The following is a 53,036-nucleotide window of genomic DNA, read 5'->3' as shown; positions in this document are numbered from 1 at the left end:
GCGCCGCCGCCGCGTCCGTGGACGACGTCGCCGCCGGCGCCAGCCGCGCGAGCGTGAAGGCCGCCGGCGTGATCGTCGACGACGCCGCGGTGACGCCGCGCTACGTCCAGGGCTTCGCGCCCGAGCGCGAGCTGCCGATGATCAAGCGGATCGCGTTCGGCTCGCTGCGGAACAAGCTCCTGCTCATCCTGCCCGCCGCGCTGCTGCTGAGCGAGCTCGTCCCGTGGCTGCTGACGCCGATCCTCATGGTCGGCGGCGCGTACCTGTGCTTCGAGGGCGCCGAGAAGCTGTGGGAGCTCTTCCGTCCGCACTCCCCCGAAGCCGAGGCGGCCGGCAAGCTCCACGAGCCCGAGGACGAGGAGGCGCTCGTCGGGGGCGCGATCCGCACCGACTTCATCCTGTCGGCCGAGATCATGGTCATCTCGCTCAACGAGGTGGAGAACGAGCCGTTCGTCTCGCGCGCGCTGATCCTCATCGTCGTCGCGTTCGCGATCACCGCGCTCGTCTACGGGGCGGTCGGCCTGATCGTGAAGATGGACGACGTCGGGCTGCGGCTCGCGCAGGCGCGCGAGGGGGCCTCGGCTTCGCTCGGCCGCGGCCTCGTGCGGGCGATGCCGGTCGTGCTGTCGGTGCTGTCGAAGGTCGGCATCGCCGCCATGCTCTGGGTCGGTGGCCACATCCTGCTGGTCGGCATCGACGAGCTCGGCTGGCACGCGCCGTACGACGAGGTCCACCACCTCGAGGAGGACGTCAAGGACGGCCTCGGCGGTGTCGGCGGCATCGGTGCGTGGCTGACCAACACGGGCGCGTCGGCGATCCTCGGCCTCGTGGTGGGCGCGATCGTCGTGGCCGTGCTGCACCTGCGCGGCGGCGCGAAGCACGGCCATTGACGTCCGTGGCGGCGGGCATCCCCCGCCGCCACGCCCTCAGCCCCGCGGCGTCACGGCGATCGGCAGCGTGAACGTCGTGCCGCCGGCGATCGGCGCCACCGCGCGGTAGAGCACGACGCCCTGCGCGGCGGTGGCCGCCGGCAGCGTCACGGTGAAGCGGCGCCGGCGGTCGAGCTTGACGGCCGTGAAGGTCCTGGCCTTGCCGCAGCCGCTCTGACGCTGGATCGTGACCCGGCCGCCGACCACGCCGTCGGTCACGCGCGCGGTGAGCCGGACGTTGCCGCCGGACACGCGCCGGGAGACGACCGTGAGCCGCCGGTCGGTGGCGAACGCCGGGCTGCTGCGCCCGGCGACCTTGGCCACGAGGCGGATGCGCTGGCGGGTCGCCGGGAGCCGCACGCGGACGGCGAACGAGCCGTCCGCCCGGATCGTCGTCGCGCCGAGCTGCGTCCTGCCGCTCCAGATCGTGACCGGCTCCCCGGCGAGGCGCGACAGCGCGAGGCCGCCGACCGCGACGGTGCGGCCCGAGCCGGACATGGAGATGATCGAGACGGTGCCGGTGCACGCGATGACCCCGTCGGCGTCCGTCCCGCGCGGGGCCGGGCCGGGCGACGGCTGCGGCTGCGGGGTCGGCGCCGGCGGCCCGGGCGGGGTGGGCTGCGGCTCGGGTTCGGGCTGCGGCCCCGGCTCAGGCCCCGGCTCGGGCTCCACGGGCGGCGCGACCGCGGTGGCGGTCAGCGTCGCCGCCGGCGAGGTCTCGGCGTTGTCGTCGAACGTGAGCTGCGCGCTCCGCGTGCCGGCCGCGCCGGTCGCCGTGAAGCGCAGCCGCACTGTGCACGTCTGCCCCGGCAGGAACGTCCGGTGCGCGCAGCCGTCCTGCCGGATCGCGAAGGCGCTCGCGTCCGGCCCCGTGAGCGCGGGCGCCCCGATCTGCAGGCGCTCGGTCCCCGTGTTCTGGAACGTCACGTCGCGCTCGGCGGTCTGGCCCACGGTCACGTCACCGAACGCCCCACCCGTCGCCGCGCGGGTCGTCGCCGGCGTGTAGAGCTCGGCGGAGCGGAGGCCCACGCCCCCGGCGGCCAGCACGCGGCCGTCGTCGAGGCGCACGAACGACGGCAGCACGCGGGCGGCGGCCATCGCGTGCGTGCCCGAGGCCGTGCCGCTGGCGGGCTCGAAGACCGGCGTCGTCGGTGTGCCGGCGCTCGTCAGCAGCACCGCGCCGCCCATGAGCTTCACGGCGGCCGACGCGGGGCCGGCCAGCGCGGCCGCCTGCGGCGCCGACCACGTTCCGGCCGCCGGGTCGTACAGCTCGAAGGTGCTCACCGCTCCGCCCGCGCCCGAGCCGCCCGCGACGAGCACGCGGCCGTCGTCCAGCAGCGTCGCGCTCCCCTGCCCCCGCGCGACGGAGAGCGGCGCGGCGGGGCTCCACGTGTTCGTCCCCGGGTGGTAGACGTCGGCTGCGGCGTGCCAGAGGTTCCCCCCGACGTCGAAGCCACCGGCCACGAGCACGCGGCCGTCGGCGAGCCGCGCCGACTGCGCGAGCTCTCGCCCGACCGACATCGTGCCGGGCACGGCGGTCCACGTCCCCGTCGCCGGGTCGTAGACCTCGCCGGTGTCCTTCGTGTCGAACGTGTCGTCCGACCCGCCGGCCACCAGGACCTTCCCGTTGGCGAGCAGCACGGCGGAGTGCTCCTCGCGCTCGGTCGTCATCGGACCGGTGGCCGTCCACGTGTTCGCGACCGGGTCGTACAGCTCGGCATGGGCCGTCGTCGTGCCCGGCCCGGTGTAGCCGCCCGCGAGGAGCACGCGGCCGCCGGACAGGAGCGTCGCCGTCGCGCCGTACCGCGGGACGAGCGGCGGCGCCGCGAGGCTCCACGTGCCGGTCGCCGGATCGAACAGCTCGGCGACCGGGACCGCACCGCTCGCGCCGAGCCCGCCGACGACGAGCACGCGTCCGTCGAACAGCCTGACCGTGCCGGCCGCGCGGTGCGGCGTCGTCATGTCGCCGGTCGGGCTCCATCCCGAGCCCGCCCACGCGGTCGCCGCCGCGGCGCCGCTCGTGATCGCGGCCAGCGCCAGCAGCGCGACCAAGCCCCTGCGCGAGAACATGGGGCGAGATCATCCCACTACGCCCGCCGGGCCGCTCACCGCCTCGACGGACGGACGACGCGTCAGCCCTTGCGCGGCCGGCAGGTGCGGTAGGTGCGGGTGAACGCGATGTCCCGGCCCGCGGTGGTCTGCGCGCGCACGCGCACGATGTACGTGCCGTACGGGCGCTTGCGCAGGTCGACGACGAAGGAGCGGGCGCCCGCCTTCAGCGCCGCGAGTCGCTTGCCGTTGAGCGTCACGGTGCCGGAGCGCAGGCGGTCCCGCCGACCGAGGCCGAGGCGTACCACGATCCGGCGGCGGCTGCCGCAGGGGGTCGTCGTGCGGGGCGTCACCGGCGCGGGCGTCGGCTGGGGCTGGGGCTGCGGCTGCGGCTGCGGATGCGGCCCGGGCGGCGCCGGCGGCTGCGGCTCCCCGCGTGGCGCGGCCACGACCGCGGTCAGCGCCGCCGGCGGCGAGGTCTCCGCGTTGTCGTCGAACGTGAGCTGCGCACTCCTCGCGCCGGTCGCGCCCTGCGCCGTGAACCGCACCCGCGCGGTGCACGTCTGCCCCGGCATGAGCGTCCCGAACGAGCAGTTGTCGTCCAGGATCACGAAGGCGGCCGCGTCGGGCCCCGCGAACGAGGGCGCGCCGATGCGCCACCGCTCGGTGCCGGTGTTCGTGAACGTGACGTCGCGCTCGGCGGTCTCCCCCACGGCCACGTCGCCGAACGCGCCGCCCGTCGCCGAACGGGTCGTCAGCGGCGTGTAGAGCTCGGCGGAGCGCAGGCCGATGCCGCCCGTCAGCAGGACGCGACCGTCGTCGAGGCGCACCAGCGTGGGGGTCCCCCGGGTGACCGCCGTGACGTGCAGCGCCGACGCCGTCATGGTCACCGGATCGAACACCGAGGTCGCGCGCGTGCCGCTGCCCGTGAAGAGCACCGAGCCGCCCTCGAGGGCCGTCAACGTCGTCCGGGTGCCGAGTGATACGGAGAGGCCGGGTGGCGTGGACCACGTCCCCGTGCCCGGGTCGTACAGCACCGGGTTCCCGACAGCGCCGCTTGCGTTCACGCCGCCGCCGACGAGCACCCGCCCGTCCGGCAACCGCACCGCCGCGCCCACGCTGCGCTCCACGGGCAGGTCCGCGGTGGGCGTCCACGCGTTCAGCGCCGGGTCGTAGACGTCGGAGTTGCGGTAGAAGGCCAGCCCTCCGGCCAGCTTGTGACCGCCCGCGACGAGCACCCGCCCGTCGGCGAGCGTCGCCGACTGCGCGTCCGCCCGCCCGACCGACATCCCGCCCGGCACGGTCGACCAGCTTCCGGTGGCCGGGTCGTACACCTCGCCCGTGGCCTTGGGGTCGCCCGCGCCGTCCACTCCGCCCGCGACGAGCACCCGGCCGCCGGGCAGCAGGGCGGCGGAGTGGGCCCTGCGCGGGGTGGCCATCGGTCCGGTCGCGGTCCACGTGTTCGCGGCCGGGTCGTACAGCTCGGCGTGGTTCGTCACCCCGCCGGCCGTCCCGCCACCGACGAGCAGCACGCGGCCGTCGAGCAGCACGGTGGCCGTCGCCTCGCGACGCGGGACGAGCGGCGGCGCGGCCAGGCTCCAGGTCCCGGTCGCCGGGTGGTAGATCTCCGCCGCCGGCACGTATCCGACGCCGCTGCCGTCGCCGCTGATGACGAGCGCGCGCCCGTCCAGCAGCTTCACCATCGCCGCGGTGCCATGCTCCGCCGTCGTGTCGCCGGTCGGGCTCCAGCCGGAGCCCGCCCACGCGGTCGCCGCCGGGGCGCCGCTCGTGATCGCGGCCAGCGCCAGCAGCGCGACCAAGCCCCTGCGCGAGAACATGGGGCGAGATCATCCCACTACGCCCGCCCGGCCGCTCACCGCCTCGACGATCGGACGACGGATCAGCCCTGGCGCGGGCGGCAGGTGCGGTAGGTGCGGGTGAACGCGATGGTCCGGCCGCCGGTGGTCTTCGCGCGCACGCGGACGACGTACGTGCCGTACGGGCGCTTGCGGAGGTCGACGACGAGCGTGCGGCCGCCCGTGCGCAGGCGCGTGAGGCGCTTGCCGTTGAGCGTCGCGGTGCCGGAGCGCAGGCGCTCGGCGCGGCGCAGGCCGAGCGTGACGACGATCCGCCGGCGGCTGCCGCAGCGCGTGGTCGGCGTCGCGCGCGGGGTCGTCGGCGTTCCCGCGGGAACGGCCGGCTGCGGCGCCGGCGCGGGAGCCGGCGGGCCGGGCGGCGGCGGCTGCGGGGGTTCCGGCTGCGGGCCGGCGTCGACCCCCACCCCCGTCCCGGTCAGCGTGACCGCCGGGGAGGGCTCCGCGTTGTCGGCGAACGCCAGCTGCGCCGCTCGCGTACCCGCGGCGGACGGCGCGAACCGCACGCGGACCGTGCACGTCTGCCCGGACACGAGCGTCCGCCCGGCGCACGCGTCGTGCACGAGCGTGAAGTCCGCCGCGTGGTCGCCGTCCACCGCCACGCCGGCCGGCCGGAGGCGCTCGCCCCCCGTGTTCGTGACCGTGACGTCGCGCTCGGCGGCCTCCCCCACCTCGACCTCCCCGAACACCCCGCCGGTCGTCGCGCGCGTGGTGGGCGGCGTGTAGACCTCGGCCGAGCGCAGGTCCAGACCGCCGGCGATCAGCACCCGGCCGTCGTCGAGCCGCTCCAGCACCGGCATGCTCCGGCTCACGCTCATCGCGTGCGTCCCCGTCGTCGTCCCGCTCGCCGGAAGGAACCGCGGGGTGCTCAACGACCCGTCGCCTCTCAGCAGCACCGAACCGCTCTCGAGCACGACGGCCCCCGCGAAGCTGCCCGGCGGCGCGACGGCGCCCGGGACGGTCGCCCACGTCCCGGCGGCGGGGTCGTAGAGCACGATGCTCGTGACGCTGCCGAGCCCGGTCGCGCCGCCGCTCACGAGCGCCCGCCCGCTGGGCAGCAGCACGGCGGCGCCCTGGCCGCGCGCGACGGGCATGGCGCCGGTGGCCGTCCACGCGTTCGTGCCGGGGTCGTAGACGTCGGCGCTGGCGAGGGCGGTCGAGCCGGTGAAGCCGCCCGCGACCAGCACCCGGCCGTCGGCGAGCATGGTCGTCTGCGGGGCACCGCGCCCGCTCGACATCGCGTCCGGGACCGCCGTCCACGTCCCGGTCGCCGGGTCGAACAGCTCCCCGGTGGCCAGCGCGCTGCCCGTCCAGTCCGCGCCTCCCGCGACAAGGACCTTCCCGTTGCCGAGCAGCACCGCGGTGTGCCCGACGCGCGGGACGGCCATCGCCCCGGTCGCCGTCCAGGTGTCGGTGGACGGGTTGTAGATCTCGGCGTGGTTCGTCACGCCGCCGGCGGTCCTGCCGCCGGCGAGCAGCACATGCCCGCTGTGCAGACGCGTCGCGGTCGCGTAAACGCGGCGGAGGAGCGGCGGCGCGACGGGGCTCCACGTGCCGGTGGCCGGGTCGTACCGCTCGGCGCCCGGAACCGGGCTGCCATCGTCGGCCCCGCCGACGACGAGCACGCGCCCGTCCTGGAGCTTCACCGACGCGGCCGAGCGGCGCTCGTTCGCCATGTCGCCGGTCGGGCTCCAGCCCGAGCCCGCCCACGCCGTCGCCGCGGCGCCACACCACACGATCAACGCCAGCGCGCAGGCGGCGCCCTTCCCCCTACGCGTGAACACGGGGCGAGGCTATACCACTACGTCTCCCCGCGATTCATCGCCTCGACGTTCGGACGACCGCCTGCCGCGTGACGGCCCGCGACGTGTTGCCCGCCGCATCGGTGGCCGTCGCGCGGACGCGGTACGTGCCGGGCTTCAGCGCGCGGAGCGTCGCGGTGACGGGACCCGCCGCCGGCGCGCGGAGCGTCACCGTCCGCACGGTCGCCCACGTCGTGCGCGTCTTGCCGCGGACCTTGCGCGTGCGGCGCAGCTCGATGGTCGCCTTGACGGTCGCGGCCTCGCTCACGGTGACCTGCAGGCCGGTGCGGGTGAGCGCGAGCGCGCTCGGGGCCGGCGCCGCCGTGTCCTTCGGCGCGGGCTGCGGCGCGGGCCCGGGCACCGGCACCTCGACCGTCCGCGTGACCGTCGGGCCGGGCACCTCGATCGTCACCGTCGGTCCCGGGACCTCCTTGACGACCTCCTTGACGATCGTCTGCGGCTCCTCCGGCTCGGGGAGCGTCGCGAACGAGATCTCCGCCCCGTGCACGACGTCGCCCTCGTCGTTCTCGGCCACCGCCCGCACGTAGTACGTCGTGTCGGGCGTCAGACCCGTCGCGGTCTCGCTCACGAGCCCGGCGACGCTCGGCGCGCCGGTGCCCACGGTCGTCGTGTACACGCCCGGCGCGGTGCCGAGCTCGAAGCGGTGCGCCGTGTTCGTGCCGGACGGTGCGACGACCGCGTTCTGCGCCGCGGTCGTCTGCGTGATCGCGCTCGCGGGCGCGGTCGTGATGCCCGGCCGCGGGAGGACGTTCGCGGTGCCGGCGTCGGTGCCGTTCGTCACGTCGGGGTCGTCGGCCAGCCCCGCGGCCGAGGCGGTGATCGGCAGGGCACCGGTCCGCGTCGCCTGCACCCGCACCGTCACGGTCGCGCTCTGTCCCTGGCCGAGCGCGCCGACCGCGCAGACCACCGGCCCGGTGCCGCTGCACGCGCCCTCGCTCGTCGCGGCGCCGACGTACGTCGCGTCTGCCGGGACCGGCACGGTCACCGTCGACCACGTCGGGTCGCCCGCGACGTTCGTGGCCGTCGCCGTGATCACGGTCTCCCCCGCGATCGTGCTCGGGGCCGCGCCCACCGCGACGGCGAGGTCGGCCTGCGGCGTGAGGACGAGCTCGCGCGGCGACACGCCCGCCGCCACGGACGCCGGTGCCTTCGCGGTCAGCGCGCCGCCGGGCCCACGGTCGTACTGGCGGACGGCGTTCCCGCTCCGGTCCACCGCGTACACGCTGTCCCCGTCTGGCGCGACGGCGACGTCCGCGAGCCCGGTCCCGAGCGACGTGCCGACGACCAGCCCGCCGTCCGGCTGAAGGGTCACGGGCGTGACGCCGGAGGTGCCGCCGAGGTAGAGGTGCTGCCCGTCCGGCGCCACCGCCGCCCAGGACGCCGTGGGCGCTGCCACCGCCGGCCCGGGCGTCAGCCCGCCGCCGGCGCCGACGTCGTACCGCGTGATCTGGCTGCCCGCGAGGTAGAGCCGCGCGCCGTCGGGCGAGAAGACGAGGTCGCGCCCCTCGCCTGCCACGGACGCCGGCGTCTTGGGGGTCAGGCCGCCGCCGGCCCCGCGGTCGTACTGGCGCACGCCCTGGCCGTTCACGGCGACGTAGACCGACCCGCCGTCCGGGCTGACCGCGACGGCGTTGGCGAACGTCGGCCCGAGCGACACCACGCCCGCCGCCGACAGGTCCCCGTCGGGCCCGATCGCGTAGACGTCGACCGTGCCGGCCTCGGTGGCCACGTACAGGTGCCGCCCGTCCGGCGCGATCGCGCCCTCGGCCGGCAGCTCGGTCTGGGACGCGACGTGCGGCGGCGCCTTCGGCGTGAGCGCGCCGGTCGGGCCGACGTCGTACTGGGAGATCGCGTTCGTCGGGTACTCGCTCGCGGTCCGGTTGAGGACGTAGACGCTGTCGCCGTCGGGGCTCACCACCACGCCGTTCGGCCCGCCCGGCGTCGGGACCGCGCCGCCGATCGCGCCGAGCATGCCCGTCGACGCGACGTCGTACTGCGAGACGGTGCTCCCGCTCTCGTTGGTGACGTACGCGGTCGGCGCGGCGGCGGCGCCCGCCGGGGCGAGTGCCGCGCCGAGCAGCACGGTGGTCGTGAGTGCGCGAGCGCGCCGCTTTGCGGTCCTTCGCATGTGGGTCGGTCTCCCGGAGCTGACGGTGGTGCGCCGTCAGTGACGGCGCGTCACAGTATGCAACCACAGCGAGCGGACGCGCAGCGGACGAACGTCCGACGGCCGCTCAGGGGCGCAGGTGAACGGGGAGCGTCTTGAGCTGGTTGATGAACGGGGACTCGGCGTACTGCGGCTGCCCGGCGAGCTCCATGTCCGGGAAGCGCGCGAGCGTCTCCTCGAGCAGGATCTGCAGCTCGAGCCGCGCGAGCGCGGTGCCGAGGCAGAAGTGGCGGCCGCCGGCGCCGAACGCCTGGTGCTCCGGATTGCGCTCGACGTCGAACCGGTCCGGGTCCTCGTAGCGCGTCGCGTCGCGGTTGGAGGACGCGTACCAGAGCACGACCTTGTCGCCCTTGTGGATCGGGCAGCCGCCGAGCTCGGTGTCCTTCGTCGCCGTGCGCGCGAAATGCGCGAACGCGGGGAACATCCGCAGCGCCTCCTCGACGGCGCTCGGCACGAGGCCCGGGTCGGCGAGCAGCTTGGCCCGCTCCTCCGGGTGCTCGAGCAGCGCCCGCATCGCGCTGCAGTACGTCGCCTTCGTCGAGTCGTTGCCGGCCGCGACGAGCAGGAAGAAGCCCATCACGATCTCGTGCTCCTCCAGCCGCTCGCCGTCGATCTCGGCGTGCACGAGGATGCTCGTCAGGTCGTCGGTCGGCTGCGCGCGCCGGGCCGCGATCAGCTCCCCGCAGCGGCGGAAGATCTCCGGGACGTCGCGCTCCATCACGGACTCCAGCCCGTCCGGGTTGAGGTCGGGATCCCCCGCGCCGAGGACCGCGTTCATCAGCCGCGCCCACTCGGCGTCGTCGGCCTCGGGCACGCCCATGAAGCTGTGGATGACGCGCGAGACGACCGGCTGCGCGACGTCGCTGACCAGGTCGCACGTCTCGCGGCCCTCGAGCCGGTCGAGCACGCGCCGGGTGATCGCACGGATCTCGTCGGCGTGCTCGCCGATGCGCTTCGGGGTGAACCCGCGCTGGAAGAGCGCCTTGAGCCGGTCGTGCTTCGGCGGGTCCATCCCGATGAACATCGCCTGGATGAGCGGGAGCGGGATGATGCCGTCGCGCACCGCCGTGATGCCGGTCGCCGACGAGAAGGTCTGCCAGTCGCGGCTGACCGCGTGGACGTCGTCCGCGGTCGTCACCGACCAGAAGCCGTCCTCATCCGGGTACTCGGTGATCACGTCGGTCCAGTGCACCGGACAGCGCTCCCGCAGGTCGCGGAACAGCGCGTGCGGCGGGCCGTCCTGCCAGTGCTCGCGGTCGGTGACGCGGACGTGGGCGAGTGTGTCGCTCGGGGCCTCGGGCTGCGCGGACATGCGACGAGGCTAACGCGGTGTTTGACACGGTGTCAAGCTTGTCTGCCACACCGGATGTCAGAGCGAGCCGCGGGTGTACGTTCGGCCTCTTCGAGCGGAAGGAGCGCACAGCCATGGCCGACCTGGACCGCTACATCCCCGGCGTCCCGTGCTGGATCGACAGCAGCCACCCGGACCCGCTGTCCGCGGGCGACTTCTACCGCGGGCTCTTCGGGTGGGAGCTCGAGGACGCGATGCCCGCCGACGATCCGCGCTCGTACCTGATCGCCCGCCTGCACGGCGGCGACGTGGCCGCGATCTCCGGCCTGCCCGAGGGCGCGCTGCCCGGCACGCCGGCGTGGTGGAACACGTACGTGTGGGTCGAGCGGGCCGACGCCAGCACCCAGCGCGTCCGCGACGCGGGCGGGACCGTGCTCGCCGAGCCGTTCGACGTCTTCGCGGCCGGCCGCATGGCGGTGTGCGCCGACCCCGAGGGCGCGGCCTTCTCGCTCTGGGAGCCGCACGAGCACCGCGGCGCCCAGGTCGTCAACGAGCCGGGGGCGCTCGCGTTCAACGGCCTGTCGACCCGCGACCTCGAGCGCGCGCAGCGCTTCTACGGCGCGGTGTTCGGGTGGGAGCTGCTGCCGCTCGACGCGGGCCTCATGTGGGCCCTGCCCGGCTACGGCGAGCACCTCGAGCGCCGCAGCCCCGGGACGCTCGCGCGGATGGACGCGCTCGGGGCGCCGCGCGGGTTCGCCGACGTCGTGGCGAGCGTCTCGCTGCTCGCCCCGTCGGCGCGTGAGACGCCCGCGCACTGGGGCGTGACGTTCGCGGTCGCCGACGCGCGCGTGTCCGCGGCCCGCGCCGAGCAGCTCGGCGGCGTGGTCGTCGCGGCGCCGCTCGACGTGCCGTGGTCGCGCATCGCGGTTCTCGCCGACCCGCAGGGCGCGATGTTCGTCATCAGCCAGTTCGTGCCGGAGAACCGCGACGTGGAGGCGCCTGCCGGCGAGGGGGTGCGCGCCTAGGGCCGCCTAGACTCGCGGCGTGGCCGTCGGCGCGCCGAGCTCACAGGAGTCCTGGGACGAGTTCTTCAGCGCGTTCTACCTGCGCGCGTTCGGCGAGGCCGGCAGCGAGGAGGAGGCGCGCGAGCAGGCGCTGGCGGCCGCGCGGATGGCCGGCTGCGCGCCGGGCGCCGACGTGCTCGACGTCGCGTGCGGGTTCGCGCGCCACGCGATCCCGCTCGCCCGCGCCGGGTACCGCGTCGTCGGCGTGGACCGCTCCGAGGCGCTGCTGGCCGAGGGTCGCCGCCGGGCGGGAGCGGACGCCGGCGACGACGGCGCGGCGGCGCCGGACCTCGTCCACGCCGACTACCGCCGGCTCCCGTTCCCCGACGACGCGTTCGACGGTGCGCTCAACCTCTTCTCGTCGCTCGGCTACCTCGGCGACGAGGAGGACGAGAAGGCGCTCGCGGAGATCGGGCGCGTGCTGCGGCCCGGCGGGCGGCTGGTCGTGGAGACGATGCACCGCGACGCGGTCGTCAAAGGCTGGGTGCCGCAGACGTGGCAGCGGGTCGGCGCGGGCCGCCTGCTGCTCGAGCAGCGCGCGTTCGACCCCGCCTCGGGTGTCGCGCAGACGACGCAGACGCTGCTCGAGGGGAGCGGCGAGCGCGACTCGCGCACGTTCTCCGTCCGCGTCTACGCGGCGACCGAGCTCGTCGCGATGCTCCAGCGCGCCGGCTTCGCGGAGGTCAGGTGCTTCGGCGACCTGGACGGCGCGCCGCTCACCACCGATGGCCGCCTGGTCATCGCCGCCTCCCGCTGAGCCGTCAGTCGCGCCGCGCGGCGCCCGAGCGGGCGTACGTGCCGAGGTCGGCGAGGAACGCCAGGATCACGAAGAACCACTCGAAGCCGGCGACCTCGCGCCCGCTCCCCCAGTCCCAGAACGCCGCGTAGGACAGCGTCGTCCACGGCAGCAGGAAGAACCCGAGCAGGGGCAGCGCCCAGCTGTCGAACGCGCGGCTCAGGGTGTCGCTGAACAGCCACACGAAGAACAGCGCCAGCCGCGGCGAGATCAGCGCGAGCACGACGGCGAAGCAGCCCACGCGCACGAGTCTGCCTGGCCGCGCCGGAGAAGGCAATGTGCGCGACGCCCTCCTGCGCGCGCGGGCGGGCGCCTCAGGTCATGTCGCCGAACGGGTCCGGCCGGCGCAGCCACGCACGGACCTCGCCGGCGGCCACCACCGGCTCCCCGTCGTCGGTGAAGCCCATCACGGGCAGCTCGTCCCGCTCGACCGCCCGTGCGACCCAGTCCGGGCGCACGTCGAGCCACCGCGCGACGTCGGCCGGGCGGAGCAGGTCGTGGTCGGCGGGCTCGGGCAGCGGATCTGCGGGCGACACCGCCGTCAGTGTGACGTGCCGTGCGCGGCCGCGCGTCTGCGGCGGCGGTACTCGGCCCCCGCGAGCGCCAGGCCGATGAGGATCGGGACGATGATCTCGGCCGCCTCCAGGACGGCCTTGACCCAGCCCGGCAGGGTGATGTCGGGCAGGTCGACCTCGGGCCACGGGATCGACGGGAGGTCGAGCGACGGCAGGTCGACGTCCGGGAACGGGATCGACGGCAGGAGCCCCGCGAGCAGGTTGATGCCGATGAGGCCGATCAGGATCGGCGCGACCTTCCCCGCGACGTGCCGCGCCGAGAAGAGCAGCGGGTGCGCCTGGGCCCACGCCTCGCGCCGGGCCTCGCGGCTGCCGGGCTCGGGTGCGAGCGGCACGGGCTCGCCGCCGGGGACGCGCAGCTCAGCGCGCTGGATCGACTCGCCCGTGAACCCGAGCCAGACGTGCACCTCGACGCCGTCCTCGGCCCCGTCGCCGTCGAGCGGGAGCCGCAGGCGGCGCCCCTGCTCGCCGCGGACCACGCGCTCGTCCCCGTCGACGAGCAGCCGCGCGCGCTTGCCCGTCCACGAGCTGACCGGTTCGACCTCGAGCCGCTGTCCCTGGAACGTCGTCGCGAACCGCGCTCCCGCCATGCGCGCCGACAGTACCGTGCAGCGCTCGCCGAGGCCGGCGACGCCGTAAGGTCCCCGGCGATGACCGGGGAGGGCCAGCTGGTCGATGTCGGCGACGTGCGCCTGTGGACGCTGGAGGCGGGCCCGCGCGACGGGCCGCTCGTCGTGCTCGTCCACGGCTTCCCGGAGCTGTCGTTCTCCTGGCGCCACCAGATCGGCCCGCTGGCCGAGGCGGGATACCGGGTGCTCGCCGCCGACAACCGAGGCGCCGGCGGCTCGGACCGCCCGGAGGCGATCGAGGCGTACGCGATCACCGAGCTCGTGCGCGACGTGACCGGGCTCATCGACCACGCGGGCGCCGAGCGCGCCGTGGTGATCGGCCACGACTGGGGCGCGGACGTCGCGTGGAAGACGGCGTGGATCGCGCCCGAGCGCGTCGCCGCGGTCGCCGGGCTGAGCGTCCCGTTCGTCCCGCGCGCGCCCGCGCCGCCGCTCGGCATCATGCGCGCGCACCTGGGCGAGGACTTCTACATGGTGTGGATGCAGGAGCCGGGCGTCGCGGAGGCGGCGCTGGAGCGCGACGTGCGCCGCACGCTGGCGACCACGCGGACGTGGACGGCGCAGTGGGCCGCCGAGACGGACGACGACCCGCCGACGCCGCGGTTCCTCGGCGACGCCGAGCTGGCCGTCTACGTCGAGTCGTACCGGCGGACGGGCTTCGCGGGCGGGCTCGCGCTCTACCGCAACCTCGACCGCAACTGGGAGCTGACCGCGCCCTACGAGGACCGCCGCATCACGCAGCCCGCGCTCTTCCTGACCGGCGAGCGCGACCCGGTGCGGCGCTTCATGCCCGCCGAGGCGATGGACGGCTGGGTCACCGACCTGCGCCGCGCGGTCGTCGTCCCCGGCGCCGGTCACTGGGTCAACCAGGAGGCGCCGGAGACGGTGAACGCGGAGCTGCTGCGGTGGCTCGGCGAGGTCGCGCCGGTCTAGGCGCCGCGCTTCTCGCAGGTCCGGTAGCGGCGGGTGATCGCGATCCGGTTGCCCTTCTGCGTCCGCGCGGCGAGCTCCACCGTGTACGTGCCGCGCGGCTTGCCGCGCAGATCGACCGTGACGCTGCGGCTCCGCGACGTCAGCCGCGCGATGCGCTGGCCGTCGAGCGTCACGGTCCCGGACGCCACGCGCGTGCGCTTCGGCAGCCAGGCCGAGAGCGAGAAGGTGCGCCGGCTCACGCAGACGCGCGGGGTCGGCGGCTCCTGGCGCGGGGCGGCGGCGGGCGGCGCCGGGGGCGCGGGCCGCTCCGGCGTGGGCGGCGGCTTCTCCTCCTCCTTCGGAGCGGTCCCGGTGCCGGTGAGCGCGACCGCGCCGTCGCTCGTGTTGTCGGCGAGGGTCAGCGTCGCCGTGCGCGTGCCCGCCGCGCCGGGCGTGAACCGCACGCGCACGGTGCACGTGCCGCCCGCGGCGACCGCCACGTCGGTGCAGTCGTCGTCGACGACGACGAAGTCCGCCGCGTTCGCGCCGCCGAGCGTGAGGCCGGTGACGAAGAGGCCGGCGTTCGGCCCGGCGGTGAGCGTCACGTCCTGCTCGCCCGCGACGCCGATGTCGCGCGCCGCGAACGCCGTGCCGCTCGCGGTCCGCGTGCCCGCCGGCGTCCACAGCTCGGTCGAGGCGATCGGCGTGCTGCCGGCGCCGTTGCCGTCGCCCCCGCCGACGACGAGCAGGCGGCCGTCGTCCAGGGCGGCCGACGCGTGATCCTGCCGCGGGGTCGCCATCGGCGCGAGCGCGGTCCACGTGCCCGCGGCCGGGTCGAAGCGCTCGAACGCCGTGCTCGGGCCGCCGCCGATCGCGACGACGCTGCCGTCCGCGAGCTGCTCGAGGCTCAGCCGCCGGCCGGCCGTGACGAGCCCGGTCGCCGACGCACCCCACGTGTTCGTGGCCGGGTCGTAGAGCTCCGAGGTGGTCGGAGCCGACGTCGGCGCGTCGTCGCCCGCGACGAGCACACGGCCGTCCGCGAGGGTGACCGCAGGGGCGGGCGTACGCGCGACGGCGAGGTCCGGGGTCGTCATCCACGACCCCGTCGCGGGGTCGTAGATCTCGGCGTCAGGCTGCGGCACGGTGGGCGGGATGGTCTCCAGCCCGCCGACGACGAGGACGCGGCCGTCCTGCAGGCGCGTCGCCGTGGCGTGGTCGCGGCCCGCGGCGAGGCTTGCGGTCGGCGACCACGTGTTGGTGACCGGGTCGTAGATCTCCGCGGAGAACAGCTCGTTCGTGAAGTTCGCCTGGGTGCTGCCGCCCGCGACGAGGACGCGCCCGTCGGCCAGCCGCACGGCGATGTGCCGCCCGCGCGCGGTGCCCATGCTCCCGCCGGGCGTCCAGGCGCCCGTCGCAGGGTCGTAGATCTCGGCCGAGGACAGCGCGCCGCCACCGGCGCCGAACCCGCCCGCCACCAGCACGCGCCCGTCGGCGAGCACCGTCACGCTGTGGCTGTCGCGCGCGGCCGCGAGGTCGGCTGTCGGCGTCCACGTGCGGGTGTCCGGGTCGAACAGGTCCGCGTTGGCGCGCCGCGACCCCATCCCGATCCCGCCGGCGGACAGCACGCGGCCGTCGTCGAGCACGACGGCCTCCAGGTTCTCCGCGGCCTGGCGGAGCGGTCCGGTGGAGCTCCACCCCGCGGCCGCCCAGGCCTCGCCGCCACCCGCGGCCAGCGCTGCCAGCGCCAGTCCGCACACCACCGTCATCCGTGCGCGCATACGGCGCGTGACCGTACTGGATGAGCGGGACGGCGCCAGGGTGTCAGCGCAGAGCGGCCCCGGCGAGGACGTGGCGCCGCGCGAGCGCCTCGGCCTCGTCCGCGTCGCCGGCGCGGATCGCCGCGGCCAGCTGGTCGTGCTCGCCGGCCCGTCCATCGTACGGCCGCGCGTGCGCCGCGACGACGAGCCGGTCCCACACGGCCGCAAGCGCGTCGTGGCACGCGGCGTTGGCCGCGAGGGTGGCGATCGCGCGGTGGAAGTGGCGGTCCGCGACCGCGGCGGCGACCGCGTCGATCCCCACGGCGCCGGTCTCCCCTGCCAGCGCCGTCAGCCGCCGCAAGGCCGCGGGCGACGCCTCTCCCGCCGCGACCCGCGCGGCCGCCAGCCGCGCCGCGAGCGCCTCCAGCGCCGCGCGCACCTCCAGCGTCGCCGCGAGCTGCGCCGCATCCATCGCGACCACGTGCATCCCGCCGTCCTCGTCGGCGGTCAGCAGCCCTTCGCCCTCGAGCCGCCGCAGCGCCTCGCGCAGGGTCGTCCGGCCGACGCCGAGCCGGTCCATGACGTGCGCCTCGACGACCCGCCGGCCGGCGGGAAGCTCGCCGCGCAGCACCATCAGGCGCACCAGCTCGACGGTTCCCGAGACGCGGCTCACCGGTATCGGGTCTAGCAGGCGATCACGGCGCCGGATCGTCGCGCGCGGCCTCGGCGACGACGTCCGAGCCGGGCCGGGCGTGGTCGTCCCTGCGCTTGAGCAGGAGCCACTGCGCCTTCTCGCCGCGCCCGCGCGTGCGCTGGAGCGCGAACCCGCCCTGCAGCCGCGCGCCGTGCAGGACGAACACCGCGTGTCCGCGCTCGAGCGCCTCCGGCCACGTGACGCGGCCGCCCTGCTCGTACGGGCCGCGGTCCCACGTGCGGACCCAGCCGCCGCCGGTCTCGCCCTGGAAGTCGTTGTACGCGAGGCTGTGGTCGGCGACCTCGACGGCCAGCCGCTTGACCGCCGGGTCCATCGTCGGCCCCTTCGGCAGCGCCCACGAGCGCATGACGCCGCCGACCTGCAGGCGCAGGTCGAAGTGGTGCGACGTGGCCTGGTGCTCCTGCACGACGAACTCGCCGTGCGGGACGCCGCGGACCGCCATCTGCTCGTGGCCCTCGACCTTCGCCTTCGTCTCCTGCGCGTGGCCGCCGAACGACGTGCGCAGCCGCTCGACCGCGTCCTGCTCGCCCTCGGCGTGCACCCGGACCGCGTCCTCGTCGCGGCGCACCCACCCGAGGAGCCCGAGCTCCCGGGCGAGCGCGAGCACGGCGTCGCGCACCGCCTCGTCGCCTCCCGGGAGCGCCGCCCGCAACGCCGTCTTCGCCATGGCGCCGCAGTCTGACGGGCCTCAGCGCGTGAGGGTGTAGTCGCGGCCGCCGAAGCAGGCGTCGAACTCCATCCGCGGCGTGCCGGTGACCGGGTCGGCGCCGTTGACCGGCGGGCGGTACTCGACCGAGGCGTTGCCGGTGATGCGCCCGTTCGCGACGCGGCCGCTGAACTTGAGCTTCGTCAGGCCGTAGCCGGCGGTCGCCTCCCACGCGAAGCTGCCGTCGGCGCCGACCGTCGGCCGCGCGTCGTCGCCGACCATCGCGAAGTGGTGGTTCGACGCGGCCTTGCTCTTGGCGCAGGTCAGGCCCATCGTGCCGCTGAAGCTGCGGACGACGCCGCCCTGGATGACGAGCACCCAGTCGGCCCCGGCGCCCTCGCCGTGGTACTCGCCGTCGATGCCGCCGCCGCGCGTGTCCCCGCCGCCGCTCGGCGCCTTGCCACCGCCGCCGCTGTTGCCGCGCTCCTTGGCCACGGTCACGGCCGCCTTCGTCGTCGCCGCCTTGCCGACCGGCCCGCGCAGCGCGGCGGCCACCTGCAGCTTGCCCGCGCGCGGCGGGACGCCCTTCGTCCGCACCGCGATCGCCGCCGTCGCGCCCGCCGCGAGCTTGACCTTGGCGGTGCCCGCGCTGCGGCGCCCGCGCGTGACGCGCAACGTCCCGGTCAGGGAGAAGTCGTACGGGTTGGTGACCGTCACCGAGACGGTCCGCCCCTTGCGCGTCGCGCTGCGCGCGATGGTGACCTTCGGGCCGCGCCTGCGGACCTCCGCGTAGCGGTCCTGCGGGACGATCGGGCCGCTCCCGCCGCCGGTCGCCGGCGGCGGCGTGGGCGCGGGCACCGGCGCGGGCCCGGGGGCCGGCGGGGTCGGCGGCGGCGCGCCGCCGCCGCAGAAGACGCACAGGTCCTGGGACTCGTCGCCGAGCCCGTCGCGATCGGCATCCGGCTCGACGACCGCCTGCAGCGCGAGGTAGCCGCGCTCGGCGTGGTCGGCGTCGCGCGCGCTGCCCTCGGCCAGCGCCGGGCTCCACCCGAGCAGCACGTCGGAGTCGAAGAGCGACTCGACCGCTCCGATCGCCGCGCCCGGCGTCAGCTCGACCCCGAGCAGCTCCTCGCCGTCGAGCCGCAGGCCGCCCGCGCCGGCCACGGTCGCGCCGGTGAGCGCGACCGGCGCCGTCGCCGCACCGGCGCTCACGCTCCCGTCGCCGTTCACCGTCAGCCGCCGCAGCCGGGCCGCCCCGCCGTCCCCGCGCACGACCCACCCGGTGACGACGTGCGGCCCCGCCGGCACGCGCTGGTCGACCGCCGACAGCCGCGCCTGCACGACCGTGCACCCGGCCGGGCAGGCCAGCTCGGACCCTGTCAGCACGCCGTCGGGGTGCTGGCCGATCGTCGTCGCGGCGGGCGCGGTCGCAGGTGCCGCGAGCACCGCGGCGGCGAGGGCGGGCAGGAGGAGCTTCCGGGGCATGGACGGCGACGCTAGGCGTCGCGCGCCGCCCCGACATCGGCGGAAGCCCTGACGTCAGTCGTCCCCGGCGGCCCCGATGACCGCGTGGCTCGACACCGCGCGCGCGATCACCTTCCCGTCCTGCGTGATCTCCGCCTCCCCGGCCGCGACCGTCCGCCCGGCGCGCACGCAGCGGCCGACGCACGTGAGCGTCCTCCCCGGCAGGCCCGCGCGCAGGTACTGGACGCTGAGGTGCGTGTGCGGCGCGGGCCGCCCGGGCGGGAGCTGCGAGTGGACGGCCCACCCGGTGGTGGAGTCGAGCAACGAGGCGAGGTAGCCGCCGTGCAGAATGCCGGCGCCGTTGGCGTGCTCGGGCAGCGGATCGGCCTCGATCACGACGCGGTCGGCGCTCCGCTCCACGAGGCGGAAGCCGAGCGACGTGCTGAACGGGCCGGGTGAGGTGCGCTCGTGGTCGTCGGTCACGGACGGCATCATCCCGTGTCAGCGGACCGACAGCCCGCCGTCGACGAACAGGGCCTGGCCGGTCACGTAGGCCGAGGCGCGGCTGGCGAGGAAGACCGCGGCGCCCGCGAAGTCCTCCGCCAGGCCGTTGCGGCCGACGTGCGTGCGCGCCGCGAGCTGGCGCACGAGCTCCGGGTCGCCGGCCATCCGCGCGTTGAGCGGCGTGAGCACGACCCCGGGCACGAGCGTGTTGGCGGTGACGCCGTGCACCGACCACGCCTCGGCCTGGGAGCGCGCGAGGGCCTCCAGCCCGCCCTTCGAGACGCCGTACGCGCCGCTCTGGGCGAACGCGCGGTGCGCCTGCTGGGAGGTGACGTGGATGAGCCGGCCGAACCCGCGCTCGGCCATCCCCGGCCCGAACCGCTGGCCGAGCAGGAACGGCGCCTCGAGGTTGAGCGCCATCGTCACGTCCCAGACGTCGTCGGTCAGCTCGCCGAGCGGCGGGCGGAGGTTGATGCCGGCGGAGCTGACGACGATGTCGGGCTCGCCGAACGCCTGCGCGGCTGCGTCCGCCGCGGCGCGGACGCCCGCGCGCGTGCTCAGGTCGGCGCTGACGTGGGCCGCCTCAGCGCCCGCGGCGCGCAGCTCGTCGACCGTCGCCACGAGCTCCGCCTCACGGCGGGCGACGACGACGGTCCGCGCGCCGGCGCGCGCGAGCGCCTCCGCGATCGCGCGCCCGATGCCCGAGCTGCCGCCGGTCACGAGCGCCGTCAGGCCGGCGAGCGAGAAGAGGTCGGTGAGGTAGGCGTTGGGGGCGGTCACGGTCACGCACCGTAACCCCAAGGGCTCCCCGACCCGGGCGTGGCACCCGGTAATCGCCCGGTAGCGCACAGGGTGTGAAGTGGTCCCATGTTCCCCGGCCACTCCCACCAGATCGAGCTCCAGGACGATGCGGACGCACCGGTGCTCTCCGACCTCGCGGCGCTGGACTCCGCGCGCCCGCTCACCGTCCCGGCCCTCGTGATCCAGGTCGACGGCGAGGCGCGCGCGGCGCTGTCGCTGGTCGACGACCGCGTGGTCGCCGACCCGTTCCACCGCACGCACGAGCTCGTCACCATCCTGCGCCTGCACGCCTCGGGCATGCGGGCCTACGAGCTCCAGCCCTCGCTGCGCGAGCGCATCACCCGTCAGCTGCGCCGCCGCGGCGTGGCGCCCGCGACAGCGGCCTGAGCCGCCCACGCCGCTCCGGCCCGGCTCCCGCGGGCTCGGGAGGCGCGTGAGGCTACGGCCGCACGCCGACGGCCTTGAAGAACGTGTAGGAGAAGACGCCGTCGGGCTCGGTCGTGCGGTGGAGCGCGCGGATGCCCGCGTCGAACGCCGCCGCGTCGATGAGGCCGGCGTCGAGCGCGGGCTCACGGACGCCCTCGATCATCGCGGTGAACGTGCGGCGGGTGAACCCCTCGACGAGGTCCGGGCGGCTGGCGTCGGCGTAGACGTTGCGCGGCGCGACGTGGACGTCGGCGAACCCGGCCGAGCGCAGCAGCGGGTAGAGCCGCCGACCGATCAGCGCGTCGCCGCCCGCCGCGCGCTGCATGTCGACCTGGACCTGGATGGCCGCGCGGGCCGCGTCGCTGTCGGGGTGGAAGAACGTGGAGCCGTGGTCGCCCTCGATCACGGTCAGCGTGCCGCCGGGCCGCAGCACCGCGCCGAGGCGGACGAGCGCGTCCGCGGGGTCGCTCAGGTGCTCGAGCACGAAGCAGACGAAGACGTGGTCGAACGCGGCGTCGCCGAACGGGAGGTCGAGCAGGTCGGCCTGGCGCAGCTCGACGTTGGTGACGCCGGCGGCCTCGACCCGCGCGCGGGCCTGCGCGACCGAGTCGGCGGAGAGGTCGACGGAGACGAACCGCGCCTCGGGACTGCGGCGCGCGAGCGTGACGGTCTGGGCGCCGACGCCGCAGCCGGCCTCCAGGACGGTGGCTCCGGCGGGGTACGCGGTGCCGTCGTGCAGGAGCGCGGTGAGCGTCCCGGCCTGGTCGTGGAGGCGCTCGCTCTCCCGCGGGTCGTAGCCGTGCACGTACGTGTCGGGAGCCATGTTCCCCATCCTTGTCGATTTCGGCGTGCGCCGTTTGTCGTCGTTGATGAAGGGGTCGCTCGGGCGGCCCGCAGCGACAAGCGATGGAGGCGGACATGCAGGAGTTCGAGGTGCGGTTCGAGGGCCCGGTGGCGGGCACCCCGGAGCAGGTGTGGGAGGCGTTCACCGAGCGCGGCGACGCGTACCTGTGGCCGGTGACGTTCGAGCCGCGGGTCGGCGGCGCCGAGCAGGGCCTGTCGGGCGACGGCGGCGTCGTGACGGTATGGGAGCCGGGGCGCCACTTCGCCACGCGCGCCGAGCGCGCGGACGGCTGGTGGAACCAGCTCGACTACTGGTTGGACCAGTTGGAGGGCGGCGAGACGTGGCTGCGCTACCGCCACCAGAGCGTGGTCACCCAGGGCGACTTCGACGCCGAGCTGGACGCGTGCCGGCAGCACACGGCTTTCTACCTGCACTCGCTCGGGGAGTACGTCCGCTGGTTCTCCGGGAAGTCTCCGCAGTACCTGTCGGTGGAGGTCGCGAGCGGCACCGCGGGCGCGGCGGCGCTCGGCCTCGGGGCGCCGGCGACGCACGCGGTCGGCGACCGGGTCACCGTCACGGGACCCGACGGGCCGGTCGACGGCATGGTGGACTACGTCGCGCCCATGTTCCTCGGCGTGCGCACGCGCGACGCGCTCATCCGGGTCTACGGCCGCGAGCCGTGGGGCCACCCGAGCGACGTCGCACTCCACCTGTTCGACCCCGCCGCCGACGCGGAGGCGTGGCGTGCGGCGGTGGCCGGCGCCGCCACGGACACCCCTTCCCCCACGACCCCGGAGGCCCAGAGCTGATGCCCCAGTACGCGATCTTCATCTACGAGCAGGTCCCGGCAGAGGAGCTGCCCGCCGAGGTCATGGCTGCCCACGAGGGGCTTCCGGCCCGCATCGCCGCCGTGGGCGCGCGCGAGATCGCCGGCCTCGCGCTCCAGCCCGACGAGACGGCGACGTCGATCCGCGGCGCCGTGCTCACCGACGGGCCGTTCATCGAGACCAAGGAGGCGATGGCCGGCGTGTTCGTGATCGAGGCACGGGACCTCGACCAGGCGCTGGAGGTCGGGCGGATGGTGCCGATCGTCCAGGGCGGCGTCGAGGTCCGGCCGCTGCTCGGGTTCGCGCTGTCGGACGACACCGGCTCGGAGGAGGGCGCGAGCTGACCGCCGAGCAGGCCGTCGCCGACGCGCACCGGCGCGAGTGGGCCTTCGTGCTCGCCGCCACGGTGCGCGTCACCCGCGACCTCGACGCCGCCGAGGAGGCGGTGCAGGACGCGTACGTCCAGGCGCTGCGGACGTGGGTGCGCGAGGGCGTGCCCGACCGTCCGGGCGCGTGGCTGACGACGGTCTCCCGGCGCACCGCGCTGAACGCCATGAAGCGCACCACCACGCTGGTCGACAAGCTCCCGCTGCTGGTCGAACCAGTCGACGCGGCGCCCGACGCCGACGCGGTCGCGGAGGCCGCGTTGGAGGAGCCGACCGCGGTCCCCGACGACCGGCTGCGGCTGATCTTCACCTGCTGCCACCCCGCGCTCGCGCCCGAGGCGCGCATCGCGCTGACGCTGCGGCTCGTGTGCGGCGTGAGCACGCCCGACGTCGCCCGCGCGCTGCTGGTCACGGAGGCGACGATGGCCGCGCGCATCACCCGCGCGAAGAAGAAGATCGTCGCCGCCGCGATCCCGTACGCGGTGCCCGCGCGCGAGGAGCTGCCCGAGCGCGTCGACACCGTGCTCACGGTCCTGCACCTGCTCTACACGACCGGCCACACCGCGCCGTCGGGCGACATGCTCCTGCGCGACGAGCTCGCCGACCGCGCGCTGCTGCTCACCCGCGCGCTCCACGAGCTCCTGCCCGAGGAGCCCGAGACCGCGGGGCTGCTCGCGCTCCTGCTCGTGCACCACGCGCGCCGCGCGACGCGCGTCGACGCCGCCGGGCGGCTTCTGCGGCTGGAGGAGCAGGACCGCGCGCGGTGGGAGCGCGAGCCGATCGCCGAGGCGGATGCGCTCGTCGAGGGCGCGCTGCGCCGCTCCGGGCCCGGGGCCGGGCGGTTCACGCTGCAGGCCGCGATCGCCTCCCTCCACGCGCACGCGCCGTCGTACGCCGAGACCGACTGGCCGCAGATCGTCGCGCTGTACGACGCGCTCCTGCGCGTCTGGCCGGTGCCGGTCGTCGCGCTCAACCGCGCGGTCGCCGTCGCGGAGGTCGACGGGCCTGCGCGGGCGCTGGAGGACGTCGAGGCGATCGAGGCGGCGGGCTCCCTCGCCGGCTACCCGTACCTCCCCGCGACGAAGGCCGACCTGCTCCGCCGTCTCGGCCGCACGGCGGAGGCCGCCGACGCCTACCGCGCCGCGCGTGAGCTCACGGCCAACGCCGCCGAGAAGGCGTACCTCACGGCGCGGATCGCCGACCTCGAGCCGGCTTGAGGTCGCCCGCCCTTGACTTCAAGTCTGCTTGAGGTCTTACGGTCGGTCGCATGACCACCAGCACCTCCGCCAGCCAGCACATCGTCGCGACCGTCACCGCATGGCCCGGCGTCACCGCCGTCGACGGCGAGCGCGGCGAGCTCAGCCTCCGCGCCCACGGCCACGAGCTCGGCCACCTGCACGGCGATCGCGTCGCGCACTTCGGGTTCCCCCGCGACGTCGGCACCCGCCTGCGCGAGGAGGGGCGCGTCGGCCCGCACCCGGTCAACCGCCACTCCCCCAAGCTCGCGGCCCGCGCGCTCGACACCGACGCGGACGTCGAGGCCGTCATCGCGCTCATGCGCCTCAACTACGACCGCATCACGAACGCCGGCTGATCCGATGAGTCCGGGGCCGCGAACCCGTCATAGCTGGTGAGACCGTCCACACCGCCCAGGAGGCACCGTCATGCTCACCGCCACCGTCACCGAGATCCGCCGCGGCTCCGCTCATCGTCCGGCCCCTGTCGTCGTCGACCCGCGCGGCCCCTCCCCCCGCGTCCGCCCGCCGGCGACGACCTGACCCCGCCCGCGTGCCCGGTCTAGCGGGCCGGGCACGCGGGAAGGCCGGAGGCATGGACGACGCACCGGCCCCTGCCACCGCCCTCCGCCGGGCCCTCGCCGCGCAGGGCGCCTACTACCTCGCCACCGGCGTGGCGCCCTTCGTCTCCCGCCGCGGCTTCGAGGCGGTCACCGGCCCCAAGCGCGAGTGGTGGCTCGTGCAGAGCGTCGGCGGCGTCGTGACCGCGGTCGGCGCCGGGCTCCTGTCCGCCGCCCGCCGGGACACCGTCACCGAGGAGCTCGCGGGCATCGCGGCCGGCAGCGCCGCCACCCTCGCGGCGATCGACCTCGTCCACGTCGCGCGCGGCCGCATCGCGCCGACCTACCTCGTCGACGCCGCGGCCGAGCTGGCGCTCCTCGGCGGCGTCCTGCACGGCCTGCGGCGCGCGCGCCGCGGCTGAGCGCCGCCGCGTCTCAGACCTCGATCCCCGCCTCCTCCACCTCGTCCTCGTCGAGGCCCGGGTACTGCGGGTCGAGCGCCTCGAGCGCCGAGACGAGCGCCTCGGCCACCGCGACCTGCGCGTACCAGCGGTGGTCGGCCGGGACGACGTGCCACGGCGCGTAGTCGGTCGTCGTGGTGTTGATCGCGTCCTCGTACGCCTCGTCGTAGGCGTCCCACAGCTCGCGGTCCTGCACGTCGGCGGCGGCGAACTCGTGCTGCTTGGCGGGATCCTTCAGCCGCTCCTCGACCCGCTCGGCCTGCACGTCCTTGCTGACGTGGAGGAAGAACTTGAGGATCACCGTCCGCTCGCGGCTGAGGATGCGCTCGAAGTCCGTGATCGACCCGTACCGCGCGCTGCACTCGGTCTGGTCGACGATGTCGTGCACGCGCGCGGAGATGACCTCCTCGTAGTACGAGCGATCGAACGCGTGGACCATGCCGCGCGCCGGCGTCTGGTGGTGGAACCGCCACAGGAAGTCGTGCTCGACCTCCGAGCCGACCGGCTTGTTGAACCCGAAGACGTGCAGGTGCGTCGGGTCGATCGCGCTCAGCACCTCGCTGATCACGCCGTCCTTGCCTGCGCCGTCGAACCCCTGCAGCACGACGAGCAGCGCGTGATGCGCCTCCGCCGCGAAGCGGTCGGTCAGCTCCGCGATGCGCTCGCGCAGCTCGCCGAGCTTCGCGCGCGCCTCCTTCTCGCTCCCGTAGGGGCCGGTGTCGTCCGTGGCGTGCGCGGCGATCGCGAACCCGGTCCCCGGCGCGATGCGGTGGCGCGACGTGCCGGGGGCGGGCTGCGGGCCGATCGAGGCGTCCATGGCGACGCCCCTACCCACCGTTCCCGCTCGGCTTTCCGGTGCGTCGTGCGTGGGCACTGTCGCCGCGATGCGGCACACCTACGTCCGGTTCCTGCTCGCGGCGACGGGTAGGGTCCTGCGTCGTGGCACGCAGGGTTCGCACCCCGGACGGGATCGACTGGAAGGTCGGGCGCGAGTGGGCGCCGTGGCGCATGGACCTGCGCGGCGACGGCGAGCTGCTCGAGATGCCCGACCTGCCCGGCTTCGGCGGCGGCGACGAGCTCGGGGCGATCTTCCTCGTCATCGCGCTGGCGATCCTGCTCGTCGTCGCGGTGGTCCTCGGATGGTTCGTGATCGCGCTGGCGATCGAGCTGCTCGTGCTGCTGGCCGGCGCCATCGTCGCCGCGATCGGCCGCGTGCTGTTCCGCAAGCCCTGGACGGTCCGGGCGCGCGCCGGGCGCGGAGACGACCGGGAGGAGCACCGGTGGCACGTGCGCGGGTGGAGCGCCAGCGGCGCGAAGGTCGACGAGGTCGCAGGCGCGCTGGAGCACGGTCTGCCGCTGCCCCAGCCTGAGTAGCGCCCGCGCCTACTCGCCTTCGTCGGCCCAGTCCGGGCCGGTGGTCCGGTCCACCACGAGCAGGAGCGCGCGCAGCGTCGCGCGCTGCTCGTCGTCGAGCCCGGCGAGGAGCCGATCCTCCACTGCCGCGACCGCCTCGTCGGCCTGGTCACGCCGCTGCCGGCCCGCCGTCGTGATCGTGACGATGTGCCGCCGCCGGTCCTGCGGGTCGCGGTAGCGGACGAGCAGCCCGTCGCCCTCCAGGCGGTTGAGCATCGTGACGAGGTTGCTCGGGTCGACGCCGAGCTGCTCGATGAGCTGCTGCTGCGTCAGGGGCCCGGACGCGCGGAGCCGCAGGAGGATCTCCGCCTCCCGCCCGTTGAGGCCGATCGGGGCGAGCGCCTCGCGGATCCACCGGCGCGCCACGTGGCCCGCCTTGTTGAGCAGGAACCCGGGCGCCGTGAAGCGCTCCTCCGGCGTGAGCCTGCTCGTTCGCGGGATCGTCGCGTCGGTCATCGCGCAGAGACTGTAACCGACCGATCGTCGGTGAGCGCCAACGATTGACAACTGCCATGGGTCTGCTAATAGTGGAAATGTCGACTGAGTTTGTCGACTTTACATCCACCAGCCAGCAGAGATGACCGCCACCCCGCTCACCGCCCCGGCCGCGGCCGCCCCCGCAGCCGCCCCGCCCCGCCCGGCCCCGCGACGCCGGCGCTCCGGCCGCGCCACCGCGATCGGTCTCGCGCGCCGCTCGACCGGCGTCGCGCTCGCGCTCCTGCTGTGGGAGCTCACCACCGCGCTCGGCGTGTTCGCGCCGAACGTCCTTCCCTCGCCCGGCACCGTCGCCTCGACGTTCGCGGACCTGCTCACGGAGGGCGGCCTTGCGAGCGAGGTGGCCGTGAGCGCCCGGCGCGCCCTGCTCGGCGTCGTCGTCGGTGTGACCACCGGCGTGACGCTCGGCGCGATCTCCGGCCTGTGGCGCTGGGGCGAGGACCTGATCGACGCGCCGGTGCAGATGCTCCACGCCGTCCCGTTCACGGCGATCGTCCCGCTGTTCATCGTTTGGTTCGGGATCGGCGAGCTGCCGAAGGTGCTGATCATCGCGTTCGGCAGCGCGTTCCCGATGTACCTCAACGTCTACGGCGCGATCCGCAACGTCGACGTCAAGCTCGTCGAGGCGGCGCGGGTGTTCGGGCTGCGGGGGAGCGCGCTCATCCGCCACGTGATCCTCCCCGCCGCGCTCCAGCCGGCGCTCGTCGCGCTGCGGATGTCGCTGGCGATCAGCGTCGTCGCGCTGGTCGCCGCCGAGCAGCTGAACGCCAGCGCGGGGATCGGGTTCGTGCTCAGCCAGGCGCGCGAGTTCCTGCGCGCGGACATCGTGCTCGTCTGCATCGCGATCTACGCCGCGATGGGGCTGACCGCCGACCTGGTCGCGCGGGTGCTGGAGCGGCGGCTCCTCAGCTGGCGGCGGACCTACGAGGCCTCGTGATGAGCGCCGTGGCAAAGACGCCGCGAACCGGTGGCGTCGTCGTGCGCGGCCTGCGGCGTTCCTACGCAGAGCGCACGATCCTCGAAGATCTGGACCTGGAGCTGCAGCCCGGGGAGTTCGTCGCGCTGCTCGGCAAGACCGGCTGCGGCAAGACCACGCTCCTGCGCACGCTCGCGGGTCTCGACGCCCCGACCGCCGGCACGGTCGACGCGCCCGGGACGCCCGCGGTCGTGTTCCAGGAGCCGCGGCTGCTGCCGTGGAAGCGCGTCCGCGACAACGTCACGATCGGCCTGCCGCGCGGGGCTGGCGTGACGGCGCGGGAGGCGGCGGAGCGGGCGCTGACCGAGGTCGGCCTCCCCCACCACCTCGACGCGTGGCCCTTGACGCTGTCCGGCGGCGAGGCGCAGCGGGTCGCGCTGGCGCGGGCGCTGGTCCGCGAGCCCGGGCTGCTGCTGCTCGACGAGCCGTTCGCCGCGCTCGACGCGCTCACGCGCATCCGCATGCACGAGCTGGTGACCGACCTGTGGCGCCGCCACCGCCCGGCCGTCCTGCTCGTCACCCACGACGTGGACGAGGCGCTGCTGCTCGCCGACCGCGTCCTCGTGATGTCCGCCGGCCGGATCGCGTTCGACGCGCCCGTCCCCGCCGAGCGCCCACGTGACCGCACTGCCCCGTGGCTCGCCGAGCTGCGTGCCGAGCTGCTGGGTCAGCTCGGCGTCTGATCCCCCGACAAGGACGCCCCATGAGACGACTCACCCGCCTGCTCGCCCTGACCAGCCTCCTCGCCGTCACCGCGGGAGGCGCGGCGGCCTGCGGCGGCGACGACGACGGCACCGCCACGGCCGCCGGCGGCGCTGGCGGAGATGCAACCACCGTCGAGGGCGGCGGCGGCACGCTGCGCATCGCGCTCATCGGCAACACCGGCGTGATGGCCGCCGCCAAGAACGACGGCTCGCTCGCCAAGGACCTCGAGAAGGTCGGCGCGAAGGTCCAGTTCACCGGCAAGTTCCCCGCGTTCGCTCCCGCCGCCGAGGCGATCAACGCCGGCGCGGTCGACGCCGCCAGCGCCTCGATCTCCGCCGGCATCGGCGCGCTCTCCCAGCACCCGTCGTTCGCGATCTACGCCGCGCAGAAGGCCAACAACGCCGGCGAGGGCATCCTCGTCAAGGACGACGCGATCAAGACCGTCAAGGACCTCGCGGGCAAGAAGGTCGCGGTCAACCCGAATGGCACCGGCGAGTACCTGCTGCTCAAGGCGCTCGACCGGGCGGGCGTCCCGCGCGACCAGGTCGAGCGCGTCTACCTCCCGCTGCCCGACGGCGCGTCCGCGTTCCAGAGCGGCAAGGTCGACGCGTGGGCGGCGTGGGGTGAGTTCGTCGCCACGGCGACCGCCGACGGCGCCCGGCTGCTGGCCAGCGGCGCGGACGTGGGGAGCGAGAACGACACGATCTGGGTGATCTCCAAGGCGTTCCTCGAGGAGCACCCGGCGACCGTGAAGGTGCTGTTCGAGAACGTGCACCGCCACTCGGTCGAGGCGCACGAGAACCCCGAGGCGGCGGTCGAGAAGGAGAACGTCGGCGCGGTGAAGCTGAGCGACGCCGCGGTGAAGGTGCTCGCCGACTCGTACCGGACGCTCGAGCCGATCGACGCGGTCACGCCCGAGTTCGCGGAGCGCTTCGCCAACGTCGCGAAGTTCTTCGAGGCGCAGGGCGTGCTGAAGGAGCCGCTCGACGTCTCGCAGTTCGTCGTGGACGTGAACGGGCTGTGAGATGACCGACCTCTGGTTCACCCGCTGCCCGGTGCCCACCGCCACCGGCGTCGCGGCCTCGCTCGGCTGGTTCGACGAGGTGTTCGCGGCGGACGGCGTGCGCGTGCGGTCGCTGCAGGACGGCGCCGGGCCGGCGCTCAAGCGCGAGCACTTCTCGCACGGCCTCCCGACGCTGATCCGCGAGGGCGGCAACGTCCCCGCGCTGTGGGCGCGCTCGCACGGCGCGGACACGCGGCTGATCGGGCTGACGTGGATCGACGAGCGGCAGGCGCTCGTCACCGCGCCCGACGGGCCGGACCTGGACGGCGACCCGCGCAACCTCGCCGGGCTGCGGGTCGCGATCCCGTTCCGCGCGACCGAGGACATCGACTTCTGGCGCGCGATGGCGCTGGCAGGCTTCGCGGGCGCGCTGCGGGCGGCCGGCCTGGGCCTCGACGCGGTGACCCCGGTCGACGTCGTGCCCGAGCTGTGGTCCGACGGCGTCGGCGCCGAGGGCTTCGCGCCCGAGGTCCGCGCGGTCGTCGAGGGGCGCGCCGACGTCGCCTACGTCAAGGGCGCGCCGGGGCTGGAGGCCGCGCGCCGGGCCGGCGCCGTCGTCGCGCTCGAGCTTGACGCGCTGCGCGACCGCTCCACACGCGTGAACAACGGCACCCCGCGCCCGATCACCGTCCACGCGGCGCTGCTCGACGAGCACCCCGACCTCGTCGCGCGGTTCGTCGGCGTGCTGTTGCGCGCGGCGGATTGGGCCGCGGCCCGGCCGGACGAGCTCGCGGACGTGCTCGCCCGCGAGACCCACGCGGGCGCCGCGGCGGTCGCGGGGGCCTACCACCACCGCCAGCTCCACCTCGACCTCTCCGACGAGCGCCTCGCGCTCCTGGATCAGCAGAAGGACTTCCTGCACGCGCAGGGGTTCCTCGCGGCCGACGTCGACCTGGACGCCTGGGTCGACCGGACGCCGCTCGAGACCGCCCTCACCACCACCGGAGCATCCCGTGCCCTCTGACTACCTCTGGTACATCATCCCCCGCGACGGCGCCTACCCGTGGGAGCCCGCGGGCACCCGCGCCGTCGACTTCGACTACCTCAAGCACCTCGCGACCGGCGTGGAGCGCCTCGGGTTCTCCGGCGCGCTGCTCGCGACCGACCTGCACGACGTCTGGGTGCTCGGCTCCGCCCTCGCCGCCCACACGACGAAGCTGCGGCCGCTGCTGGCGGTCCACCCCGGGCTGATCTCCCCGACGCTGCTGGCGAAGATGGCGCTGACGTTCGACGACCTGTTCGGCGGGCGGCTGCAGATCAACGTCGTCAACGGGGAGACCCGGACGCTGCGCCAGTACGGCCTCGACGTCGAGCACGACGAGCGGTACGCGCTGGCCGGCGAGTACTGGGAGGTCTTCCGGCGCCTGACCGCGGGCGAGGTCGTCGACTTCCACGGCGACCACGTCCAGGTCGAGCGCGCGGGCTCGACGTTCGGCCTCACGCCCGTCCAGCGACCGCACGTCCCGCTGTGGTTCGGCGGGTCGAGCGAGGCCGGGCTGCGGATGGCCGCGCAGCACATCGACAAGTACCTGTCGTGGGGCGAGCCGCCCGCGCGCCAGGCCGAGAAGATCGGCCGGCTGCGCGCGCTGGCGTCCGAGCACGAGCGCGAGATCCGGTTCGGGATGCGGCTCCACCTCATCGTCCGCGACACCGAGGAGGAGGCGTGGGCGCACGCCGACCACCTCCTGCGCGCGACCAGCGACGCCACCTACGCGCGGATGGCCGCGTCCAACGCGGGCACCGACAGCGTCGGGCTGCAGCGGCAGTTCGAGCGCCACCGTGGGCAGGTCCCCGACCGCGCGCGGGACCTCGAGATCTCCCCCAACCTGTGGCCCGGCATGAGCCTGCTGCGACCGGGCCCGGGCTCCGCGCTCGTCGGCTCGTACGAGCAGGTGGCCGAGCGCATCGCCGAGTACGAGGCGCTCGGCGTCGACACGTTCATCCTCTCCGGCAACCCCCTGCTGGAGGAGGCCTACCGGGTGAGCGAGCACCTGCTGCCGCTGCTGGGCGCCGGACGCGACGGCGCGGGGCGGGATCGAGACCACCAGGCGATCGTCGACGTCCCCGTGACGGCCGGCTGACCCGCACGACCGCGAAAGGAACCCTCCGCATGCCCCTGAAGATCGGCGTCCACGTCAACAACCCGGCGCTCTTCCTCCTCTCCCACCTCGAGCTGGCCGAGGTCGCGCTGGCGACCGTCGGCGAGGAGGTGGTGTGGCACCGGTACGCCGGCGGGACGCAGACCGGCGCGCTGCTGGCGGCCGGCACGTTCGACGTCGGCGGGACCGGCGCGACGCCTCCCATCGTCGACCAGGCCGACGGCCGCGACATCGCGTACGTCGCCCGCAGCGCACCGCGGCCCGACCACGGCACGCTGTCGGTGCTCCCCGACGGGCCGGTGAAGACCGTGGAGGACCTGCGCGGGCGGCGCGTCGCGCTCGGCGTCGGCTCGTGGCAGACGCTGCTGCTCGCGGTCGCGCTCGACCGCGCGGGCGTGGCGTTCGACGAGGTCGAGGTCGTGAACGCCGGGCCCGAGTCGCTGGAGGAGCTGCGCGGCGGCGAGCTGGGCGCGTGGATCGGGCAGGGCTCGGAGCTGGTCGAGGCGCGCGCGAGCGGTGCGGTCCGCGACCTCGTTCCCGCCGACACGCTCATCTCCAACCCGTCCGTCTGGTACGCGCTGCGCGACGTCGCCGAACAGCGCGGCGAGGCGCTCGGCGCGCTGGCGGGCGCGATCGAGGACGTCGGCGCGTGGGCGACGGCGAACCCGCGCCTGGCGGCGTCGTTCTTCGCCGAGGAGTCCGGCGGGCGCGTCGAGGCGTGGGAGACGTTCGTGCGCTCGATCCCGTGGCAGGCGTACGCGATCGAGGAGACGTTCGTGGCCGAGCAGCAGGCGGGCGCGGACGTGCTGGCACAGGTCGGCTTCCTTCCCCGGCCGGTGCGCATCGCGGACGCGGTGGTGCCGGCGCTGGCGGCCGACGTCCAGCACGGCCTGGAGGCGGCGCGGGCGCGGCGGGGCGCCGCGGCCGTGGCCTAGCGCCGGGCCTGCTCGTCGCGCTCGCGGTTGACGCGGCGGCCCTGGTGGCTCAGCAGGACGAGCAGCAGGGCCGTCGCCAGCGGGCCGAACAGCGCGAACCCGCCCTCGCCGGCGATCAGCGCGGCGACGAACATCAGCGCGAACACGACCGCGCCGACGAGCGGGAGCAGGACGTTCGGGGGCTGCTGGAGCAGGCGCGACATCGAGGCGGGAGAGGCTAGCCGGTACGCTGCCGCGCCCTGATGGTCGTCGGACGCGTCGTGCACCTGTGGCGGTACCCCGTCAAGTCGATGGGCGCAGAGTCCCTGGACGCGGTCGACGTGTCCTGGCACGGGCTGGCCGGCGACCGGCGGTGGGCGTTCATCCGGGAGGGGCTGGAGCGCTCGCACTTCCCGTGGCTGACGATCCGCGAGCGGTCGGACCTGTGGCAGTTCGCGCCGCGGTTCGTCGACCCGGCGGCGCCCGACACCTCGGCGACGGTGGTGCGGACGCCGGGCGGCGCCGAGCACGACGTGGTCGCGCCCGAGCTGGCCGAGGAGCTCGGCCACGGCGCGCGGGTCATCAAGGTGCAGCGCGGGGTGTTCGACACCGAGCCGCTGTCGCTCGTGACGACGCAGACGGTCGCGGCGCTCGGCGGGCTCGTCGGGCGGGAGCTGGGCCCGCTGCGGTTCCGCCCGAACCTCGTCGTCGAGGGCGCGGACGGCGCCGGGCCGTTCGCCGAGGACGGCTGGGTCGGCCGCACGCTCCAGGTCGGCGGGCTCACGATGCGCATCGACCAGCGCGACAAGCGCTGCGTGATGATCAACGTCGACCCCGCGACCGCCGAGCGCGACCCGGCGGTGCTCAAGGCCGTCGCCAAGCACCGCGACGCCTGCCTCGGCGTCTACGGCGCGACGGTCGCGCCGGGGCGCGTGGCGGTCGGCGACGCGGTCTCGCTCCTCGACTGACACGCCGCGACCGATGAGTCCGGGCCGCGCCGGCGGTCTTGTACGGCATGAGCCCTGCGGAGACCCTCACCGCCCTCGACCCTCGGGTCGAGACGCGCACCGCCCAGCCCTACGTCGCGATCCCCCGCCGGACGTCGCGCGGCCTGGCCGCCGCCGTCGACGGGGCGCTGCCGCGCCTGGAGGCGTGGCTCACGCGTCGCGGGCTGGAGGCCGCGGGCCCCACCTTCGTCCGGCCGCACGCGGCAGGCCTCATCGAGGTCGCCGTGCCGGTCGGCACCCCGCAGGTCGGCGACCGGAGCGTCATGGCGGGCGTCCTGCGCGCCGGGACGTACGTGAGCGCCGAGCACGTCGGCCCGTACGGCGCGCCGCTCGACGACGCGCGCGCCGCGCTGCGCGCGTGGGTCGCCGCGCGCGGCTGGAAGGTCACGACCGTCACCGAGCACCTGCTCGTCACGCCGCACGTCGAGCCGGATCCCGCGCACTGGTGGACCGAGCTGGCCGCGCTCGTCGCCGCGCGCTGAAGTCCGGGCGCGGCGTACTCTCTCGGGCGCATGCCCGAGCTCCCACTCACCGGCGGCTGCGGCTGCGGAGCCGTCCGCTTCGAGGTCACCGCGCCGCTCAAGCGCGCCGTCTACTGCCACTGCACGCGCTGCCAGCGGCGGACCGGCACCGCCGCGGGGGCGTCCGCGGTCGCCGAGCCGGGCTCGATCGTCGTCACGTCCGGCGAGGACCGGCTGCGCGACTGGGAGCCCGGCGGCGGCGGGTTCGTCAAGGTCTTCTGCGGCGACTGCGGCTCCGCGGTGTTCGTCCGGCATCCCGAGACCCGCGGGCTGGCGGGCGTCCGGCTCGGCGTGTTCGACGGCGACCCCGGCATCCGCCCGAGCGCGCGCCAGTTCGTGAAGTACGCGGCGCCGTGGGAGCCGATCCCGGACGACGGCCTGCCGCGGTACGACGAGCGCATGGCCTGACGACGTTGGCCGCGCTCGAAGCGTCCACCGCGTTCTCCGTCATCGACCTCCTCGGCGTCGCCTCGGGCGCGGCGAGCGGCGCGCTGGCCGCGCGGCGCCACCACGAGTTCGACATCGCGGGCGTCGTGGGCCTGGCCGTGGCGGTCGGCCTCGGCGGCGGCCTCCTCCGCGACGTGCTCCTGCAGGCCGGCACGCCGGTCGCGCTGACGAACGGGCTCTACCTGCCGCTCGTCGTGGTCGTCGCGCTCGGGATCGCCGCGGTGGTGGCGGAGCCCGGCCCGCGCTGGCAGCTGCCGATGCAGGTGCTCGACGCGCTCGCGGTCGGGTTCTTCGCGGTGGCCGGTGCGCAGCGTGCGACCGAGGTGGCCGACACGACCGTCGCCGGCGTCCTGCTGATCGGCGTCATCGGCGCGACCGGCGGCGCGATCCTGCGCGACGTCTTCACCGCCACCACGCCCGAGATCTTCCGCCGCGGAGAGCTGAACGCGATCGCCGCGCTGGTCGCGGCCGCCACGTTCTTCGTCGCCGACGAGGCCGGCCTCGCGCAGGGCGGCGCGATGGTGGTCGGGTTCGCGGTCGGCTTCGTCGTGCGGCTGCTCGCCATCCGCTACGACATCCGCGCGCCCGCCCCGCGGCGGCGCCCGCGCACGCGCGCCTGAGCGCCGCGCCCGCCGATCGCGGCGGGCGTGTCACGTTCCGGCCCGCTCGGACGTTGACCAGGTGTGCCCGTCGAGAACCATGCCGTCCGCGACCGGCCGACGGGGACCCTTCCGTCCGCCGGCGGCGCGCAGGACCAGAAGCCCCTCCCCGCTGCGCGTCGCCGGCCGGACGAAGCGCTCGCCGTCGCCGCCGCGCTCGTCACCGTCACGTTGTGGGGCTCCGCGTTCGTCGGCATCCGCGCGGCAGGTGAGCACCTGAGCGGCGGGGCGCTCGCGCTCGGGCGGCTCGCGATCGCCACCGTCGTGCTCGGCGCGATCCTCGCCTACCAGCGGCGCGGCGCGCGCGGGCTGCGGTTCCCCCGCGAGCGGCGCGACGTGACGCTCCTCGTCGTCTGCGCGCTGCTGTGGTTCGGCGCGTACAACGTCGTGCTGAACGAAGGGGAGCGGCGGGTCGACGCCGGCACCGCGGCGATGCTCGTCAACATCGGGCCGCTGCTGATCGCGCTGCTCGCGGGCGTGCTGCTGCGCGAGGGGTTCCCGCGCTCGCTCGTCCGCGGCCTGGTGATCGCGTTCGCCGGCGCGGTCGTCATCGGTCTCGCCACGCGCGGGACGAGCACGGACGCGGCGTACGGCGCCGCGCTGTGCGTGCTCGCCGCCGTCCTCTACGCGGGTGGCGTCGTCTCCCAGAAGCCGCTGCTCGGCCGCTACCCGGGCGCGGAGATCACGTTCGCCGCGTGCGCGATCGGCACCGTGACGCTCCTGCCCTTCGCGCCGACGCTCGTCGACGAGCTCGGGCGCGCAGACGCCGAGTCGATCGCCTGGATGGCGTACCTCGGCGTCTTCCCGACCGCGATCGCGTTCTCGACCTGGGCGTACGCGCTCTCCCGCACGACCGCGGGCCGGATGGGCGCGACGAGCTACCTGGTCCCGCCGATCGCGGTCCTCCTCGGCTGGGCGCTGCTGGCCGAGACGCCGCCCGCCGCCGCGCTGGCGGGCGGTGCGCTCTGCCTCGTCGGCGTCGCCCTCACGCGACGCGGTGGTGCCGCGCGCCCTCGATCCGCCCGAGCTCCGCGCGCAGGCCGTCGAGCGACGCCCTGAGCGCCAGCGGCACGAGGTGCCCCCGTGCGCGCTTGTCCTGGACCCGCTCCTCCAGCCGGCGGACGGCGAACCGCAGCCGGGCCTCGCGGTGGACGAGCCGGTCGTGCTCCAGCTCGTTCCCGATGCGGGCGCTTCCCTGATCCATCTGGTCCCTCCAGCGAACTTCCGCCGCGGGCCCTCCACCCGCGCGCCGAGTGACCCTCTCCGCCCCGGCGCGGCGGATGCAAGCCGGTGGGAGGTTCGGGGAGATCTAGTAGCGCTCGCGCCGGACCGTCTGCCGGCGACCGCGGATCGCCGTCCCGCGGAGCGTCTGGATGACCTCGTCCGCGGCATGCTCCGGAACCTCGACCAGCGAGAAGCGATCGGTGATCTCGATGGCGCCGATCTCGCGTCCGCCGAGCGATGTCTCGCCCGTGATCGCGCCGACGAGGTCCTGCGGCCGCATGCCCGCGGAGCGCCCTGCGCCGATGAAGACGCGCGTCATTCCTGGCGCGCCGCCGCGCCGCGGGCGCCCGCCCTTGCCGCCGCGCTCGCCCCGGTCGCCGCCGCGCCGGTCGTCCCGCTCGCGCCCGCCTCGGCGGTCGCCGCGGTCGTACCGGTCGCGCTGCGGCCGCACCTCGGCGACCGGGATGTCGGTCTCGTCCGCGTCGGTGGCCGCCGCGTCCTGGGCGAGCTGGATCGCCGCCATCGCGATCTGCATCACGTCGAACTCGTCGCCCAGCGACTCGACGACGACCCGGAAGCGGTCGTAGTCCTCGGCGAGCAGCCGCTCGTGCAGCTGCCCGCGCAGGATCTCCATCCGCTTCGCGCGCAGGTCGGCGACGGTGGGGAGCCGCTCGATCGCGATCTTCTGGCCCGTGACGCGCTGGATCGTCTGGATCTGGCGGTGCTCGCGCGGCTCGGCGAGCGTGATCGCGGCGCCCTCGCGGCCCGCCCGCCCGACGCGGCCGATGCGGTGCACGTACGACTCCGGCGCGGACGGCACGTCGAAGTTGACGACGTGGGTGAGCTGCTCGATGTCCAGGCCGCGCGCGGCGACGTCGGTCGCGATGAGCAGGTCGGACGTGCCGGCGCGCAGGCGCCCCATGACGCGGTCGCGCTGCTCCTGCGACATGCCGCCGTGCAGCGGCTCGGCGCGGTAGCCGCGGCCGTTGAGCGTCTCGGTGAGCTGGTCGACCTCGTCGCGCGTGCGGCAGAAGACGATCGCCGCCTCGGGCTGCTCGACGTCGAGCACGCGCCCGAGCGCCGCCGGCTTGTACGCACGCTGGACGACGTGCGCCACCTGGCGGACCCTCGGCGCCTCGCCCTCGGCCGGCGCCTCGCGCTCGATCTGCAGCCGGACCGGCTCGCGCAGGTGGCGCTTGGTGATCTGCTCGATGCGCGGCGGCATCGTGGCGGAGAAGAGGACCGTCTGGCGCGTGTCGGAGCCAGGCGCCGCGGCGAAGACCGCGTCGAGGTCCTCGGCGAAGCCCATGTCGAGCATCTCGTCGGCCTCGTCGAGCACGATCGCGCGCAGGTGCGAGAGGTCGAGCGCGCCGCGGTTGAGCAGGTCGACCGCACGCCCCGGGGTCGCGACCACGACGTCGACGCCGCGCTCGATCACCCGCACCTGGCGGTGGACCGGCTGGCCGCCGTACACCGGGACGACCCGCGTCCCGAGCTTGCGCCCGTACTTGTGCATCGCCTCGGAGACCTGCACCGCCAGCTCGCGCGTGGGCACGAGCACGAGCGCGCCGGGCGAGCGGTCGGGCCGCTTCGGCGCGTCGTCCTCCACCGGCGCCGCCAGCCGCTCGAGCACCGGCAGCGCGAACGCCGCGGTCTTGCCCGTGCCCGTCGCCGCCTGGCCCAGCAGGTCCTTGCCCTCCAGCAGCGGCGGGATGCTCTCCCGCTGGATCGGGGTGGGCTCCTCGTAGCCCAGCGCGGCGAGGGCGTCGAGCAGCTCGGGACGGAGCGCGAGGTCGGCGAAGGTCGAAGGCACCTCCCGAGCTAAGCAGGCGCGCGCCCGCGCACACGTGACAGGCGTCCGGAACTTCTCGGGCAGCTACCGCGGCGGGCGCGGCGCGAGGTGCAGCCACTGGCGCCAGTCGTCGCCGGTGGCGTCCAGCGCATCGCGCACCTCGTCCCACGAGCGCGGCGCGCGGCCCTGCATGCGGATGTGGACCGCGCCGAGGTCGTCCGGCTCCAGGTGGTCGCGGCCCAGCCGCTGGGCGACGCCGTCGAGGACCTCCAGGGTCCGCGGGCTCTTGCGGAGGACCCGCAGCGTGATCACCGCTTCTGCCACTACCGGCGGAGCCTACCTGCGGTCACTCTTCCGGGGGCGGCTCGCGGAAGACGATGCGCTTCAGCTCCCCGATCGTCGGGCCGCCCAGGCGCAGCGCGGTGTGGAAGCCCTCGTTCCCCAGCCCACTGCCCTCCAGCGCGCGGCGCAGCTCGTTGAGCGCCGGCCGGTCGTCGTCGGAGACCTCCTCGCCGGGCGCCTCGATGAAGACCAGGTGGCGCGGGCGGCGCGCGGCGTGCGCGGGCCGCACGAACCGCTCCCGCTCGGCGGCCGTGGGTGTGTCAGCGAGCAGGATCACCGACTGGCCCGCCGTCAGCCGCTTGCCGACGGCGACGTCGAGCAGCTGGGAGGCCTTCTCGTCGACCTCCTCGGGCGCGACGCGGCCCTTGAGCAGATCGCGGACGCGGTCGAGCGACACGATCGCGCTCTTGTCCTCGACGACGCGCGCGGCGAACTTGTCGCGCGCGAGCTTGGAGCCGGACACGATCACGACGAGGCTGCCGGGGACGTACGAGAGGCGGTCGGTCGGCTCGAGCACGCGGCCGCGGACGCTGACGTCGGCCTGCCGCGGTGGGCGGTCGCCGCCGCCGGGGCCCGAGCGCCGGGGCCGGTCGGAGGACCACCCTCCCCGCTCGTCGTCACCGATCTTGACACTGCGCGGGGCTGGCATGTCCCCCATTGTGGCGGGCGCGGCGGCGTGACGCTGCCTGCTCGGGCCCGTTCCTGCACCCGAGGACCGCCCGGAGCGCCGCCACGGCGCTCGGCGAGAACTGGACGCACGCCTGCCGCTCGCACTCGGCCAGCGCGGCCTCGGCGGTGACCGGCTCGCGGTAGTGGCGCGCGGTCGTCATCACGTCGAACGCGTCCGCGACGCCGATGATCGCCGCGCCGCTCGGGATCTCCTCGTCGCGCAGCCCTGCCGGGTACCCGCGGCCGTCGGGCCGCTCGTGGTGGTGCTGGACCCACGCGACCTGCTCGGGGTCGAGCGCCTCGGACACGATCTCCCCGCCCAGCGCCGCGTGCGTCTTGATGACCGCGTACTCGTGCCGGTCGAGCCGGCCCGGCTTGTGGAGGATCTCGTCGGGGATGGCGATCTTGCCGATGTCGTGGAGGAGCGCCGCGTCGGCCAGCCGCTCGCGGTCGTCGCCGTTCCAGTGCAGCGTGGCCGCCATCTGCTGGGCGAGCTGGGCGACGCGCTGGGCGTGGCGCTGGGTCGACGGGTCGGACAGGTCGAGCGCGCGGACGAGCGCCCGCATCGCGGTCAGCGCCTGGCCGCGGGCGAGCTTCTCGGCCCGGTCGCGCTCGGACAGCGTCACGACGACGCCCGGCGCGTAGCGGCAGACGGTGTCGCGGCCGTGCTCCTTGGCCCAGTACAGCGCGCCGTCGGCCAGCCGGATGAGCGTGTCGGGGTCCCGCGCATGGGCCGTGTCGGTGACGCCCACGGAGATCGTGATGCCGTGCGTGCGCAGGAGCGTGCTGGCCCGGATGCGCTCGCGCAGGCGCTCCCCGAACGCCTCCGCGCCGACGTCGTCAGAGCCGGGCAGGATCGCGGCGAACTCGTCGCCGCCCAGCCGCGCCACGAGCTCCCCGTCGCGCACGGTGTGCAGGAACGCCTGGGCGACGTGCCGCAGCACCTCGTCGCCCTCGTGATGGCCGAGCGTGTCGTTGACCTGCTTGAACTGGTCGACGTCGACCAGCGCGACCGCGAGCGGGACGCCGAGCCGCTCGGCGCGCTTGGCCTCGGCCCGCAGCGCCTCGTGGAAGCGGCGGTGGTTGGCCAGGCGGGTGAGCGAGTCGGACGTCGCCTCCTCCGCCAGCCGCGTGCGCGCCTCCGCGTTTGAGACCGCGAGGCTGACGAGCTCGGCGAACCGCGTCAGCCGGCCGGCGCTCTCGTCGCCGACCGCCTCCGGCGCGTGCGCGCCGACGAAGATCGAGCCCCACAGCTCGCCCTCGACGAACACCGGCGCGCCGGCGACGCTGCCGACGTCGTGGGCGCGGAAGCGGTGGGCGTCCGCGCTGTCGCACGCCGCGGTGTCGCTGATGTGGTAGGTCCGGCCCTCCCGGTAGCGATCGGCGGCGGCGCTCGTCCCGCCGGCCCAGATCGCCTCGCAGATCTTCGCCGCGGTCGCGAGCGGGATGCCGCGCGCGGCGAGCGCCTCGACGCGCGGTCCGCGGAAGCGCTTGACGGTGCTCATGGGGACGCCGATCAGCGCGACGAGCTCGTCGCACACGGCCTCGTAGACGTCCTCGGCGCGCGAGGTGGTGGCCACGACGGTCGCGACCCGGTGGAGCGCGGTGTGCTCGGTCGCGATGTCGAGCCGCGCGAGGTGCTCCTCGACCGCCTGGACGCACGCGCCGAGCGTCCGCCGGTCGTCGTCGGTCCACGCGCGCGGCGAGGAGCAGACCGCGGCGAGGGCGCCGCTCACGCGCCCGCCCCGGACGATGGGCTGGGCGGCGCAGCACGGCTCCCACACCGGTCCGGCGCGGGTGCCGGCGCGCAGCGCGGAGCGCTCGACGCTGCCGGGCTCGGGCTCGGCGCCGCGGCGGATGAGCGCGGCGACGCGAAGGTCCGCCGGCCCGCCGCCGAACGTCGCCAGGCCGGCAGCCTGGACCCCCAGCGCGCGTCGCGCGAGGTCGACGAGGTTGCTGAGGGCCGGATCGTCCATCAGCGCGATCACGGCCTACCCCTGAAGCCAGGAGCGCGCAGACACCGACGTCTCCGCCGCGGTGGTCCTGCGAGGCTTGCTGGGAGGTTTCTCGCGCGCCGGCGGTGCCGCGGGGCGCCAGAGCGGGACGCGCTAGTCCCACTCCTCCGTGTCGCGGTGCTTCCAGTAGCCGCTGAGCTGCACGTGCGCGCTGCTCATGCCGCGCTCGCCGGTGAGGTGCCGGCGGCAGTCGCGCATCACCATCGCCTCGCCGCCGCCCCACACGCGGCCGGGGCCGTCCGGGAGGTCGAGCGCCCTGAGGGCGTCGATGACGACCGTCGACTTGCCGGGCGGGGTGCCAGCGCCGCGGTGCAGGTAGCGCAGGTCGACGTCGCAGCGGTGCTCGCAGACCTGCTCCTCGGTGGCGTTCGCGACCTCGGCGAGGGCGATCGTCTTGTGGCCGGCCGGGAGGTGCTCGAGGATGGCGAGCAGCGCGGGCAGGCCGGTCTCGTCCGCGATGAGCAGCGACCAGGCGGCGGTGTCGTCGAGGTCGTCGACCCAGTGCAGGCGCGGGCCCGCGTAGCCGACGGTGTCGCCGACCTGGGCCTCCTCGGCCCACCTGGCGGCCGGGCCGAGCTTGCCGTGCAGGAAGAAGTCGATGTCGATCTCGCCGGCGTCGGGGCGTGCGCGGCGGACCGTGTAGTTGCGCGCGTGCTGCGCGTCGACGACGCCGGGCGGGAAGCGCCAGCCGGGCTCTGGGAGCACGATCTCGTCGGCGCCCTCCGCCGGCCACAGGAGCGTGACGATCTCGCCCGGCTGCTCGACGGGGAAGCCCTTCAGGCCGTCGCACCGGAGCGTCAGGCACGCCATCTGCGGCGTGACGGTGCGGATCGCGCTGACCTCCGCGACGCCGGTGCTGAGGGGGAACGGGCGGCGGAGCGCCGGAGCGGGGCGCTTGTCGGTCGTCGTCGTCGCGCTCATGTTTAGGGCACCCTAACAGGATCGGAGCAGGACCGCTTCGCCCGGCCGCAGCGTGATCGCGCCGGCGACGACCTCCCCCTCCCGGTCGTTCCCGCCGGTGGCGATCGCGACGCGTGCGCGGGACGGGCCGCCCTCGCCGCCGCCGTCGTCGCCGCGGGGCCGGCCGCCGCCCCACCGCGCGGTCCGGGCCGCCGCCGCGAAGTTCACGATCGCCGTCCACGCCTCCCCGCGCCGCCACGCCAGCAGGTCGTCGCCTGCGTCGAGGAACCGCTGCGTCCCCTCCTGCAGCGCGGGCTCCGCGCGCCGCAGGGCAGCCAGCCGCCGGGTGAGGTGGAGCGTCGAGGCGGGGTCGGCCTCCTGGCGCGCGACGGCGAGCTCCTCCGCCTCCGCGACGAGCGGGAGCCACGGCTCGGCCGCGGTGGTGAACCCGGCGCCCGGCCCCGCCTGCGACGGCGGCCGCCACGGGATCGGCGCGCGCTCGGGGTCGCGGCCGTCCACGTCGCGGATCCGGTCCGGCGGGATCTGCGCATCCGGCAGCCCGAGCTCCTCGCCCTGGTAGACGAACGGCGTCCCACGCAGCGCGTAGAGCAGCAGCAGCACGGCGCGGGCGCGCGCGGGCCCGAGCCCCGTTCCCTCGTCGAACCGCGACGCGACGCGCGGGTGGTCGTGGTTGGCCAGGAACCACGCCGGCCAGGCGGCCTCGGATGCCAGATCTTCGAAGATCTCGATGTTCGCGCGGAACGCCGCGGCGTCCCACGGCAGCGTCACGAACGTGAAGTTGTGCGCGAGGTGCAGCTCGTCGCCGCTGTTGACGTACGCGACGACCCGCGCGAGATCCAGCAGGTAGACCTCGCCGACGAGGATCCGCTCGCCCTCGTACGCGTCGACCACGGCGCGCAGCCGGCGCAGGCGCTCGTGGATCGTCGGCTGCCAGTCCTCGTGCGGCGGCGGCGACCCTGGTTGCATCTCCGCCAGGTCCGGGCTCTTGGCGAGCTTGTGGACGACGTCGATGCGGAACCCGTCCACGCCACGGTCGAGCCAGAAGCGCAGCACGTCGTGCATCGCCGCCTCGACCCGCGGGTCGTCCCAGTTCAGGTCGGGCTGCTCGGGCAGGAACGAGTGCAGCCACCACTGGCGCGTGCGCTCGTCGTACGACCAGGCCGGGCCGACGGCCGGGAAGGCCGAGCGCCAGCCGTTGGGCGGCACGTCCGGCCCGCCGCCGTCGCGCCACACGTACCAGTCGCGCTTCGGGCTGTCCCGGCTCGCGCGCGACTCGACGAACCACGGGTGGTCGGACGACGTGTGGTTCGGGACGAAGTCGATCACCACCCGGATGCCTCGCGCGTGCGCGGCGGCGACCAGGCGATCGAAGTCGGCGAGCGTCCCGAAGCACGGGTCGACGTCGCGGTAGTCGGCGACGTCGTAGCCGAAGTCGCGCATCGGCGACGGGTAGAACGGCGACAGCCAGATCGCCTCGACGGCGAGCGCCTCGAGGTGATCGAGGTGGGCGACGATGCCGGCCAGGTCGCCCACCCCGTCGCCGTTCGCGTCCGCGAACGAGCGCGGGTAGATCTGGTAGATCGCGCCGCGGCGCCACCAGGGAGCGGTCATCCCGCTCCCGGGTACCCGCTCAGCCGCGCGGCTCCCGCCACATCAGCCAGATCGGCGGCCCGCCGTCCGGCAGGCGGGGTGGTCGCGGTCCATCGCGGTCAGGCACGACAGCAGCCGGCGCGTACGCCGACCGCCCACACGCGCCATCGCCGGGAGCGCGCGCACCTGCTCCCACACGGTCGTGTGCGCCGCGCCCGGCGGCATCCAGAGGGCGCCGCCGGCGACGCCGGCCGTGGTCGAGCTGACGCCGTGCGGCAGCATCATCGGGAACGCGAGCAGGCGGCAGAACCGCTCGTACCGCGTCATCCGGCCCGCGTCGTCGCCGGGGAGCATCCATCCCCAGACCGGATCGTCGTAGAACGCGGCCGCGATCGCGCGGGAGAGCCACGGAGCGTCGGACGCCGTCGCGGGGCGCACCGCGGCGGCGGTCTCGGCGGCAGGAGGAGGCGAGATGGTCATGGCCGCGGATGCTCTCCGCGGCCGGCTACGGCCCGCTTACGGCTACAGGCCGGTGACGTGGCGCACGTGGAAGCCGCCGCGCTTGCCGATCGCCGGGCGCCAGCGGACGCCCTTGCGGCCGCTCGGGTCGCCGACCGCGCTCGTGTCGAGCCGCAGCCCCGCGACCTCCATGTACACGTGGCCCTTGTTCGCGTAGATCGTGACCCAGCGGCCCGCCCCGGCGGAGAACGCCTTCGCCATCTGGCCGCTCACCATCGGCGCGGTGAGCATGCCGGTGCGGATGAGGCCGTAGCCGACGGCGCCCGAGCAGTCGTAGCCCTTGTCGACGATCTTCGCGTGGCCGCCGCCCCACTTGTACGGCTTGCCGACGATCTCGTTCAGCGCCGCGATCAGGCGGCGCACCCGCTTGGGCGCCCCGCGCGGCACGGCGGCCTTGCCGTCGGCGCGCATCATCGCGACCTTCCCCTTGACGGTCGCCCCGGTGACGATCGGGAGCTGCTCCGGCGCGGGCTCCTCCTCGGGCCAGCCGTCGCCGGCGTCCGTCTCGGGGAGCGGCGTCGGCGCGGGCGGCGTGGTCGGCGTGCCAGGCGGGAGCGTCCCCGCGCCGGTGCCGCCGGCGCCCGGATCCCACGGCTGCTGGCCGCCGGACCACGGGTCGTCCTCCTCGTCGTCCCAGCGCTGGTCGTCGTCCTCCCAGTAGTCCTCGGCGCCGGTCCCGTCGTCGTAGGGCTCGGTGCCGCCGGACGGATCGTCCCATCCGCCCTGCTGCGCGTGCACGGCGGGAGCGGCGACGGCGAGCGCGGCGACGGCCGCGATCAGGGCGAAGAGGAGCAGGGGCAGGCGGAAGGCGGGGACGGCCATGCCCCGGAAGTCGGCACGTCACCCCTCCCCATCAACCCCGACCCCACCGGAACCTGGACGATCGGACGAGGGCCGGCGCGCCGGCGGCCGCCGGAGCGCGCCGCCGCGTTGGCGCGTTCCCACTCGGGTCAGTCGGTGTGGGAGTCGATGACGGTGCGCAGAAGCGCATGGAGCTGCTGGACGTCACCCACACGGAGGCCGGAGCGATCCGCGTGTCGATCGGACACGAGGACGGGGTGCTCGGCGTCGAGGGGACGTACGAGGAGATCGCGACGCTGTGCGACGTGCTCGAGCAGGTCGCGCTGCTGGCGACGCTGTCGCCGGCCGAGGACTCCTGGCTCGACGACGTCCCCGTGGGGGCGGACGTCGTCAAGCTCGGGATCCGCGCGGGCGGGCGCGTGCGCCTGACGATCGTGCCGGCGCGCCGCGCCGCCTAACGCAGGCCGCGGCGCCGCGTGACGATCACCGCGCGCAGGCGGGTGCGCTCGGCGCGTCGCGGTTCGTCGCCGTCGGAGACCGACGCCACGCGGCGGAGCGCCGCGCTGCGGTCCGCCGGGTCCAGGAGGTAGAGCTGGGCGTTCGAGGGGAGCATGGGCGCAGGTTGCGCGCCCGCGGTTACCGCCCACCTACCGGGACGTTGCGGTCCCGCTGCGATGCCTCCGGCGGGACCCCCTGAGCCCCCGACTCCGAGACTCATGGGGAACACCCCGACGCGGGACACCCCTGTCCCCGCCGACACTCGCCGCCGTGCTCCCGCTCCGCAACATCCTCACCCCCCTCGCCGCCGCCGCGCTCACGCTCGCCGTCGCCGCGCCGGCCGCGAGCGCCGACTCGATCGCGTACATCAAGGACGGCAACGTCTGGCTCACGACGCCCGACGGGGCGCGCCAGGTGCAGGTCACCCAGACCGGCGGCTACAGCGACGTCTCGCAGGCCGACGACGGCACGATGATCGGGCTGAACGGCATCCGGCTGCACAAGCTCGACCGCACCGGCAAGGTGCTCGCCGACTTCGACACGCCGGTCTCCGACAAGCGCCCGGCGCCGCAGAAGACGTTCTACGGGCCGTTCGACCCGGCGATCTCGCCCGACGGCACGCGCGTGGCGTACACGTACTACTACCTCACGCAGTCCCAGTCGGCGACGTGCTTCCCGCCGACCTGCGTGACGACGATCAACGAGGGCGGCACCGGCTACTCGCACACCGACAAGCAGACGGCGTGGCAGGAGCCCGGCTTCCGCAAGCACTCCGGCTGGCGCTTCCCGGCGTGGGTCGACAACACGACGCTGATGCTCGCCAACCCGACGCACGCGCCGAACTACGACGTCGTCCTCGACGTCCCCGAGGGCGACAAGGTCGGGATGGTCCGCACCTGGTTCAGCGACGAGATCGAGCGGAACCCGGGCGTCGGCGGCGGTGACGTCAGCCGCGACAAGACGAAGATCGCGATGCGCACCGGCGAGGGCGACAGCACGCTCACCGTCTACGCGACGAGCGGCCTGCCGACCGGCTGGAAGGACGGCCACCCGCTGAACGGCGAGCCGACCGTCTGCTACCGCTACGAGGGCGCCGACGGAGGGAAGTTCGGCATCCCGACCTTCTCCCCCGACGGGGGCCGGATCGCCTGGCACGACGGCGCCGGCATCAAGCTCGCGTCCGTCCCCGCGTTCCCCGGCGGCGGCTGCACCACCAGCGGCGCGTCCCCCACCCCGGGCCTGCTGATCCCCGGCGGCAGCGAGCCCGACTGGGGCCCGGCCGACGTCCCGGCGGGCGGCGGCGCGGCGGCCGGCGGTGGCGGCGGCACGAAGCTCGGCGCGCGCGTCACGGGCGCGACGCGCTCGGGCGGCGTCAAGGTGACCCTGCAGCTGCCCGCGGCCGGCAAGGTCTCCGGCGCGGCCACGCGCGACGGCGTCACCGTGGCGAAGCTGCGGTCGGCGAGCGTCAAGGCCGGCAAGCGCACGGTGACCCTGAAGTTCACCAAGAGCGGCCGCCGCGCGGCCAAGAAGGGCGCGCGGCTCGGCGTCCGCGTGACGTTCACCCCGGCCGGCGGCGCGGCGCAGACGACGCGCCTGACCGCGAAGGTCAAGCGCTAGACCGAGGCGCTCCACGGGGTCGTGGCCTGCAGGACGGCGGCATCCAGGGCCGCCGTCCGCAGCCCCGTGATCTGCTGGTACTCGGGGTCGGCGACCATCCGGCTGAACGCCTCGCGGCTCGGGTAGCGGACGAGCAGCACGGCGTCCCAGTCGTGCGCCTCGGGCGCGACGAGGATCGTGTCGCAGTCGCCGACATAGACGATCTCGCCGCCCACACGATCCAGGAACGGAACGATCCGTTCTGCGTACTCGGCGTACGACGCCACACCGCCGTCGCCGTACTTGAGGAGGTTGAGCATCACGACCGGGCCGCCCTTGTCCTCGGCCAGGTAGCGCTTGAGGTCCGCCCCACGCGGATCGACCGTTCCCATGGCGGCGCATCCTACGCTCGGCGGATGGCCCCACGCTCCGTCCTGATCACCGGTGCCTCGCGCGGCATCGGCGCCGCCGCAGCCCGTCTGTTCGCCGCCCAGGGCGACCGGGTCGCCGTCCACTACGGCAGCTCGCGCGAGCGGGCGGAGGCCGTGGCGGCGAGCCTCGACGGCGACGGGCACGTGGTCGTCGGCGCGCCGCTCGAGGACCCCGACGCGATCCGCCGCGCGGTCGACGAGGCGGCCGCGGCGCTGGGCGGCCGGATCGACGTGCTCGTCAACAACGCCGGGATCTTCGAGACGCACCCGATCGACGCGACGACGTACGAGGAGTGGCAGGAGGTCTTCGGCCGCACGATCGGCGTCAACCTCGTCGGCGCCGCGAACGCCACGTGGTGCGCGGTGCAGCACATGCCCGAGGGCGGGCGGATCGTGAACGTGTCGAGCCGCGGCGCGTTCCGCGGCGAGGCCGACCAGCCGGCGTACGGGGCGTCGAAGGCGGGGCTGATCGCGTTCGGCCAGTCGCTGGCCCGCGCGCTCGGGCCGCGCAAGATCGCCGTCACCGCCGTCGCGCCCGGCTTCACGGAGACGGAGATGGCCGCGCACCAGCTCGTCGGCGAGAAGGGCGAGCGCCGGAAGGCCGAGAGCCCGCTGAACCGCGTCGCGCAGCCGGAGGAGATCGCGCGCGCGATCGTCTTCCTCGCCTCGCCGGAGACGGAGTGGGCGTCCGGCTCGGTCCTCGACCTCAACGGGGCGTCGTACCTGCGCATGTGACACCCGCGGGCGACGCGGGCAGGAGCACCCCTCGGTGACCTCACGGTGGCGCAACCAGGCGAGCGTCGTGCTCGCGTGCCTGTGCGGCGTGCTGCTGGCCGTCGCGGGCGTGGCCGGCTACGTGCGCGGCCAGCTCGTGGACGAGCAGGCGTTCTCCGCGCGCGCGGCGTCGGCGCTCGACGACGAGCAGTTCCGCGCCGTGCTCGCGCAGCGGACGAGCGACGGCATCGTCGACGCGACGTCCGACGACCTGCTCGCGATCCGGCCGCTGCTCAACACCGCGGTGGAGGCGCTCGTCGGCAGCGACCCGTTCCGGGAGATCTTCGAGCTGGCCGTCGAGGACGTGCACGGGGTGCTGTTCAGCGGCCGCTCCAGCCTCATCCTCGACCTCGATCGCGGCACGGTGCTCCTGCTCGACGCGCTGCGCAGCGTGTCGCCGTACGTCGCCCGGCAGATCCCCGCGGACGTGCGCCCGCAGCTCACCGAGCTGAGCCCGGAGGGCGCCGAGCTGACCGCCGCGCGGCGGCTGAACGACCTGAGCCGGTGGGCGTGGGCGCTGGGCGGCGCGGCCGTTCTCGCGGGCCTCGGCGCGCTGATGCTCGCGCCCCATCCCCGGCGCGGCCTGGCCCGGCTCGGGGCGGCGGTGGCGGCCGCGGGCGCGGCGGTCGCCGCGCTCGTCTGGGGCGCCGGGCAGCTCGTCGCCACCCAGGCCGCGACGGCGGCCGACCTGGACGACGAGCGGGAGCGCGAGGCCGTCGCCGCGTTGTGGAGCGCGCTGTTCGGGGACCTGCAGACCGCCGCGCTGCTCGCCGCGTTCGCCGGGACGGCCCTGGCCGCGGTGGCGACGGGCGCGCTGGCGCCGGCGCAGCTCGAGGCGGGGCGGCGGTGGCTGACCGGCGCCGCGCGGGCGCGGTCGCGGGGCGCGCAGCTGGGGCGCGGCGCGCTGCTCGTGCTGATCGGCGCCGCGCTGCTGGCCGAGCCGGCCGCGGTGCTGCGCGTGGCGGTCGTGCTCGGCGGGATCGTGCTCGTGTTCCTCGGGGTCGCGGAGCTCGCGTCGGGGCTCGAGCGGCGGGCGGTCGAGCAGGCGCAGCAGCGGGGCCGGGGCGGCGGGCCGATCGTCGCGGCGGGCGCGGCGACCGCGTCGGCGCTGATCGCGGTGGCGGCCATCGCGCTGATCGCCGTCGCGATCCCCAGCCCGAAGGCCGAACGCGTCGCCGACCGCCGGCCCGCGACCGGCTGCAACGGCGCGCCGGAGCTGTGCGACCGCCGCCTGAGCGACGTCGCGTTCGCGGCCACGCACAACTCGTTCTCGGCCGCCGACCAGCCCGGCTGGCTGTTCGCCAACCAGGAGTACCCGATCGCCGAGCAGCTCGAGGACGGCATCCGCGGCCTGTACCTCGACATCCACTACGGCGTGCGCGACCCGTCGAACGGCCGCGTGCGGACCGACCTGGCGACGGAGGACCGCTCGCGCAACCGCGTCGCGCGCGAGCTGAGCCCGGAGGCCCTGCGGACGGCCGACCGGCTCGTCGGCCGCGCCGGGCTGGGGCGCGTCGCGGGGCCGCCGCAGCCGTACCTGTGCCACACGCTGTGCGAGCTGGGCGCCGAGTCGCTCGACAGCCAGCTCGCGGTGATCCGGCGGTTCATCGAGGAGCGGCCGAACGAGGTGCTCGTCCTCTACGTCGAGCCGTACGTCGACGTGCGCGACTTCGAGCGCGCGCTCGACCGCCAGCGGCTGCTCCCGCGCCTGGCCCGGCTCGACCGCGACAAGCCGCTCCCGACGCTGGGCGAGCTGCTGCGCGCGAAGACCCCGATCGTCGTGCTGACCGAGCGCGACGGCGGCACGCGCCCGTGGTACCTGCCCGCGTTCTCGTTCGCCCAGGACACGCCGCTCGGCGCGACGAAGGCGTCGCAGTTCTCGTGCGAGCGCAACCGCGGCGACCGCGACAGCCCGCTGCTGCTGGTCAACCACTGGATCGACACGTTCCCGCCCTCCCCCAGCCGCAACCGCCGCATCGGCGGCACCTTCCTCGAGCAGCGCCTCGCCCGCTGCGAGCGCGAGCGGCGGATGATGCCCAACCTGGTCGCGGTCGACTTCTACGAGCGCGCGGGCGTGGTCGAGGCGGTCCGGAAGCTCAACGCGCGCCGCTGAACCACCTCAAGCCGGCTGGAGGTGGCTCAAGCCGGCTTGACGTCGGAGATCAGGCCGGTTCCACGTTTTGGTTCACGCGGAAGAGGTTGGTCGGGTCGTAGCGGCGCTTCACCTCCTGCAGCCGCGCGTAGTTGTCGCCGTAGGAGGCCTGCACGCGGCCGGGGCCCTCGTCGTGCATGAGGAAGTTGACGTAGGCGCCGTCGCTGGCGTGCGGGTGGGTGGCCTCGTAGTAGCCCTGCGCCCACGCGCGGATCTCGTCGGCGCGGGCCGGGTCCGGGTCGACGCCGACGACGACCTGCGCCCAGCGGGCGTCGCGGCGGGCGAACGCGGTGGCGTCGGACGCCACGTCGCCGACGGCGCCGTCGATCGGGTACAGGTGCATCGTCGAGTGCATGGTCGGGAGGGCGGCGCCGTGCTTGACGTGCGCGGCGATCGCTGCAGGCGTCAGCTCCTTGACGAAGTCGGCCTTCCAGTACCACTGCATCCCGGGCTCGTACAGCGCGTCGAACGCGGAGTTCAGCGCGGGCATCGGCGCCGGCCCGATGCCGTCGAACGCGGGCGGCCCGAAGTTGCGCACGGGCGCGAGCGCCTGGTCCGCGTCGACCGCCGAGCCGCACCAGCACCAGACGACGCCGCAGACGGTCTGGCCGTGCAGGTGGGTGGGGAACGCCGGGTCGGGCGGCACGGAGAGGAACGCGAAGAAGCCGTTCAGCTCCCGCGGTGCCTCCTGCATGAACGTGTCGTAGAACCGCATCACCGCGGCCGCCTGGTCCATCCGCCAGAAGGTCGGGCCGGCGATCGTCACGTCGACCGGCGCCCCGCGGTACGTGAACGAGGTCACGACGCCGAAGTTCCCGCCGCCGCCGCGCAGCGCCCACAGCAGATCCGGGTGGTCGTCCTCGGTCGCGGTGACGAAGCGCCCGTCCGCGAGCACGACGTCGGCGCCGATGAGGTTGTCGACCGTCAGCCCGTACCGCCGCGCGAGGTGCCCGATGCCGCCGCCGAGCGTGAGCCCGCCGACGCCGGTCGTCGAGATGATCCCGCACGGGACGGTCAGCCCGAACGCGTGCGCGGCGTGGTCGACCTGCCCCCAGGTCGCGCCGCCGTCGGCGTGGATGATGCGGGTGCCGGGCTCGACGTGGACGCCGTGCATCGGTCGCAGGTCGATGCACAGCCCGCCGTCCGCGACCGCGAGGCCGCCGGCGTTGTGCCCGCCGCCGCGGATCGACACGAGCAGCCCGTGTCGGCGCGCGAGCCCGACCGCGGCGAGCACGTCTGCCACGTCCTCGCATTGCGCGATCAACCCCGGCCTGCGGTCGATCATGCCGTTGTACACGGCGCGCGCCTCGTCGTACTCCGGGTCGTCCGGCGCGATCAGCCTCCCCCCGAACCCGGCCAGCAGGTCGGTCTCGGTCAGGTTGGCGAGCGAGCCGGCGGTCGTCGCGACGGTGGTGGCCATCGGGACCTCCCTCTGTGGTGGCTGGCGCGAGCCTACGCCCGCGTGAGAACCGCGTCACCCCGATGTTGGGCGGGAACGTCAGGGCGCGCACCCGCGGGCCCCTTGCATCGCGCCGCGTGGCGCGGTTACGGTCGGCGCAGGAGGCCAGGGGGTGACCAGGCGACAGCGATCGATTGGAGCGATCGCCGTGAGCGGCGTGCTCGCGGTGTGCCCTGCCCCTGCCCTGGCGCAGGACGCGGCGGCCCCGAGCCCGGACGCGGCCCCGGCGCCCGAGGCGGCGCCGACGCCGGACGCGGCGCCCGTGACGCCGGACGCGGCGGAGACGCCGGTGCAGGGGACGGCCGACAGCCAGGAGCCCGCGGCGGGCGACGACGAGACCGCGAGCGCCGGGGCGGGCGCGCAGGCCGGCGAGTCCGACACGGCGGCGGCGCAGGACGAGGGGACCGGCGGCGCCGAGGCGCCGGACGGCGCGCAGGCCGCGCCCGCGACCTCCTCCTCCCCCCCGCCGAGCGGCGGCGGGACCACGGGCGCCCAGCAGACCGCCGCCGAGGCGGCCGCCGCGAAGGAGCGCGCCGCGCACCGCCGTCAGGCCGCCGCCCGCGCCCGCCGCGCGGCCCGCGAGCGCCGGGAGCGTGCGGAGCGGCGCGAGCGCGCCGACGACGCGGCAGCGGCCCAGCGCGTCGCCGCCACGCGCAACGCGAGCGCCGAGGCCGCCGCCGGCACGGACGTGATCTCCGAGCACGGCACGCTGCTGGTCGCGCTCATCCTGCTCAGCGGCGTCGCGGTCCTCGTCGCCGTCGGCGGCGAGCTCAGGCAGGAAGGGCGATGACCCGGCGGGCCGGCCTGCTCGCGGCGCTCGCGCTGCTGGCCGCCGGCCCCGCGCCCGCCCTCGCCGCGCCGCCCGAGATCGGGCTCGTCGTCCAGGGGCGGACGGGCGATGCCGGCTGGTACGTCAGCGAGGTCGTGCTGCGCTGGACGGTCACCGGCGACGTCACCTCAACCAGCGGGTGCGAGCCCGCGCAGCGCCTGGCCGCGGACACGGCCCGCGGCGTCCACACGTGCCGCGCGGAGAACGCCGACGGCGCGGCGGAGCGGACCGCGATCGTGAAGATCGACCGCACCGCGCCCACCGGCCTCGCCGCCGCCACGGCCCGCGCGCCGGACAGCGGCGGAGAGCTCGCGGGCGGCCTGGCGAGTGGCGGTCTCACCCCCGCAGCGGCGCCGACCGCGTGGTTCACCAAGCCCGTCGACGTCACCT

At 75.4% G+C, this 53,036-nt stretch carries 58 protein-coding genes (2 of these 58 cut by a window edge); 28 read left to right on the top strand and 30 right to left on the bottom strand.

The window, feature by feature from the left end; all coding sequences use genetic code 11:
- A protein-coding gene (locus AC1UE5_RS19500) for a DUF808 domain-containing protein (RefSeq protein WP_482927043.1) crosses the window boundary here: on the top strand, positions 1-890 show its 3' portion. The gene continues 49 nt to the left of window position 1, outside the view; only the last 890 of its 939 coding nucleotides appear in the window; its start codon lies beyond the left edge, outside the window; the stop codon is at positions 888-890.
- Positions 891-926: 36 nt separating this feature from the next.
- On the opposite strand, the gene AC1UE5_RS19495 is transcribed toward AC1UE5_RS19500, so the two are convergent.
- From AC1UE5_RS19495 to AC1UE5_RS19475, 5 genes are all read right to left on the bottom strand, one after another.
- Positions 927-2,999 (bottom strand): Kelch repeat-containing protein, encoded by a 2,073-nt coding sequence (locus tag AC1UE5_RS19495; protein WP_482926624.1) that lies wholly within the window; start codon positions 2,997-2,999, stop codon positions 927-929.
- Between the two features lie 62 nt (positions 3,000-3,061).
- Positions 3,062-4,816 (bottom strand): choice-of-anchor D domain-containing protein, encoded by a 1,755-nt coding sequence (locus AC1UE5_RS19490; protein WP_482926622.1) that lies wholly within the window; start codon positions 4,814-4,816, stop codon positions 3,062-3,064.
- Positions 4,817-4,878: 62 nt separating this feature from the next.
- On the bottom strand, positions 4,879-6,636 hold the full coding sequence (locus AC1UE5_RS19485) for a Kelch repeat-containing protein (protein ID WP_482926620.1): 1,758 nt from the start codon (positions 6,634-6,636) through the stop codon (positions 4,879-4,881).
- A 34-nt stretch (positions 6,637-6,670) separates the two neighbouring features.
- Positions 6,671-8,803, bottom strand: coding sequence for a beta-propeller fold lactonase family protein (locus AC1UE5_RS19480; RefSeq protein ID WP_482926618.1), 2,133 nt, complete (start codon positions 8,801-8,803; stop codon positions 6,671-6,673).
- A gap of 106 nt (positions 8,804-8,909) precedes the next feature.
- A complete protein-coding gene (locus AC1UE5_RS19475) occupies positions 8,910-10,154 on the bottom strand; it encodes a cytochrome P450 (RefSeq protein WP_482926616.1) in 1,245 nt (414 codons plus the stop codon).
- Between the two features lie 113 nt (positions 10,155-10,267).
- Between AC1UE5_RS19475 and AC1UE5_RS19470 the strand changes: the two genes are divergently transcribed.
- Complete coding sequence (locus AC1UE5_RS19470) at positions 10,268-11,158, top strand: VOC family protein (RefSeq protein ID WP_482926614.1); 891 nt, start codon at positions 10,268-10,270, stop codon at positions 11,156-11,158.
- Positions 11,159-11,177: 19 nt separating this feature from the next.
- The gene (locus AC1UE5_RS19465) at positions 11,178-11,954 is read left to right on the top strand and encodes a class I SAM-dependent methyltransferase (RefSeq protein WP_482926612.1); all 777 of its coding nucleotides are present in this window, start codon (positions 11,178-11,180) and stop codon (positions 11,952-11,954) included.
- Between the two features lie 4 nt (positions 11,955-11,958).
- On the opposite strand, the gene AC1UE5_RS19460 is transcribed toward AC1UE5_RS19465, so the two are convergent.
- The 3 genes from AC1UE5_RS19460 to AC1UE5_RS19450 form a co-directional block, all read right to left on the bottom strand.
- A complete protein-coding gene (locus AC1UE5_RS19460) occupies positions 11,959-12,234 on the bottom strand; it encodes a hypothetical protein (protein WP_482926610.1) in 276 nt (91 codons plus the stop codon).
- 73 nt (positions 12,235-12,307) lie between these two features.
- The gene (locus AC1UE5_RS19455; RefSeq protein ID WP_482926608.1) at positions 12,308-12,529 is read right to left on the bottom strand and encodes a hypothetical protein; all 222 of its coding nucleotides are present in this window, start codon (positions 12,527-12,529) and stop codon (positions 12,308-12,310) included.
- A gap of 5 nt (positions 12,530-12,534) precedes the next feature.
- A complete protein-coding gene (locus AC1UE5_RS19450; protein ID WP_482926606.1) occupies positions 12,535-13,158 on the bottom strand; it encodes a hypothetical protein in 624 nt (207 codons plus the stop codon).
- A gap of 60 nt (positions 13,159-13,218) precedes the next feature.
- Here AC1UE5_RS19450 and AC1UE5_RS19445 point away from each other — a divergent pair, with 60 nt between their 5' ends.
- Positions 13,219-14,130 carry an alpha/beta fold hydrolase gene (locus tag AC1UE5_RS19445; RefSeq protein WP_482926604.1) on the top strand — a complete coding sequence of 304 codons (912 nt, stop codon included), beginning with the start codon at positions 13,219-13,221 and terminating at the stop codon, positions 14,128-14,130.
- On the opposite strand, the gene AC1UE5_RS19440 is transcribed toward AC1UE5_RS19445, so the two are convergent.
- The 6 genes from AC1UE5_RS19440 to AC1UE5_RS19415 are packed head-to-tail and all read right to left on the bottom strand — an operon-like array spanning position 14,127 to position 19,975.
- A complete protein-coding gene (locus AC1UE5_RS19440) occupies positions 14,127-15,887 on the bottom strand; it encodes a Kelch repeat-containing protein (protein WP_482926602.1) in 1,761 nt (586 codons plus the stop codon). The two genes, AC1UE5_RS19445 and AC1UE5_RS19440, sit on opposite strands and share 4 nt — an antisense overlap.
- Positions 15,888-15,930: 43 nt before the next feature.
- Entirely contained in the window at positions 15,931-16,539 is a 609-nt protein-coding gene (locus AC1UE5_RS19435) for an FCD domain-containing protein (RefSeq protein WP_482926600.1), read from the bottom strand.
- A gap of 22 nt (positions 16,540-16,561) precedes the next feature.
- Positions 16,562-17,248 carry a DNA polymerase ligase N-terminal domain-containing protein gene (locus AC1UE5_RS19430; RefSeq protein ID WP_482926598.1) on the bottom strand — a complete coding sequence of 229 codons (687 nt, stop codon included), beginning with the start codon at positions 17,246-17,248 and terminating at the stop codon, positions 16,562-16,564.
- Positions 17,249-17,269: 21 nt separating this feature from the next.
- Positions 17,270-18,712 (bottom strand): hypothetical protein, encoded by a 1,443-nt coding sequence (locus AC1UE5_RS19425; protein ID WP_482926596.1) that lies wholly within the window; start codon positions 18,710-18,712, stop codon positions 17,270-17,272.
- 54 nt (positions 18,713-18,766) lie between these two features.
- Positions 18,767-19,174: a PaaI family thioesterase gene (locus tag AC1UE5_RS19420; RefSeq protein WP_482926594.1), complete on the bottom strand. Its 408-nt coding sequence runs from the start codon at positions 19,172-19,174 to the stop codon at positions 18,767-18,769.
- Between the two features lie 18 nt (positions 19,175-19,192).
- Positions 19,193-19,975: an SDR family NAD(P)-dependent oxidoreductase gene (locus tag AC1UE5_RS19415; RefSeq protein WP_482926592.1), complete on the bottom strand. Its 783-nt coding sequence runs from the start codon at positions 19,973-19,975 to the stop codon at positions 19,193-19,195.
- 87 nt (positions 19,976-20,062) lie between these two features.
- Here AC1UE5_RS19415 and AC1UE5_RS19410 point away from each other — a divergent pair, with 87 nt between their 5' ends.
- The gene (locus AC1UE5_RS19410; protein ID WP_482926590.1) at positions 20,063-20,383 is read left to right on the top strand and encodes a hypothetical protein; all 321 of its coding nucleotides are present in this window, start codon (positions 20,063-20,065) and stop codon (positions 20,381-20,383) included.
- A 52-nt stretch (positions 20,384-20,435) separates the two neighbouring features.
- On the opposite strand, the gene AC1UE5_RS19405 is transcribed toward AC1UE5_RS19410, so the two are convergent.
- Complete coding sequence (locus AC1UE5_RS19405; RefSeq protein WP_482926588.1) at positions 20,436-21,245, bottom strand: methyltransferase domain-containing protein; 810 nt, start codon at positions 21,243-21,245, stop codon at positions 20,436-20,438.
- 95 nt (positions 21,246-21,340) lie between these two features.
- Between AC1UE5_RS19405 and AC1UE5_RS19400 the strand changes: the two genes are divergently transcribed.
- From AC1UE5_RS19400 to AC1UE5_RS19380, 5 genes are all read left to right on the top strand, one after another.
- The gene (locus tag AC1UE5_RS19400) at positions 21,341-22,075 is read left to right on the top strand and encodes an SRPBCC family protein (RefSeq protein WP_482926586.1); all 735 of its coding nucleotides are present in this window, start codon (positions 21,341-21,343) and stop codon (positions 22,073-22,075) included.
- Positions 22,075-22,437 (top strand): YciI family protein, encoded by a 363-nt coding sequence (locus tag AC1UE5_RS19395; protein WP_482926584.1) that lies wholly within the window; start codon positions 22,075-22,077, stop codon positions 22,435-22,437. The genes AC1UE5_RS19400 and AC1UE5_RS19395 overlap by 1 nt, the downstream gene beginning before the upstream one ends.
- Positions 22,438-22,484: 47 nt before the next feature.
- Entirely contained in the window at positions 22,485-23,696 is a 1,212-nt protein-coding gene (locus tag AC1UE5_RS19390; RefSeq protein ID WP_482926582.1) for an RNA polymerase sigma factor, read from the top strand.
- 50 nt (positions 23,697-23,746) lie between these two features.
- Positions 23,747-24,073: a luciferase domain-containing protein gene (locus AC1UE5_RS19385; RefSeq protein WP_482926580.1), complete on the top strand. Its 327-nt coding sequence runs from the start codon at positions 23,747-23,749 to the stop codon at positions 24,071-24,073.
- Positions 24,074-24,309: 236 nt separating this feature from the next.
- On the top strand, positions 24,310-24,696 hold the full coding sequence (locus AC1UE5_RS19380; protein WP_482926578.1) for a hypothetical protein: 387 nt from the start codon (positions 24,310-24,312) through the stop codon (positions 24,694-24,696).
- A 13-nt stretch (positions 24,697-24,709) separates the two neighbouring features.
- Here AC1UE5_RS19380 and AC1UE5_RS19375 read toward each other — a convergent pair whose 3' ends face one another.
- A complete protein-coding gene (locus AC1UE5_RS19375; protein ID WP_482926576.1) occupies positions 24,710-25,552 on the bottom strand; it encodes a PPK2 family polyphosphate kinase in 843 nt (280 codons plus the stop codon).
- A gap of 122 nt (positions 25,553-25,674) precedes the next feature.
- Here AC1UE5_RS19375 and AC1UE5_RS19370 point away from each other — a divergent pair, with 122 nt between their 5' ends.
- Positions 25,675-26,109 (top strand): hypothetical protein, encoded by a 435-nt coding sequence (locus tag AC1UE5_RS19370; protein WP_482926574.1) that lies wholly within the window; start codon positions 25,675-25,677, stop codon positions 26,107-26,109.
- Positions 26,110-26,118: 9 nt separating this feature from the next.
- Here the strand turns inward: AC1UE5_RS19370 and AC1UE5_RS19365 are convergent, their stop codons facing one another.
- Positions 26,119-26,604 carry a MarR family winged helix-turn-helix transcriptional regulator gene (locus AC1UE5_RS19365; protein ID WP_482926572.1) on the bottom strand — a complete coding sequence of 162 codons (486 nt, stop codon included), beginning with the start codon at positions 26,602-26,604 and terminating at the stop codon, positions 26,119-26,121.
- Between the two features lie 121 nt (positions 26,605-26,725).
- On the opposite strand from AC1UE5_RS19365, the gene AC1UE5_RS19360 reads away from it, so the two are divergent.
- The 6 genes from AC1UE5_RS19360 to AC1UE5_RS19335 are packed head-to-tail and all read left to right on the top strand — an operon-like array spanning position 26,726 to position 32,421.
- Entirely contained in the window at positions 26,726-27,580 is an 855-nt protein-coding gene (locus AC1UE5_RS19360) for an ABC transporter permease subunit (protein WP_482926570.1), read from the top strand.
- A complete protein-coding gene (locus AC1UE5_RS19355) occupies positions 27,580-28,302 on the top strand; it encodes an ABC transporter ATP-binding protein (protein ID WP_482926568.1) in 723 nt (240 codons plus the stop codon). Before AC1UE5_RS19360 ends, AC1UE5_RS19355 begins: the two co-directional genes overlap by 1 nt.
- Positions 28,303-28,322: 20 nt before the next feature.
- On the top strand, positions 28,323-29,348 hold the full coding sequence (locus tag AC1UE5_RS19350; RefSeq protein ID WP_482926566.1) for an ABC transporter substrate-binding protein: 1,026 nt from the start codon (positions 28,323-28,325) through the stop codon (positions 29,346-29,348).
- A gap of 1 nt (position 29,349) precedes the next feature.
- Complete coding sequence (locus tag AC1UE5_RS19345; RefSeq protein ID WP_482926564.1) at positions 29,350-30,351, top strand: ABC transporter substrate-binding protein; 1,002 nt, start codon at positions 29,350-29,352, stop codon at positions 30,349-30,351.
- Positions 30,341-31,468, top strand: coding sequence for an LLM class flavin-dependent oxidoreductase (locus tag AC1UE5_RS19340; RefSeq protein WP_482926562.1), 1,128 nt, complete (start codon positions 30,341-30,343; stop codon positions 31,466-31,468). The genes AC1UE5_RS19345 and AC1UE5_RS19340 overlap by 11 nt, the downstream gene beginning before the upstream one ends.
- Positions 31,469-31,497: 29 nt before the next feature.
- Positions 31,498-32,421: an ABC transporter substrate-binding protein gene (locus tag AC1UE5_RS19335; RefSeq protein ID WP_482926560.1), complete on the top strand. Its 924-nt coding sequence runs from the start codon at positions 31,498-31,500 to the stop codon at positions 32,419-32,421.
- Here the strand turns inward: AC1UE5_RS19335 and AC1UE5_RS19330 are convergent.
- Positions 32,418-32,624 (bottom strand): hypothetical protein, encoded by a 207-nt coding sequence (locus AC1UE5_RS19330; protein WP_482926558.1) that lies wholly within the window; start codon positions 32,622-32,624, stop codon positions 32,418-32,420. The two genes, AC1UE5_RS19335 and AC1UE5_RS19330, sit on opposite strands and share 4 nt — an antisense overlap.
- Positions 32,625-32,663: 39 nt before the next feature.
- Between AC1UE5_RS19330 and AC1UE5_RS19325 the strand changes: the two genes are divergently transcribed.
- The 5 genes from AC1UE5_RS19325 to AC1UE5_RS19305 all read left to right on the top strand — a co-directional run bounded on the left by AC1UE5_RS19325 (position 32,664) and on the right by AC1UE5_RS19305 (position 36,093).
- On the top strand, positions 32,664-33,368 hold the full coding sequence (locus AC1UE5_RS19325; protein WP_482926556.1) for an MOSC domain-containing protein: 705 nt from the start codon (positions 32,664-32,666) through the stop codon (positions 33,366-33,368).
- Between the two features lie 47 nt (positions 33,369-33,415).
- The gene (locus AC1UE5_RS19320; protein ID WP_482926554.1) at positions 33,416-33,889 is read left to right on the top strand and encodes a GyrI-like domain-containing protein; all 474 of its coding nucleotides are present in this window, start codon (positions 33,416-33,418) and stop codon (positions 33,887-33,889) included.
- 30 nt (positions 33,890-33,919) lie between these two features.
- Positions 33,920-34,336, top strand: coding sequence for a GFA family protein (locus tag AC1UE5_RS19315; protein ID WP_482926552.1), 417 nt, complete (start codon positions 33,920-33,922; stop codon positions 34,334-34,336).
- Positions 34,337-34,341: 5 nt separating this feature from the next.
- Entirely contained in the window at positions 34,342-34,995 is a 654-nt protein-coding gene (locus AC1UE5_RS19310) for a trimeric intracellular cation channel family protein (protein WP_482926550.1), read from the top strand.
- Between the two features lie 210 nt (positions 34,996-35,205).
- A complete protein-coding gene (locus AC1UE5_RS19305) occupies positions 35,206-36,093 on the top strand; it encodes a DMT family transporter (protein WP_482927041.1) in 888 nt (295 codons plus the stop codon).
- Here the strand turns inward: AC1UE5_RS19305 and AC1UE5_RS19300 are convergent.
- The 9 genes from AC1UE5_RS19300 to AC1UE5_RS19260 all read right to left on the bottom strand — a co-directional run bounded on the left by AC1UE5_RS19300 (position 36,020) and on the right by AC1UE5_RS19260 (position 44,928).
- Positions 36,020-36,238, bottom strand: coding sequence for a hypothetical protein (locus tag AC1UE5_RS19300; protein WP_482926548.1), 219 nt, complete (start codon positions 36,236-36,238; stop codon positions 36,020-36,022). The genes AC1UE5_RS19305 and AC1UE5_RS19300 overlap by 74 nt on opposite strands.
- 105 nt (positions 36,239-36,343) lie before the next feature.
- Positions 36,344-38,071, bottom strand: coding sequence for a DEAD/DEAH box helicase (locus AC1UE5_RS19295; RefSeq protein WP_482926546.1), 1,728 nt, complete (start codon positions 38,069-38,071; stop codon positions 36,344-36,346).
- Positions 38,072-38,134: 63 nt separating this feature from the next.
- Positions 38,135-38,374, bottom strand: coding sequence for a hypothetical protein (locus AC1UE5_RS19290; RefSeq protein WP_482926544.1), 240 nt, complete (start codon positions 38,372-38,374; stop codon positions 38,135-38,137).
- 22 nt (positions 38,375-38,396) lie between these two features.
- Positions 38,397-39,041 carry a hypothetical protein gene (locus AC1UE5_RS19285; protein WP_482926542.1) on the bottom strand — a complete coding sequence of 215 codons (645 nt, stop codon included), beginning with the start codon at positions 39,039-39,041 and terminating at the stop codon, positions 38,397-38,399.
- Positions 39,010-41,037: a diguanylate cyclase gene (locus AC1UE5_RS19280; protein WP_482926540.1), complete on the bottom strand. Its 2,028-nt coding sequence runs from the start codon at positions 41,035-41,037 to the stop codon at positions 39,010-39,012. The genes AC1UE5_RS19285 and AC1UE5_RS19280 overlap by 32 nt, the downstream gene beginning before the upstream one ends.
- A 132-nt stretch (positions 41,038-41,169) precedes the next feature.
- Entirely contained in the window at positions 41,170-41,997 is an 828-nt protein-coding gene (locus AC1UE5_RS19275; protein WP_482926538.1) for a siderophore-interacting protein, read from the bottom strand.
- 12 nt (positions 41,998-42,009) lie between these two features.
- The gene (locus AC1UE5_RS19270; RefSeq protein WP_482926537.1) at positions 42,010-43,608 is read right to left on the bottom strand and encodes an alpha-amylase family glycosyl hydrolase; all 1,599 of its coding nucleotides are present in this window, start codon (positions 43,606-43,608) and stop codon (positions 42,010-42,012) included.
- Positions 43,609-43,650: 42 nt separating this feature from the next.
- Positions 43,651-44,067 carry a hypothetical protein gene (locus tag AC1UE5_RS19265; protein WP_482926535.1) on the bottom strand — a complete coding sequence of 139 codons (417 nt, stop codon included), beginning with the start codon at positions 44,065-44,067 and terminating at the stop codon, positions 43,651-43,653.
- Between the two features lie 42 nt (positions 44,068-44,109).
- Entirely contained in the window at positions 44,110-44,928 is an 819-nt protein-coding gene (locus AC1UE5_RS19260; protein WP_482926533.1) for a hypothetical protein, read from the bottom strand.
- A gap of 137 nt (positions 44,929-45,065) precedes the next feature.
- On the opposite strand from AC1UE5_RS19260, the gene AC1UE5_RS19255 reads away from it, so the two are divergent.
- Positions 45,066-45,365 (top strand): hypothetical protein, encoded by a 300-nt coding sequence (locus tag AC1UE5_RS19255; protein WP_482926531.1) that lies wholly within the window; start codon positions 45,066-45,068, stop codon positions 45,363-45,365.
- On the opposite strand, the gene AC1UE5_RS19250 is transcribed toward AC1UE5_RS19255, so the two are convergent.
- Complete coding sequence (locus tag AC1UE5_RS19250) at positions 45,362-45,520, bottom strand: hypothetical protein (RefSeq protein WP_482926529.1); 159 nt, start codon at positions 45,518-45,520, stop codon at positions 45,362-45,364. The genes AC1UE5_RS19255 and AC1UE5_RS19250 overlap by 4 nt on opposite strands.
- 155 nt (positions 45,521-45,675) lie before the next feature.
- On the opposite strand from AC1UE5_RS19250, the gene AC1UE5_RS19245 reads away from it, so the two are divergent.
- The gene (locus tag AC1UE5_RS19245) at positions 45,676-47,022 is read left to right on the top strand and encodes a hypothetical protein (protein ID WP_482926527.1); all 1,347 of its coding nucleotides are present in this window, start codon (positions 45,676-45,678) and stop codon (positions 47,020-47,022) included.
- Here AC1UE5_RS19245 and AC1UE5_RS19240 read toward each other — a convergent pair.
- Entirely contained in the window at positions 47,019-47,393 is a 375-nt protein-coding gene (locus AC1UE5_RS19240; RefSeq protein WP_482926525.1) for a DUF1330 domain-containing protein, read from the bottom strand. The genes AC1UE5_RS19245 and AC1UE5_RS19240 overlap by 4 nt on opposite strands.
- 24 nt (positions 47,394-47,417) lie before the next feature.
- Here AC1UE5_RS19240 and AC1UE5_RS19235 point away from each other — a divergent pair, with 24 nt between their 5' ends.
- Together AC1UE5_RS19235 and AC1UE5_RS19230 are read left to right on the top strand one after the other, a co-directional pair.
- On the top strand, positions 47,418-48,167 hold the full coding sequence (locus tag AC1UE5_RS19235; protein WP_482926523.1) for an SDR family NAD(P)-dependent oxidoreductase: 750 nt from the start codon (positions 47,418-47,420) through the stop codon (positions 48,165-48,167).
- Between the two features lie 34 nt (positions 48,168-48,201).
- On the top strand, positions 48,202-50,319 hold the full coding sequence (locus AC1UE5_RS19230; RefSeq protein WP_482926521.1) for a phosphoinositide-specific phospholipase C-related protein: 2,118 nt from the start codon (positions 48,202-48,204) through the stop codon (positions 50,317-50,319).
- A 49-nt stretch (positions 50,320-50,368) separates the two neighbouring features.
- On the opposite strand, the gene AC1UE5_RS19225 is transcribed toward AC1UE5_RS19230, so the two are convergent.
- A complete protein-coding gene (locus AC1UE5_RS19225; RefSeq protein WP_482926519.1) occupies positions 50,369-51,778 on the bottom strand; it encodes an FAD-binding oxidoreductase in 1,410 nt (469 codons plus the stop codon).
- Positions 51,779-51,965: 187 nt separating this feature from the next.
- On the opposite strand from AC1UE5_RS19225, the gene AC1UE5_RS19220 reads away from it, so the two are divergent.
- Positions 51,966-52,607, top strand: a complete 642-nt coding sequence (locus AC1UE5_RS19220; protein ID WP_482926517.1) for a hypothetical protein — start codon at positions 51,966-51,968, stop codon at positions 52,605-52,607.
- A protein-coding gene (locus AC1UE5_RS19215) for a hypothetical protein (protein ID WP_482926515.1) crosses the window boundary here: on the top strand, positions 52,604-53,036 show its 5' portion. 959 nt of this gene lie beyond the right edge of the window; the window shows 433 of its 1,392 coding nt (coding positions 1-433); its start codon is at positions 52,604-52,606; the stop codon falls past the right edge of the window. Before AC1UE5_RS19220 ends, AC1UE5_RS19215 begins: the two co-directional genes overlap by 4 nt.

Source organism: Parviterribacter multiflagellatus (assembly GCF_056863265.1).
Note: the sequence above shows the minus strand (reverse complement) of the source record. Positions and strands in the feature narration are given on the sequence as shown.

What these genes read in the sequence shown, in the direction of transcription:
- AC1UE5_RS19495 (WP_482926624.1), bottom strand. Translation starts at nt 2,999, where the DNA reads ATGTTCTCGCGCAGGGGCTTGGTCGCGCTGCTGGCGCTGGCCGCGATC.
- AC1UE5_RS19490 (WP_482926622.1), bottom strand. Translation starts at nt 4,816, where the DNA reads ATGTTCTCGCGCAGGGGCTTGGTCGCGCTGCTGGCGCTGGCCGCGATC.
- AC1UE5_RS19480 (WP_482926618.1), bottom strand. Translation starts at nt 8,803, where the DNA reads ATGCGAAGGACCGCAAAGCGGCGCGCTCGCGCACTCACGACCACCGTG.
- AC1UE5_RS19475 (WP_482926616.1), bottom strand. Translation starts at nt 10,154, where the DNA reads ATGTCCGCGCAGCCCGAGGCCCCGAGCGACACACTCGCCCACGTCCGC.
- AC1UE5_RS19470 (WP_482926614.1), top strand. Translation starts at nt 10,268, where the DNA reads ATGGCCGACCTGGACCGCTACATCCCCGGCGTCCCGTGCTGGATCGAC.
- AC1UE5_RS19450 (WP_482926606.1), bottom strand. Translation starts at nt 13,158, where the DNA reads ATGGCGGGAGCGCGGTTCGCGACGACGTTCCAGGGACAGCGGCTCGAG.
- AC1UE5_RS19445 (WP_482926604.1), top strand. Translation starts at nt 13,219, where the DNA reads ATGACCGGGGAGGGCCAGCTGGTCGATGTCGGCGACGTGCGCCTGTGG.
- AC1UE5_RS19440 (WP_482926602.1), bottom strand. Translation starts at nt 15,887, where the DNA reads ATGCGCGCACGGATGACGGTGGTGTGCGGACTGGCGCTGGCAGCGCTG.
- AC1UE5_RS19430 (WP_482926598.1), bottom strand. Translation starts at nt 17,248, where the DNA reads ATGGCGAAGACGGCGTTGCGGGCGGCGCTCCCGGGAGGCGACGAGGCG.
- AC1UE5_RS19425 (WP_482926596.1), bottom strand. Translation starts at nt 18,712, where the DNA reads ATGCCCCGGAAGCTCCTCCTGCCCGCCCTCGCCGCCGCGGTGCTCGCG.
- AC1UE5_RS19410 (WP_482926590.1), top strand. Translation starts at nt 20,063, where the DNA reads ATGTTCCCCGGCCACTCCCACCAGATCGAGCTCCAGGACGATGCGGAC.
- AC1UE5_RS19405 (WP_482926588.1), bottom strand. Translation starts at nt 21,245, where the DNA reads ATGGCTCCCGACACGTACGTGCACGGCTACGACCCGCGGGAGAGCGAG.
- AC1UE5_RS19400 (WP_482926586.1), top strand. Translation starts at nt 21,341, where the DNA reads ATGCAGGAGTTCGAGGTGCGGTTCGAGGGCCCGGTGGCGGGCACCCCG.
- AC1UE5_RS19395 (WP_482926584.1), top strand. Translation starts at nt 22,075, where the DNA reads ATGCCCCAGTACGCGATCTTCATCTACGAGCAGGTCCCGGCAGAGGAG.
- AC1UE5_RS19385 (WP_482926580.1), top strand. Translation starts at nt 23,747, where the DNA reads ATGACCACCAGCACCTCCGCCAGCCAGCACATCGTCGCGACCGTCACC.
- AC1UE5_RS19380 (WP_482926578.1), top strand. Translation starts at nt 24,310, where the DNA reads ATGGACGACGCACCGGCCCCTGCCACCGCCCTCCGCCGGGCCCTCGCC.
- AC1UE5_RS19375 (WP_482926576.1), bottom strand. Translation starts at nt 25,552, where the DNA reads ATGGACGCCTCGATCGGCCCGCAGCCCGCCCCCGGCACGTCGCGCCAC.
- AC1UE5_RS19365 (WP_482926572.1), bottom strand. Translation starts at nt 26,604, where the DNA reads ATGACCGACGCGACGATCCCGCGAACGAGCAGGCTCACGCCGGAGGAG.
- AC1UE5_RS19360 (WP_482926570.1), top strand. Translation starts at nt 26,726, where the DNA reads ATGACCGCCACCCCGCTCACCGCCCCGGCCGCGGCCGCCCCCGCAGCC.
- AC1UE5_RS19355 (WP_482926568.1), top strand. Translation starts at nt 27,580, where the DNA reads ATGAGCGCCGTGGCAAAGACGCCGCGAACCGGTGGCGTCGTCGTGCGC.
- AC1UE5_RS19350 (WP_482926566.1), top strand. Translation starts at nt 28,323, where the DNA reads ATGAGACGACTCACCCGCCTGCTCGCCCTGACCAGCCTCCTCGCCGTC.
- AC1UE5_RS19345 (WP_482926564.1), top strand. Translation starts at nt 29,350, where the DNA reads ATGACCGACCTCTGGTTCACCCGCTGCCCGGTGCCCACCGCCACCGGC.
- AC1UE5_RS19335 (WP_482926560.1), top strand. Translation starts at nt 31,498, where the DNA reads ATGCCCCTGAAGATCGGCGTCCACGTCAACAACCCGGCGCTCTTCCTC.
- AC1UE5_RS19330 (WP_482926558.1), bottom strand. Translation starts at nt 32,624, where the DNA reads ATGTCGCGCCTGCTCCAGCAGCCCCCGAACGTCCTGCTCCCGCTCGTC.
- AC1UE5_RS19325 (WP_482926556.1), top strand. Translation starts at nt 32,664, where the DNA reads ATGGTCGTCGGACGCGTCGTGCACCTGTGGCGGTACCCCGTCAAGTCG.
- AC1UE5_RS19320 (WP_482926554.1), top strand. Translation starts at nt 33,416, where the DNA reads ATGAGCCCTGCGGAGACCCTCACCGCCCTCGACCCTCGGGTCGAGACG.
- AC1UE5_RS19315 (WP_482926552.1), top strand. Translation starts at nt 33,920, where the DNA reads ATGCCCGAGCTCCCACTCACCGGCGGCTGCGGCTGCGGAGCCGTCCGC.
- AC1UE5_RS19300 (WP_482926548.1), bottom strand. Translation starts at nt 36,238, where the DNA reads ATGGATCAGGGAAGCGCCCGCATCGGGAACGAGCTGGAGCACGACCGG.
- AC1UE5_RS19285 (WP_482926542.1), bottom strand. Translation starts at nt 39,041, where the DNA reads ATGCCAGCCCCGCGCAGTGTCAAGATCGGTGACGACGAGCGGGGAGGG.
- AC1UE5_RS19280 (WP_482926540.1), bottom strand. Translation starts at nt 41,037, where the DNA reads ATGGACGATCCGGCCCTCAGCAACCTCGTCGACCTCGCGCGACGCGCG.
- AC1UE5_RS19275 (WP_482926538.1), bottom strand. Translation starts at nt 41,997, where the DNA reads ATGAGCGCGACGACGACGACCGACAAGCGCCCCGCTCCGGCGCTCCGC.
- AC1UE5_RS19270 (WP_482926537.1), bottom strand. Translation starts at nt 43,608, where the DNA reads ATGACCGCTCCCTGGTGGCGCCGCGGCGCGATCTACCAGATCTACCCG.
- AC1UE5_RS19265 (WP_482926535.1), bottom strand. Translation starts at nt 44,067, where the DNA reads ATGACCATCTCGCCTCCTCCTGCCGCCGAGACCGCCGCCGCGGTGCGC.
- AC1UE5_RS19260 (WP_482926533.1), bottom strand. Translation starts at nt 44,928, where the DNA reads ATGGCCGTCCCCGCCTTCCGCCTGCCCCTGCTCCTCTTCGCCCTGATC.
- AC1UE5_RS19250 (WP_482926529.1), bottom strand. Translation starts at nt 45,520, where the DNA reads ATGCTCCCCTCGAACGCCCAGCTCTACCTCCTGGACCCGGCGGACCGC.
- AC1UE5_RS19240 (WP_482926525.1), bottom strand. Translation starts at nt 47,393, where the DNA reads ATGGGAACGGTCGATCCGCGTGGGGCGGACCTCAAGCGCTACCTGGCC.
- AC1UE5_RS19235 (WP_482926523.1), top strand. Translation starts at nt 47,418, where the DNA reads ATGGCCCCACGCTCCGTCCTGATCACCGGTGCCTCGCGCGGCATCGGC.
- AC1UE5_RS19225 (WP_482926519.1), bottom strand. Translation starts at nt 51,778, where the DNA reads ATGGCCACCACCGTCGCGACGACCGCCGGCTCGCTCGCCAACCTGACC.